42 protein-coding genes, 1 tRNA gene, 1 rRNA gene and 3 pseudogenes are annotated in these 48,785 nt (G+C 68.5%); 19 read left to right on the forward strand and 28 right to left on the reverse strand.

Going from position 1 to position 48,785, the window contains the following annotated elements:
* The first annotated feature begins 191 nt into the window (after positions 1-191).
* Positions 192-307, forward strand: a 5S ribosomal RNA gene (rrf, locus tag RA210_RS12895).
* A gap of 231 nt (positions 308-538) precedes the next feature.
* Here the strand turns inward: rrf and RA210_RS12900 are convergent.
* Positions 539-1,603, reverse strand: a pseudogene (locus RA210_RS12900) (IS256 family transposase); the annotation flags it as partial.
* A gap of 68 nt (positions 1,604-1,671) precedes the next feature.
* Between RA210_RS12900 and RA210_RS12905 the strand changes: the two are divergent.
* Both RA210_RS12905 and ltrA read left to right on the forward strand, forming a co-directional pair.
* A pseudogene (locus RA210_RS12905) lies at positions 1,672-2,372 on the forward strand (IS3 family transposase); the annotation flags it as partial.
* Between the two features lie 512 nt (positions 2,373-2,884).
* Positions 2,885-4,126, forward strand: a complete 1,242-nt coding sequence (ltrA, locus tag RA210_RS12910) for a group II intron reverse transcriptase/maturase (RefSeq protein ID WP_136488057.1) — start codon at positions 2,885-2,887, stop codon at positions 4,124-4,126.
* A gap of 227 nt (positions 4,127-4,353) precedes the next feature.
* On the opposite strand, the gene RA210_RS12915 is transcribed toward ltrA, so the two are convergent.
* Positions 4,354-7,092: a cation-transporting P-type ATPase gene (locus tag RA210_RS12915; protein WP_201486714.1), complete on the reverse strand. Its 2,739-nt coding sequence runs from the start codon at positions 7,090-7,092 to the stop codon at positions 4,354-4,356.
* A 258-nt stretch (positions 7,093-7,350) separates the two neighbouring features.
* Between RA210_RS12915 and RA210_RS12920 the strand changes: the two genes are divergently transcribed.
* A complete protein-coding gene (locus RA210_RS12920; protein ID WP_136488059.1) occupies positions 7,351-8,136 on the forward strand; it encodes a sulfite exporter TauE/SafE family protein in 786 nt (261 codons plus the stop codon).
* 91 nt (positions 8,137-8,227) lie between these two features.
* On the opposite strand, the gene RA210_RS12925 is transcribed toward RA210_RS12920, so the two are convergent.
* A complete protein-coding gene (locus RA210_RS12925; protein WP_201486715.1) occupies positions 8,228-8,821 on the reverse strand; it encodes a nitroreductase family protein in 594 nt (197 codons plus the stop codon).
* A gap of 226 nt (positions 8,822-9,047) precedes the next feature.
* On the opposite strand from RA210_RS12925, the gene RA210_RS12930 reads away from it, so the two are divergent.
* Positions 9,048-11,267, forward strand: a complete 2,220-nt coding sequence (locus RA210_RS12930; protein ID WP_201486716.1) for a beta-agarase — start codon at positions 9,048-9,050, stop codon at positions 11,265-11,267.
* Here the strand turns inward: RA210_RS12930 and RA210_RS12935 are convergent.
* From RA210_RS12935 to RA210_RS12960, 6 genes are all read right to left on the reverse strand, one after another.
* Entirely contained in the window at positions 11,264-12,691 is a 1,428-nt protein-coding gene (locus tag RA210_RS12935; protein ID WP_201486717.1) for a hypothetical protein, read from the reverse strand. The two genes, RA210_RS12930 and RA210_RS12935, sit on opposite strands and share 4 nt — an antisense overlap.
* Positions 12,692-12,823: 132 nt before the next feature.
* The gene (locus RA210_RS12940) at positions 12,824-13,645 is read right to left on the reverse strand and encodes a sigma 54-interacting transcriptional regulator (RefSeq protein WP_201486718.1); all 822 of its coding nucleotides are present in this window, start codon (positions 13,643-13,645) and stop codon (positions 12,824-12,826) included.
* A gap of 64 nt (positions 13,646-13,709) precedes the next feature.
* The gene (locus RA210_RS12945) at positions 13,710-14,291 is read right to left on the reverse strand and encodes an alpha/beta hydrolase (protein ID WP_201486719.1); all 582 of its coding nucleotides are present in this window, start codon (positions 14,289-14,291) and stop codon (positions 13,710-13,712) included.
* A gap of 108 nt (positions 14,292-14,399) precedes the next feature.
* Complete coding sequence (locus RA210_RS12950; protein WP_201486720.1) at positions 14,400-15,278, reverse strand: patatin-like phospholipase family protein; 879 nt, start codon at positions 15,276-15,278, stop codon at positions 14,400-14,402.
* A 6-nt stretch (positions 15,279-15,284) separates the two neighbouring features.
* A complete protein-coding gene (locus RA210_RS12955; RefSeq protein ID WP_201486721.1) occupies positions 15,285-15,470 on the reverse strand; it encodes a hypothetical protein in 186 nt (61 codons plus the stop codon).
* Between the two features lie 240 nt (positions 15,471-15,710).
* Positions 15,711-16,727: a TRAP transporter substrate-binding protein gene (locus RA210_RS12960; protein ID WP_136488067.1), complete on the reverse strand. Its 1,017-nt coding sequence runs from the start codon at positions 16,725-16,727 to the stop codon at positions 15,711-15,713.
* A gap of 512 nt (positions 16,728-17,239) precedes the next feature.
* On the opposite strand from RA210_RS12960, the gene RA210_RS12965 reads away from it, so the two are divergent.
* Positions 17,240-17,662, forward strand: a complete 423-nt coding sequence (locus tag RA210_RS12965) for a hypothetical protein (RefSeq protein ID WP_201486744.1) — start codon at positions 17,240-17,242, stop codon at positions 17,660-17,662.
* Positions 17,663-17,672: 10 nt separating this feature from the next.
* Here RA210_RS12965 and RA210_RS12970 read toward each other — a convergent pair whose 3' ends face one another.
* The 9 genes from RA210_RS12970 to RA210_RS13010 form a co-directional block, all read right to left on the reverse strand.
* Entirely contained in the window at positions 17,673-17,924 is a 252-nt protein-coding gene (locus tag RA210_RS12970) for a hypothetical protein (RefSeq protein WP_136488068.1), read from the reverse strand.
* A 206-nt stretch (positions 17,925-18,130) separates the two neighbouring features.
* Positions 18,131-18,472 carry a hypothetical protein gene (locus RA210_RS12975; RefSeq protein WP_136488069.1) on the reverse strand — a complete coding sequence of 114 codons (342 nt, stop codon included), beginning with the start codon at positions 18,470-18,472 and terminating at the stop codon, positions 18,131-18,133.
* A 179-nt stretch (positions 18,473-18,651) separates the two neighbouring features.
* Complete coding sequence (locus tag RA210_RS12980; protein ID WP_201486722.1) at positions 18,652-19,125, reverse strand: hypothetical protein; 474 nt, start codon at positions 19,123-19,125, stop codon at positions 18,652-18,654.
* Between the two features lie 42 nt (positions 19,126-19,167).
* A complete protein-coding gene (locus RA210_RS12985; RefSeq protein ID WP_236574736.1) occupies positions 19,168-20,949 on the reverse strand; it encodes a PHA/PHB synthase family protein in 1,782 nt (593 codons plus the stop codon).
* 176 nt (positions 20,950-21,125) lie between these two features.
* Positions 21,126-22,565, reverse strand: coding sequence for a TolC family outer membrane protein (locus RA210_RS12990; protein ID WP_328821106.1), 1,440 nt, complete (start codon positions 22,563-22,565; stop codon positions 21,126-21,128).
* A 38-nt stretch (positions 22,566-22,603) separates the two neighbouring features.
* Positions 22,604-23,719 carry an ABC transporter permease gene (locus RA210_RS12995; RefSeq protein ID WP_201486724.1) on the reverse strand — a complete coding sequence of 372 codons (1,116 nt, stop codon included), beginning with the start codon at positions 23,717-23,719 and terminating at the stop codon, positions 22,604-22,606.
* Position 23,720: 1 nt separating this feature from the next.
* A complete protein-coding gene (gene rbbA / locus RA210_RS13000) occupies positions 23,721-26,453 on the reverse strand; it encodes a ribosome-associated ATPase/putative transporter RbbA (protein ID WP_201486725.1) in 2,733 nt (910 codons plus the stop codon).
* Positions 26,450-27,523, reverse strand: coding sequence for an HlyD family secretion protein (locus RA210_RS13005; RefSeq protein WP_201486726.1), 1,074 nt, complete (start codon positions 27,521-27,523; stop codon positions 26,450-26,452). Before RA210_RS13005 ends, rbbA begins: the two co-directional genes overlap by 4 nt.
* 106 nt (positions 27,524-27,629) lie before the next feature.
* Positions 27,630-28,397 carry a YoaK family protein gene (locus RA210_RS13010; protein WP_201486727.1) on the reverse strand — a complete coding sequence of 256 codons (768 nt, stop codon included), beginning with the start codon at positions 28,395-28,397 and terminating at the stop codon, positions 27,630-27,632.
* A gap of 329 nt (positions 28,398-28,726) precedes the next feature.
* Between RA210_RS13010 and speC the strand changes: the two genes are divergently transcribed.
* Complete coding sequence (speC, locus tag RA210_RS13015; RefSeq protein ID WP_201486728.1) at positions 28,727-30,883, forward strand: ornithine decarboxylase; 2,157 nt, start codon at positions 28,727-28,729, stop codon at positions 30,881-30,883.
* On the opposite strand, the gene RA210_RS13020 is transcribed toward speC, so the two are convergent.
* From RA210_RS13020 to RA210_RS13055, 8 genes are all read right to left on the reverse strand, one after another.
* The gene (locus RA210_RS13020) at positions 30,873-31,523 is read right to left on the reverse strand and encodes a 2'-5' RNA ligase family protein (RefSeq protein ID WP_201486729.1); all 651 of its coding nucleotides are present in this window, start codon (positions 31,521-31,523) and stop codon (positions 30,873-30,875) included. The two genes, speC and RA210_RS13020, sit on opposite strands and share 11 nt — an antisense overlap.
* Position 31,524: 1 nt before the next feature.
* Positions 31,525-34,167, reverse strand: coding sequence for a DEAD/DEAH box helicase (locus RA210_RS13025; protein WP_201486730.1), 2,643 nt, complete (start codon positions 34,165-34,167; stop codon positions 31,525-31,527).
* 58 nt (positions 34,168-34,225) lie between these two features.
* Positions 34,226-35,209, reverse strand: coding sequence for a glycosyl transferase family protein (locus RA210_RS13030; protein ID WP_201486731.1), 984 nt, complete (start codon positions 35,207-35,209; stop codon positions 34,226-34,228).
* Positions 35,206-35,541 carry a TusE/DsrC/DsvC family sulfur relay protein gene (locus tag RA210_RS13035; protein ID WP_201486732.1) on the reverse strand — a complete coding sequence of 112 codons (336 nt, stop codon included), beginning with the start codon at positions 35,539-35,541 and terminating at the stop codon, positions 35,206-35,208. The genes RA210_RS13030 and RA210_RS13035 overlap by 4 nt, the downstream gene beginning before the upstream one ends.
* Complete coding sequence (gene tusB / locus RA210_RS13040) at positions 35,538-35,837, reverse strand: sulfurtransferase complex subunit TusB (RefSeq protein ID WP_136488082.1); 300 nt, start codon at positions 35,835-35,837, stop codon at positions 35,538-35,540. Before tusB ends, RA210_RS13035 begins: the two co-directional genes overlap by 4 nt.
* Positions 35,837-36,196, reverse strand: a complete 360-nt coding sequence (gene tusC / locus RA210_RS13045; RefSeq protein WP_201486733.1) for a sulfurtransferase complex subunit TusC — start codon at positions 36,194-36,196, stop codon at positions 35,837-35,839. Before tusC ends, tusB begins: the two co-directional genes overlap by 1 nt.
* 1 nt (position 36,197) lies before the next feature.
* Entirely contained in the window at positions 36,198-36,590 is a 393-nt protein-coding gene (gene tusD / locus RA210_RS13050) for a sulfurtransferase complex subunit TusD (protein ID WP_201486734.1), read from the reverse strand.
* Positions 36,591-36,683: 93 nt separating this feature from the next.
* Positions 36,684-37,352: a Bax inhibitor-1/YccA family protein gene (locus RA210_RS13055; RefSeq protein ID WP_201486735.1), complete on the reverse strand. Its 669-nt coding sequence runs from the start codon at positions 37,350-37,352 to the stop codon at positions 36,684-36,686.
* A gap of 130 nt (positions 37,353-37,482) precedes the next feature.
* On the opposite strand from RA210_RS13055, the gene RA210_RS13060 reads away from it, so the two are divergent.
* From RA210_RS13060 to RA210_RS13110, 11 genes are all read left to right on the forward strand, one after another.
* Positions 37,483-37,570 (forward strand) — tRNA-Ser (locus RA210_RS13060).
* A gap of 180 nt (positions 37,571-37,750) precedes the next feature.
* A complete protein-coding gene (locus tag RA210_RS13065; RefSeq protein ID WP_201486736.1) occupies positions 37,751-37,915 on the forward strand; it encodes a hypothetical protein in 165 nt (54 codons plus the stop codon).
* A 37-nt stretch (positions 37,916-37,952) separates the two neighbouring features.
* Entirely contained in the window at positions 37,953-38,261 is a 309-nt protein-coding gene (locus tag RA210_RS13070) for a PepSY domain-containing protein (protein WP_136488153.1), read from the forward strand.
* The gene (locus RA210_RS13075; RefSeq protein ID WP_136488154.1) at positions 38,261-38,566 is read left to right on the forward strand and encodes a PepSY domain-containing protein; all 306 of its coding nucleotides are present in this window, start codon (positions 38,261-38,263) and stop codon (positions 38,564-38,566) included. Before RA210_RS13070 ends, RA210_RS13075 begins: the two co-directional genes overlap by 1 nt.
* On the forward strand, positions 38,566-39,243 hold the full coding sequence (locus tag RA210_RS13080; protein WP_136488155.1) for a response regulator transcription factor: 678 nt from the start codon (positions 38,566-38,568) through the stop codon (positions 39,241-39,243). Before RA210_RS13075 ends, RA210_RS13080 begins: the two co-directional genes overlap by 1 nt.
* Positions 39,240-40,562 (forward strand): ATP-binding protein, encoded by a 1,323-nt coding sequence (locus RA210_RS13085; RefSeq protein WP_201486737.1) that lies wholly within the window; start codon positions 39,240-39,242, stop codon positions 40,560-40,562. The genes RA210_RS13080 and RA210_RS13085 overlap by 4 nt, the downstream gene beginning before the upstream one ends.
* A gap of 204 nt (positions 40,563-40,766) precedes the next feature.
* A complete protein-coding gene (cydP, locus tag RA210_RS13090; protein ID WP_201486738.1) occupies positions 40,767-40,991 on the forward strand; it encodes a cytochrome oxidase putative small subunit CydP in 225 nt (74 codons plus the stop codon).
* Positions 40,988-42,562, forward strand: a complete 1,575-nt coding sequence (locus RA210_RS13095) for a cytochrome ubiquinol oxidase subunit I (protein WP_201486739.1) — start codon at positions 40,988-40,990, stop codon at positions 42,560-42,562. The genes cydP and RA210_RS13095 overlap by 4 nt, the downstream gene beginning before the upstream one ends.
* A 12-nt stretch (positions 42,563-42,574) precedes the next feature.
* The gene (gene cydB / locus RA210_RS13100; protein WP_201486740.1) at positions 42,575-43,717 is read left to right on the forward strand and encodes a cytochrome d ubiquinol oxidase subunit II; all 1,143 of its coding nucleotides are present in this window, start codon (positions 42,575-42,577) and stop codon (positions 43,715-43,717) included.
* A gap of 122 nt (positions 43,718-43,839) precedes the next feature.
* The gene (gene cydX, locus RA210_RS13105) at positions 43,840-43,956 is read left to right on the forward strand and encodes a cytochrome bd-I oxidase subunit CydX (RefSeq protein ID WP_136490714.1); all 117 of its coding nucleotides are present in this window, start codon (positions 43,840-43,842) and stop codon (positions 43,954-43,956) included.
* Positions 43,940-44,239 carry a cyd operon YbgE family protein gene (locus RA210_RS13110; RefSeq protein ID WP_201486741.1) on the forward strand — a complete coding sequence of 100 codons (300 nt, stop codon included), beginning with the start codon at positions 43,940-43,942 and terminating at the stop codon, positions 44,237-44,239. The genes cydX and RA210_RS13110 overlap by 17 nt, the downstream gene beginning before the upstream one ends.
* 22 nt (positions 44,240-44,261) lie before the next feature.
* On the opposite strand, the gene RA210_RS13115 is transcribed toward RA210_RS13110, so the two are convergent.
* Entirely contained in the window at positions 44,262-46,535 is a 2,274-nt protein-coding gene (locus RA210_RS13115) for an ATP-dependent DNA helicase (protein WP_201486742.1), read from the reverse strand.
* The gene (locus tag RA210_RS13120; RefSeq protein WP_201486743.1) at positions 46,532-48,172 is read right to left on the reverse strand and encodes a VRR-NUC domain-containing protein; all 1,641 of its coding nucleotides are present in this window, start codon (positions 48,170-48,172) and stop codon (positions 46,532-46,534) included. The genes RA210_RS13115 and RA210_RS13120 overlap by 4 nt, the downstream gene beginning before the upstream one ends.
* Positions 48,173-48,441: 269 nt before the next feature.
* Between RA210_RS13120 and RA210_RS13125 the strand changes: the two are divergent.
* Positions 48,442-48,785, forward strand: a pseudogene (locus RA210_RS13125) (alkyl hydroperoxide reductase subunit F); the annotation flags it as partial.

Raw genomic sequence — 48,785 nt, forward strand, 5'->3', positions numbered from 1 at the left:
TTGTGAGGCGTTGAGCTAACCAGTACTAATTGCCCGTGAGGCTTGACCATATAACACCCAAACAATCTGCGATCCCAGGATCACAGTGGGTGCGACAGGCCGAAAGCTTGCAGAACCGCAAATTACCAAATCTGATACACTATCACTTGCCCAATTCGGGGTAGCGCCACGGCGATGCCCCAACCGAATTGCTTGACGACCATAGAGCGTTGGAACCACCTGATCCCATCCCGAACTCAGCAGTGAAACGACGCATCGCCGATGGTAGTGTGGGGCTTCCCCATGTGAGAGTAGGTCATCGTCAAGCACCTATACAGAAACCCCGATCAGCCACGCTGGTCGGGGTTTCGTCTTTTCGGAGCGGAAAATTTTCAGCAGCCGAGGGATCAAGAGTCGTAAGCGCTTCATAAACCCCATCTGCCAATAAGCTGCACACCCGCCGATGCTGTGCTCCCGATTGTTCTGGAGGATTGTGTCCCGGGAAGTGGTGTAACTGCCCGTGGCTCTGGCAGTCGAGTCTGCGGGGGACTCTGCTGATCACAGCGGACAGCCGAGCAGATTGATTGTCACTGAGCGATTGCAGCCCCTCAAGCTGCATGTAGCGCCGTTGCAGACTCCATTCGTCGTTCTGTTCCAGCAGCATTGCCCCGACCAGCCGGACGATGGCCGCGTCGTTGGGGAAGATACCCACCACGTCGGTGCGCCGCTTGATCTCGGCGTTCAGGCGCTCCAACGGGTTGGTGCTGTGGATCTGCTGTCGGTGTGCCTTGGGAAACCCCATATGGGCCAGCACCTCGTCTTCGCAGCCGTCCATCAACTGGGCGATCTTCGGGAAACGCTCGCGCAACTGATCGGCCACCGCCCGCCATTGGCGCCGCGCCTCGGCCTCATTGTCCTGGGCGAACACCGTGCGCAGCAGGGCCGCCACCATGGTGCGCTGGCCCTTGCCGACATGCGCCAGGGCGTTGCGCATGAAGTGCACCCGGCAGCGCTGCCAAGTCGCTTTCAGTACCCGGGACACGGCGGCCTTTAGCCCCTCATGGGCATCCGAGATCACCAGCTTCACGCCCCGCAGGCCGCGACGCATCAGGCTGCGCAGGAACTCCGTCCAGAAGGGCTCGGCCTCCGATGGTCCCACCCGCATGCCCAGCACTTCGCGCACACCGTCAGTGTTCACTGCCACGGCGATTATCACGGCGACCGAGACGATCCGCCCGGCCTCCCGCACCTTGACGTAGGTGGCGTCGATCCATAGGTAGGGCCAGTCGCCCTCGATGGGCCGGTCGAGAAACGCGTGCACACGGTCATCGATCTCCGCCGCCAGGCGTGACACCTGGCTCTTGGAGATGCCGCTCATGCCCATGGCCTGCACCAGCTCATCGACCGAGCGGGTCGAGACGCCTTGCACGTAGGCCTCCTGAATTACCGCCGCCAACGCCTTCTCGGCGGTGCGCCGGGGCTCCAGGAAGGGCGGAAAGTAGCTGCCCTGGCGCAGCTTGGGAGTGCGCAGCTCGACGTCGCCGGCGCGGGTTTGCCATAGGCGGTCGCAGTAGCCGTTGCGGCTATTACTGCGCTCGTCGCTCTTGATGCCGTAGCCGGCACCACAGAGGGTTGATCTTGCCCAGCCGCAGTGGACACCCCGTTAAGCGATAAACTGCAACGAGGTGAACCATGGCAAGACCAACAACCCCGATGAAACAGACCCGCACCCGCCATTCCCAGGCCTACAAGGACGAAGCACTGGCGTTGGCCGAACGAATCGGCGTCAGTAAGGCTGCCGAACAACTCGGCCTCCATGCTTCCCAGCTCTACGGTTGGCGCAGCAAGAAGCAGCAGAGCCAGACCAGCAGCGAGCGTGAGCAGTCACTGGCCGACGAGAACGCCCGGCTCAAGCGGCTGTTGGCCGAACAAGCCGAGGAGCTGGCCATCGTAAAAAAGGTCGCCGCGTACTTTGCCAAGAGCCTCAAGTGAAGTACGCCTTCATGAGAGCGCACGCCTTGCTGTTCCCGGTGAAAACCATGTGCCGCGTGCTGGGCGTGGCCCGCAGTGGCTTCTACGCTTGGTGCTCACGCAAGACGTCGATGCGCCACCAGCGGAGGATTGAGCTGGATCGGCAGGTCGCGCAGGCATACAGCGCACGCAACGGGCGCAGCGGGGCTCCACGGCTGTGCCACGACCTGCGAGACGCCGGGCTGCCCTGCAATCGCAAGACAGTTGCCGCTTCGATGCAACGGCAAGGACTGCGTGCCAGGGCCGCCAAGAAGTTCAAGGCCACCACCAACTCCCGCCACTCGCTGCCGGTGGCAGAGAACCTGTTCAAGCAGGATTTCACTGCATTGGCACCGAATCAGAAATGGGTGGGCGACATCAGTGTGCCGCAGCAAGCGGCGTAAGAGATGAGGGTATGGCCCCTCGCCATCAGCTTGCAGGAGCGGGTGGCAAACCACCGCAAGCGGCTTGGGTCAAAAGCCTCGGTCGTGAGCGTTGCGGAAAAGGCGCCCAAAGGCGTCAGGTGTGAACCCGGAAGGCGAACAACCGTGAACTGCCGTTCAAGTGTCGAGACTACTCAGATGACATCGAAACCGGGGAGTGATGTTGCTCCGGGAGAGGCTGGGACGAAACTTGCTTACGGGCCCAGCGGTGTCCGGCATAGAGGCAGCGCGAGCCGGGTTCGGGCTCTTGCGTTGAACTGCGGGAACCTTCGGTGGCGATGGCAAGGGAAAGGCGCAAGCCCGCAAGGCGAGGCCGACAGTACCGATGCGCCACCAAGGGGCGGAGCGGCTCGTAGTAGTGATGAAGTCGCTGTAATGGCGAGGGAGCGAAGGGGCCGCATCATCCAGTCATTCGAATGCGCCAACTGCGTGAGCAGGAGGAGCCCATTCGCATGACAAAGCCGTATGAAATTCCCAAGGCATGGATCTGGGAAGCGTATCAGCGTGTCAGGGCCAACAGAGGTTCAGCTGGCGTCGATCAGGAGTCGATCGAGCAGTTCGAACGTCGGCTGGGCGATAACCTGTATGTCGTTTGGAACCGGTTATGTTCCGGCAGCTACCTTCCGCCGCCGGTGAAAGGCGTGCCGATTCCGAAGAAAGCAGGGGGTGTGCGCCTGCTCGGAGTGCCCACCGTGGCGGACCGGGTGGCGCAAGCCGTGGTCAAGGGTGTATTGGAACCGATCCTGGAGCCGATCTTTCACCGCAACTCCTACGGCTACCGCCCAGGGCGTTCTGCGCTCGATGCGGTGGCGATGGTGCGGCAGCGGTGTTGGGAATACGACTGGGTCATCGAGTTCGACATCAAGGGACTGTTCGACAACATCGACCATGAGTTGCTGATGCGGGCGGTCCGAAAGCACTGTCAGAATCCATGGGTGCTGCTGTATATCGAGCGCTGGCTCAAGGCACCGATGGAAATGGCGGATGGACAGCGGGTAGAGCGGACACGAGGCACGCCGCAAGGTGGCGTCATCAGCCCGCTGCTGGCCAACCTGTTCATGCACTATGCCTTCGACCGCTGGGTGACCGAGCATCTGCGCAGCGTACGTTTCTGCCGCTACGCCGATGACGGGGTGATCCACTGTAAAAGCCAGGCGCAGGCGGAATATGTCTTGCGCCGACTGGCCGCCCGGTTCGGTGAGTGTGGGCTGGAGCTGCATCCGGACAAGACGCGGATCGTCTACTGTCGGGGTATCAATCGTCCGGACGACCATCCGGTCATCCAGTTCACGTTTCTTGGCTACACGTTCCGTCCGCGCAAGGCGGTGGACAAGCATGGCCGGGTCTATGTGAACTTTGCTCCGGCAGTCAGCCGCGATGCCCTGCGGGCAATGCGGCAGACTATCCGGGGCTGGCATCTCCAGCTTCAGTGCGACCGACAACTCGGCGACCTGTCTCGCCGGTTCAATCCAGTCTTGCGTGGCTGGTTGAACTATTACGGACGCTTCTATGGCTCGGCAATGGCCGATGTCTGGAAACACCTGAACGCTTATCTGGCGCGGTGGCTAATGCGCAAGCACAAGTCCCTGGCTCGTCATAAACGACGGGCCAGGGCAATGCTTGGGCGGTTGGCTGCCGCATGGCCTCGGGCTTTCGTACATTGGGAGCTGGGATATGCTCCTTCGGCTGGATGATGGGAGCCGGATGAGTCGAGAGGCTCACGTCCGGTTCTGCGAGGGGCTGGGGGTGAAATTCCCCTGGTCTACTCACCCTTACCTGCACACCGAGGAAGGTTGGCTGTATCTGGCGGTGGTCATCGACCTGTATGGCCGATCCGCGCGGCGGTTTCCACCGCCCAGCGTTGCAGGCGGGTCAGGCGTTCCGGCGTATTGGCCTGGTAACGCTGCGCCGCCAACAATCGTCAGGCCGCGGGGTGCAGGCGCGTCGCCAGCGCCGTGCGGCGGATCACCAGCTTCTCCAGCTCGGCCACGCAGAACACCAGCAGGCCGGCGCCCAGCACCTTGAGCCACTCCAGCGGGGTCAGCCCGGCCGAGCCGAAGATCCCCTGCATGAACGGCGCGTAGGTGAAGGCCAGTTGCAAGGGGATGCAGGCGGCGATGGCCAGCAGCACGTAGCGGTTGCCGAGCAGGCCGCCGCGGCCGAGCACCGGGGCGAAGATGAAGCGGCTGTTGAGCAGGTAGAACATCTCCGCCACCACCACCGCGTTGACCGCCATGGTCCGCGCCGTCTCCAGGCTGGTGCCGGCGGCCAGCTCCCAGAGGAACAGGCCGAGCGCGCCGGTCATCATCAGCACCGAGACCATCAGCACCCGCCAGACGAAGAAGCCCGACAGCAGTGCCTCGCCCACCGGCCGCGGGCGGCGGCGCATGATGCCGCGCTCGGCCGGCTCGAAGGCCAGTGCCAGGCCCAGGGTGCTGGAGGTGACCATGTTGATCCACAGCACCTGCGCGGGGGTGAGCGGCAGGGCCAGCTCGAAGAGGATGGCGGCGATCACCACCAGCGCCTCGCCGCCGTTGGTGGGCAGCATGAACAGGATGAACTTCCTGATGTTGTCGTAGACCGCGCGGCCCTCGCGAACCGCGCTGGCGATGGTGGCGAAGTTGTCGTCGGCCAGCACCATGTCGGCGGCCTCCTTGGCCGCCTCGGTGCCCTTGAGGCCCATCGCCACGCCGACGTCGGCGCGCTTGAGCGCCGGGGCGTCGTTGACGCCGTCGCCGGTCATCGCCACCACCTGGCCGTCGTCCTGCAGCGCCTGTACCAGGCGCAGCTTGTGCTCGGGGCTGGCGCGGGCGAACACGTCCACTTCCATCGCCACCCGGCGCAGGGCGGCATCGTCCATCAGCGCCACCTCGGCGCCGGTGAGCGCCGGCTTGCCCACGCCGATGGCCAGCTGCGCGCCGATGGCGCGGGCGGTCTCGGCATGGTCGCCGGTGATCATCTTCACGCGGATGCCGGCCAGGTGGCAGTCGGCGACGGCGCGCATGGCCTCCTCGCGCGGCGGGTCGATGATGCCGACCAGGGCCAGCAGCACGAAGCCGGACTCGGTGTCGGCGAACGCCAGCCGCTCGCGCTGCGGGGCGGCGCGCTTGCAGGCCAGGGCGAGCAGGCGCAGGCCCTGGGCCGCGGTGTCGGTGGCCATGCGCCGCCAGTAGTCGACCTCCAGCGGCCGCTCGCCGTCGAGGTCGAGCTGCGCCACGCACATGTCGAGCACCCGCTCCGGCGCGCCCTTGACGAACAGCCATGGCTCGTCGTCGCCGTCGCGGTGGTAGGTGGCCATGAAGCGGTGCTGCGACTCGAAGGGAATCGAGTCGAGGCGCGGCCAGGCTTCCTCGCCCAGCTGCTGGGTGAAGCCGGTCTTGCCGCCGAGCACCAGCAGGGCGCCTTCGGTGGGATCGCCCTCCACGCGCCACAGCTGGTCTTCCTCGCGCAGGCGGGCGTCGTTGCACAGCACGCCGGCGCGGATCGCCATGGCCAGCGGCGGATAGTGCGCGGCCTCGACGATGCGCCCGTCGAGGCTCAGGTCGCCCACCGGCGCATAGCCCACGCCGCCGACGGCGAACACGTGGCCGGCGCAGACCACGCGCTGCACGGTCATCTCGTTGCGGGTCAGGGTGCCGGTCTTGTCCGAGCAGATGGTGGTGACCGAGCCCAGCGCCTCCACCGCCGGCAGGCGGCGGACGATGGCGTTGCGCCGGGCCATGCGCTGCACGCCGAGGGCGAGGGTGACGGTCATGATCGCCGGCAGGCCCTCGGGGATCGCCGAGGCGGCGAGGGCGACGACCATCATGAACATTTCCGCCGGCGCATGGCCGCGCCACAGGGTGCCGAGCACGAAGGTGGCGGCCGACAGCGCCAGGATGGCCAGCGCCAGCATGCGGCCGAAGCGGTCGACCTGGCGCAGCAGCGGCGTGCTCAGATTGCGGATGGCGGAGAGCATCTGGTTGATCTTGCCGAGTTCGGTGGCCGCGCCGGTGCCCACCACCAGGCCGCTGGCCTGTCCGTAGACTACCAGGGTGCCCGACCAGGCCATGCCGTGGCGGTCGCCCAGCGGGGCGTCGGCGGCCACGCTGGCGGCGCTCTTCTCGACCGGCAGCGACTCGCCGGTCAGCGCGGCCTCCTCGACGCGCAGTTCCTTGACCTCGACCAGGCGCAGGTCGGCCGGCACGCGGTCGCCCGAGGCGAGCAGCACCAGGTCGCCGGGGACCAGGTCGGCGGCGTCGATCTCGCGGCGCTGGCCGTTGCGGACCACGGTGGCGTGCGGCGAGAGCATGGCGCGGATGGCGTCCAGCGCCGATTCCGCCTTGCCTTCCTGGATGAAGCCGATGATGGCGTTGACCAGCACCGCCAGCAGCAGCACGCCGGTGTCGACCCAATGGCCGAGGATGGCGGTGATCACGGCGGCGGCGAGCATCACGTACAGCAGGATGTTGTGGAACTGCAGCAGCAGGCGCAGCAGCGGGCCGCGCTTCTTCGGTGGCGCCAGCCGGTTGGGCCCGTGGTGCGCCAGGCGCCGCCGGGCCTCGTCCTCCGACAGGCCGGCGAGGCCGGTCTGCAGGGCCTGCTCGATCTGCGCTCGCGACAGGGCATGCCAGGCAGGTTGCGCGGCTTCCTGGGGGGATGGGGTCGGGTGATCGGTCATTGATCCGTCCTGTTCCGAGGTCCGTCGTGGGCAGGATAAGCCTGGCAATCCGGCAATTCCCTGCAGGATATGTGTGATCTTGTTTCGCGAGCGTGTCGACGACCGCTACGGAAGGCGTGGCCGAGGGCGAGTCCCCGGGCACGGTTTGCCGAGCCCGGTTATAACTACAGGTCTCATCGTTCTAAACGCTTATGACAAAAAGCCGTTATTCTCCCGCGCAATTTGCGATGGGCTTGAGTTCGCTCTGCAGGGGTGATGATGGATTCGGCGATTTTCGGTTTCGTGTTTGCAGGCCTGGCGGTCGGCTTCATCGTCGGCATGACCGGCGTTGGCGGCGGTTCGCTGATGACGCCCATCCTGCTGTGGTTCGGCATCAATCCGGCTACCGCGGTGGGCACCGACCTGCTGTACGCGGCGATCACCAAGTCCAGCGGCGTGCTGGTGCACGGCAAGAACAGGAACATCGACTGGGCCATCACTGGCTGGCTGGCGCTCGGCAGCGTGCCGGCCGCGGCGCTGACGCTGCTGTTCCTGCACAACCTGCATGCCGACCCGCAGGCCCTGAATGCGCTGATCAAGCAGGCGCTGGGCTTCGTCCTGCTGCTGACCGCGCTGGCGATCCTGTTCAAGAAGCAGCTGCTGGCCTTCGCCAGCCGGCATGCCGGCGACCACTACCAGCTCAGCCCGCCGACGCTGAATGCGCTGACGGTCGTCACCGGCGTGATCCTCGGCGTGATGGTGACGTTGACCTCGATCGGCGCCGGCGCGCTGGGCACGGTCGCCCTGTTCATGCTCTACCCGTTCCTGCCCACCCGCCGCCTGGTCGGCACGGAAATCGCTCACGCGGTGCCCCTGACCCTGGTCGCCGGCCTGGGCCATGCCGGCATGGGCAGCATCGACTGGCAGTTGCTGGGCTACCTGCTGGTCGGCTCGCTGCCGGGCATTTATATCGGCAGCCATCTGACCGGGCGAATTCCCGAGCATCTCCTGCGTCCGTGCCTGGCGATCATGCTGTCCCTGATCGGCTACAAGCTGGCGTTCTGAGCCAGTCCCCCCGGCCTGCACGGCCGGCAGGGCAAGCCAACGATGGGCGAAGCACCTTGCGGTGTCTTCGTCCATCGCGTTTCTGGCGGGCTTACAGGCTGAATTCGCCTTCCGCGGCGATGGCTTCCAGCGCCAGGCGCGGGCTGGGGGTTTCGCGGGCCTGCAGCGGTTCGGGCAGGCTGGCGGTGTCGCCGCGCTTGCCGACGGCGACCATGGCATGGACCTCGTAGCCGTCCGGGATCTTCAGCTCGCGGCGCGCCAGTTCCTTGTCGAAGCCGGTCATGGCGTGGGTGTGCCAGCCGGCCAGGTGCGCCTGCAGGGCGAAGAAGCCCCAGGCGGCGCCGGTGTCGAAGGCGTGCGAGGGGGCGGGCTGTTCCTCGCTCTTGCCCGGCGCCACGAAGCTGGTCTTCGAGACGATCACCAGCAGCGCCGAGGCGTGCTGCGCCCAGCCGCGGTTGAACTCGACCAGCAGGCTCAGGTAGCGCGGCCAGTCGGCGCTGTCGCGGCGGGCGTAGAGGAAGCGCCAGGGCTGCGAGTTGTAGGCCGAGGGCGCCCAGCGCGCGGCCTCGATGAAGCCGAGCAGGGTGGTTTCGGGGATGTTCTCGCCGGTGAAGGCGCGCGGCGACCAGCGCTCGATGAACTGCGGGTCGATGGCATGGGTGGCGACGCGGGAATTGTCGGTCATGGCTCCTGGATCCTTACTATCCGTTGATTGAAAACCTACCCTTATAATTCGATGGCCTGACTTTGGTAACCCGTTGCGGATTTTTCCGGGCCTTCGCCCGCGGCGGAGACTCCCCGGCCAGGTGCGCGTCGGCGGCAGCGACCTGTAGTCGACCGGCCGCGGCGTGGTTTACTGCGCCAGCCAGCCCGTCGCAACGTGCTTCGCGGGCCCATGGAGAATCCGCCCGATGCTTCGCCCCTTCGTGCCCGCCCTGCTGTCGTTGCTGATCGCCGCTCCGCTGTTCGCCGGGCAGGCCGAGCGCCAGCCCCTGTTCGACTTCGTCAGCCCCGATGAGGCGGTGCAGCTCGCTACCCACAATGCCGCTCTGCCGGCCCCCGCCGCCGAGGTCACGGCGCAGGGCGAGGCGCTGCGCCGGCTGACCTTCGCCGCGGGCGAGGTGGCGAGTGTGCGCCTGGCGCCGCAGGCGGGGAGCTGGGACTGGTCGCAGGCCAGCGCGATGAGTCTGCGCCTGCAGAACGCGATGGACTGGGCGCTGACCCTCGACGTGAAGATCGAAAGCGCCGACGGCCGGGCGCTGGTCAGTCGCATCGCCCTGCCGGCCGGGCCGGCCCAGGAGCTGCTGGTGCCGCTGCAGGCCCGCTCGCCGCGCCAGCAGGGGATGCGCGCCGCGCCGCCGATGCCATGGGAGCACGGCGGCCAGCGCATCCTGCTGGCCACGCAGGTGGGCGGCCAGCTCGAGCGCAGCCGGGTGGTGGCGGTGACGCTGTCGCTGGATCATCCGCAGGCGCCGCAGAGCCTGCTGCTCGGCCAGTTCGGCGTGCGCGCCGGGAGCGATCTCCAGCAGGCGGGCTATGCCGGCCTCGTCGACGGCTACGGCCAGTTCAGCCGCGGCCAGTGGCCCGGGAAGGTCGACAACGACGCCCAGCTGCGCGAAGCGGCCGCCGCCGAACGCATCCAGTTGCAGGGCTGGCTGGCCGGGCGCCCCCGCCAGGATCGCTACGGCGGCCTGCTGGACGGCCCCAGCTTCGTCGCCAGCGGCTTCTTCCGCACCGAGAAGCGCGACGGCCGCTGGTTCCTGGTCACTCCGGAGGGGCATCCGTTCTATTCGCTCGGCGTCAATGCGCTCAGCGCGGCGCAGAGCGCGACCTACGTCGAGGGCCGCGAGGCCATGTTCGCCGACCTGCCGGCGGCCGGCAGCGCCCTGGCCGGCTGGTACGGCAGCGACGACAGCCGGCGCGGCACCGGCGCCAGCCGCGACCTCGGCTTCGCCCACGGGCGCTGGTTCGACTTCTACCGCGCCAACCTGCAACGCAGCTATGCCGGGCCGCACTGTCGCAGCGCGGCGCCCACCGGCGCCGAGGACTGCAGCGTCTTCGACGCCCGGCGCTGGACGACGCACACCCTCGACCGCCTGCAGGCTTGGGGTTTCAACACCATCGGCAACTGGAGCGATGCCGCCCTGGTGGAGGCCCGCCGGGTGCCCTACACCCTGCCACTGCTGATCAGCGGCGACTACGCGGTGGTCAGCACCGGCCTCGACCTGTGGGGCGGCATGCCCGATCCGTTTGATCCGCGCTTCGCCGCGGCTGCCGAGCGTGCCGTGCAGGTCGCCAGCCGTGGCCATCGCGACGATCCCTGGCTGATCGGCTACTTCGCCGACAACGAACTGGCCTGGGTCGGCAGCGGCGATCCGCTGCGGGCGCGCTACGCGCTGGCGCTGGGCACCCTGCGCCTCGGTCCGGAGTCGCCGGCCAAGCGCGCCTTCGTCGAGCAGTTGCGCGGCCAGTACGCCAGCGCCCGGCAACTGGCGGAGGCCTGGGGCATCGCGCTGGCGGACTGGGGCGCTCTGGAGGGGGCCGGCTTCCAGGCGCCGCTGCCGCAGGAGGGCCGTCCGGCCATCGCGGAGGATCTGCAGCGCTTCCAGCGCCTGTACGCCGACCGCTACTTCCGCACCGTCGCCGCGGCGCTCGAGGCGCAGGCGCCCAACCATCTGTTGCTGGGCGGGCGTTTCGCCGGCACCACGCCGGAGGCGGTGGCCTCCTGCGCGCAGTACTGCGACGTGCTGAGCTTCAACTTCTATACCCGCGAGCCGCAGCACGGCTACGACTTCGCCATGCTGCGCGCGCTCGACAAGCCACTGCTGGTCACCGAGTTCCACTTCGGCTCGCGCGACCGCGGGCCGTTCTGGGGCGGCATGCAGGAGGTCTGGGTCGAGGAGCAGCGCGGTCCGGCCTATGCGCACTACCTGGAGCGGGCGCTGGCCGAGCCGAGCATCGTCGGCCTGCACTGGTTCCAGTACCTGGACCAGCCGGTGACCGGGCGCCTGCTCGACGGCGAGAACGGCCACCTGGGCCTGGTGGCGATCACCGACCGGCCCTGGCAGGGCTTCGTCGAGGCGGTGCGCCAGGCCAACCTGGCAGTCACCGCGCGCCTGCTGGGTCACTAGAGAACTATGCCCACCAGCTTCTTCAGCAGTTCTTCGAGCGGCATGACGGTGAGCAGCAGCGGCACCACCGGCAACAGCGTCGCAAACGCGAGGCGCATGAAGACATCCCTGGTGACCGGGGCGATGCGCATCTCCTGCACCACTGCAAAGCTGTTGCCGAGATCGGCAAGCGACTGGATATCGCCGCTGCCCACCAGCGGCTCGTCGGCCGGGGCGCCACCGCGCAGCCATTTGCTGTCGAAGTCGCGCACGTAGTTCATCGCCAGACCGCCGTATTCGCGCAGGCCGATGCGCTTGGCGTTGGCCAGTTGCGCCGAGAAGACGAATAGCGGGGCAATGACCAGGCATTCGACGAAGATCACCACCATGGCGATCTCGGCCTTGAAAGCCGGCAGCCTGGCGCCGACGTAGAAGATCCGGTTGGCCAGCATCCCGGCCAGCAGCGCGCCGTGCGCCAGCGCCAGCGGCATGAAGGCGTAGGCCGAGTTGGCGAGGAAGCCCAGGCCGCCGACCCGGTCCGGATGGGTGGGTACCAGGTTCAGCTCGATGCGCGATACCTGCCAGAGAAAGCGCATCCAGATGAACAGGCGGAAGAACCAGCGGATCAGCAGGAACTGGAAGATCGGCACGCTCACGTAGCCGTACCAGATCCCGGCCAGTGACAGATCGAATCCCGAAGCGGTCGGCACCGTATACCAGGTGGCGGTATCGAGGACGGCGGAGCTGCGCCATACCACCAGCACGCCAACCCCGTAGACGAAGGCGATGAGCAGCACCTCGGCGATCACCGAGTTGCGCAGGCGCATGGCGGAGGCAATGGCGGCCTCGAATCTCGTCGTCGCAGCCTCGGGGACCAGCCGGCGCTCGAGGAACTGCCTGACTACCGGACGGATACGCTGATGGACGATCAGCTCGGCGCCGATCAGCAACGGCATCGCCACCAGGAAGCGGATATGCACGTCGAAGTCCATCAGAAAGGGGATGGCCACCCCGCCGCCCAGCAGTCGTCCCTCGAGCGCCGAGAGCAGCAGCAGCGGCAGCCAGGCCAGCAGCGCGATGAAGAGGATGCGTTTCTGCGCCAGTTCGAGCGCGTCGCCGGACAGCCGCGCGCGGCGGAACAATTGGAACAGCGGGCCGCCGAGAACCAGCGAGAAGTCGGCCGGATCACTGGTGAATCGTTCAGGCGCTGTCGGCTGGTCGGGTGCAGTCTTCATTCCGGCTACCATGGCGGAGTCGATGTCCCTGACTGGCCCGTCAGGGCGGGGAGCCTTGCCCGGACAGTCCTGCTTGCCGGCCCGGAACGCCCGGCGCGGTGTCCCCCGTTTCACGATAGACGATGAAGTACGGGCCGGAGGCCGGCGACCTCCTGATCGCCAGCCGCTGGCGGTGTTCGCCCCGTCGCTGGCCGGCGTGGCGACCAGCATCAGTCATCCGGGCAAGACCTCGTCCCGCGGAGTGCCAGTGGAAACCCTAGCCAGCCTGGGCATCCACGATGGCTCCGTGCGCGTCTCGGGACGATTGTTCAGATCCACGCAGCAGGCGTGGCTGCGGTCTCGTCACCCGGCCTGCAGCTCGAGGTGCTGCGGGGCGATCTCGCCGTCGCTGACCAGCAGGGCGAAGTGGATGACGCTTTCCAGTTCGCGGGTGTTGCCGGGCCAGGCGTGGCGCTCCAGCACCTGCTGCGCCGCCAGGCCCAGCGTCGGCGCCGGCAGGCCGAGCCGCTGGGCGTGCACGCCGAGGAAGTAGCCGGCCAGTGGCAGGATGTCGCCCGGCCGCTGGCGCAGCGGCGGCAGTTCTAGGCTGCCATCGGCCAGGTAGTCGATCAGGCGCTGGTCGAACTTGCCCACCGCTGCCGCGCGGCTCAGGTCGAAGCTGGTGGCGGCCACCAGGCGCACGTCCACCGGATTGGCTTCCCGCGCACCGACGCGCAGCACCTCGCGGGTTTCCAGGGCGCGCAGCAGCTGCCCCTGCAGCTTCAGCGGCAGATCGCCGATCTCGTCCAGATAGAGGGTGCCGCCGTGCGCCGAGCCGAACCAGCCGGCGCGGCTGCTCGCGGAGCCGTTGTGGACACCCGGCACGTGGCCGAACAGTTCGGCCTCGGCGTGCTGCGGGCTGAGGCTGGCGCAGTTGAGGGCGACGAACAGGCCGGGCCGGCCGCTGGCGCGGTGGATGTGGCGGGCCAGCAGTTCCTTGCCGGTGCCGGTTTCGCCGCGGATCAGTAGCGGCTGGCCGCCGGGAGCGAGGCGCTCGACCTCCTGGTACAGCGCCTGGGAGCGCGGGTCGACGAACACCAGCGCCTTGGCGCGGATGCTCAGCGGGCTGCGCTCGGCGTCGCTGAAGGTCAGCACGGGTTGGGCGAGCGGGTTGTCGGATGGCATGGCGGACTCCGGGCCGGAGTGCGCGCCGGCCGTTCAGGACGAGGGGAGGCCCGCCGCGCGGGCTTCAGGCCAGGCGGCGGGCATGCTGTTCGATCAGGTTCTGCAGGCGGAAGAGGTGGGCGAAACCCTGCTCCCACTGGCGGTGGCCGGACTTGACGTTGATGTGTCCGGCGCCGGCCAGCAGAACCGGCTCGGCCCCCCACTGGCGGGCCAGCTCAAGGGCGCGTGCCGGGGTGGCGGCGGGGTCGTTGTCCGAGCCGACCAGCAGGCTGGGGAACGGCAGCAGCTGGCGCGGGATGGGCGCGAAGTCCTGCAGCGCCTCGGGGCAGCCGGGGCGTTCGACGTCCGCCGGCGCCACCAGCAGCGCCCCCAGCACCTTGTCGCGCAGCGCCGGTGCCGCCTGGGCCGCCCAGTGGGCGAGGGTCACGCAGCCCAGGCTGTGGGCGATCAGGATCAGCCGCCGGGGCGCTGCCGCCACGTGGCGGTCGAGACTGGCGACCCAGTCCTCGCGCCGCGGCTGCAGCCAGTCGTCCTGCTCGACCCGGCTGGCATCCGGCAGGCTGCGCTGCCAGTGACTCTGCCAGTGTTCGGCGGGGGAGCCCTGCCAGCCAGGCAGGATCAGGTAGTGGACGGCGTGACGGCGCATGGGCTGGCCCTCGTGGAGGCTGTGGACCCGTGCAGTCTAGGTAGTGGATGAAATATTGTTAAGTAATAAAAAATTATTTATCTATTCGATATGGTTATTTTTTGTGGCTCAACCATGCCCCGGCCGATGGCGGTGGGGCGCCAGCAGCCAGTGCGGATCCTTGCCCTGCAACCGCTGCATGCCGTTCTGCAGCCAGTGGCTGGCGGCCTTCTCCGCCCGCTGGATGAGTTCGGCGGTGTGCGAGAAGTCGAAGGTGTTGATGGCCAGCGGGCACAGGGGCGGCAGCACGACCAGTTCGCAGCGCTGCGCGAAGCGGTCGACGTCGGCCAGCAACTGGCGCATGGCCAGCAGGTTGATGGCGTGCAGGGCGATGGCCAGCGCGCCGTGGGGCGGCTCCTGCAGTGCACAGGGCGTGCCGGTGGGCAGGATCAGCACGCGGGTCGCCCCCAGTTCGATCGCTGCGGAAATCGGCGTGTTGCTGGCGATGCCGCCGTCCATCAGCGGCCGGCCGTCGATGACCACGCTGGGAAACACTGCCGGGATGGCCGCACTGGCGAGCAGGGCATCGGCGGCATCGCCGGTGGAGAGGATGACTTCCCGGCCGTCCAGCGCATCGGTGGCGACCACGTGGCAGGGCAGCGCGGCGTCTTCCAGGTTGCGGTAGGGCAGGCGCGTGGCGATCAGGGCGCGCAGCGGGTCGGGCTGCGCCAGAAAGTCGCGCCGGCCGAGCAGGCAGAGCAGGGTGTCGCTGGTCGACAGCGGGAAGACATCGCTGCGGCGCAGGTTCAGCCAGATGCGCTCGAGCTGCGCGACGCCGCTTTCGTCGGGTGCGGCGGCATAGTAGGCGGCGTTGATGGCTCCCACCGAGGCGCCGACTACCAGGTCGGGGGTAATGCGCGCGCGACACAGCGCCTTGAGCATGCCGACCTGCACGGCGCCGAGGCTGCCGCCGCCGGCCAGCACGAAGGCGGTCTTCGCCGCGCCCATGAGGTTTCAGGGCAACAGGCTGGGCCAGATGCCGATGTTCGGTGGCAGCGGGCAGTGGTGGACATGGTCGCCGGTACACCCTTGTGCGAGCGGACCGCTGGCCGCGCTCCGGGCCTGGCCGCCGGCGACAAGGGCGGCCCCCACGATCATGGCACCCAGCAGCCAGGGATAGGCATCAACCTTGACCTTCATGGCACGCCCCTTCGGTAGCGGTCAGGGAGTGCGGTCCGTGCATGCGGGGCAGGAAGCCGGCCTGCGGTTTCTGTCCCGGGCGTGGCGTGGGCGGAGCGGCCGTGGCCACGGGTCCTCACAGGCTGAGCTTAGCCCAGCCCATCCGGGGCGGCATGGCGAGGGGAGGGGCGCTGCCCAGGCGGCAGGCTGGCCGGCAGTCCCGGAGCGCGTGGCGCTCCGGGAGCCTATCGGGCTGACGGGTCAGCGGGAGGCGGAGGACAGGCTGCGCACGCCATCGACCAGCACCTTGCCGTCGACGCCGCTGGCGTCCTTGATCCAGGCATCGGCGACGCCGGCAGTGGCGTCCTGCATGGCCTTGTAGGCGGCGGCGTCGATGGCCACCAGGCCTTCGGCCGGGGTGGCGCTGCGGGCGGCGTCCATCGCCTTGTCCCAGGCGGTGGCGAAACGGTCGTTCAGCGCCGGGCCGCTGTTGCGGTCGATGATTTCCTGCAGGTCCTTGGGCAGGCTGGCGAACTTGTCCTGGTTCATCAGCATGGTCAGCACGGTGTAGCCGAAGGCGTTTTCGCCAGCCGGGGTGGCGCTGTGGTACTGGGTCACCTCGTTGAGCTTGGTGGCCGGGACCACTTCCCAGGAGGCCAGGGCGCCGTCGACCACGCCCTTGGAGATGGCTTCGGTCATCTGCGCCGGCGGCATGCTCACCGGGGTGACGCCGAGGGCTTCCAGGGTCTTGGCGGCGGTGCGGCTGGAGGCGCGCAGCTTCAGGCCCTTGAGGTCCTCGAGGGTCTTCACCGCCTTGCCGCGGGTGTGCAGGTCCATGCCGCCATCGCCGAACACGGAGAGCACCTTGTAGCCCTTGAAGTCGTCCTTGGCGTACTGCTCGTAGAACTTCCAGATGATGTCGTTACCGGCCTTGCCGCCGTAGGGCAGCATGAACGGCAGCTCGAGGGCCTCGACGCGCGGGAACTTGCCGGCGGAGTAGGCCGGGGCGGTCCAGACGATGTCGGCCACGCCGTTGCGCGCCATGTCGGCAAGCTTGGCGGGGGTGCCGCCCAGCTGCATCGACGGGTACAGCTGGCACTTCAGGCGGTCGTTGGACTCCTGGCGCAGCTGTTCGCACCACGGCTCGATGATGTTGACCTGGGCGTTGGAGGTGGACGGCAGGAAGTGCGCAACCTTCAGGGTATAGCTGTCGGCGGCCTGGGCGGCGCCGGCGGCGCCGATGGCGAGGGTGAGGGCTGCGAGCTTGAGGGTTTTCATGGAAGGAGGCTCCCGTTCTTGTTGTGGCTGGATTGTTAACATTTCAATCAAGGGGTTGCACGTGTTTTTTGAAGCGTTTTCACGCTTGCGCGGCGCGCCTGCATTCGCGGCAAGGCGCTGCCCGTGCGTGCCCGGCGGCGCTGGCCGGCCATGCGGCATGGTCCGCGGGGATGGCGTCGGCCGCGACTTTCCGTGATCCCGCGACGCTACCTGAGCGATTGGCGTTGCGCACCGCGCAAAAGCTGATCCAGGTCAACGCCAGCTCCGATCCCGCGGAAAAGCTGCGCAATCAGGCACGAAACGAGGCGGCGCCGGCGAGGAGGCACGGCTGCGGCGCGGTCACTTCGTCTGCTCGTCGGCCGGTTCGGCCGCGGGATCGCTGCGCTGGCGAGGGCGGGCAAATAGGTCGAGAATGGCCGCCTGATGCGCGGCCCGGCAATCGGCGCGCGCGACCACGGTCAGCCCCGGCAGGGGCCAAGCGGAAGGACAGCATGGACAAGATATGGCAACAGATGTGCACGGCGGCCGGTATCGACCCGCAGCGGCGGCTGGCGGCGCGCCGGGCGATCCTCGAGGACGCCCGGGCGCTGGAGTGCACCCTCTACCGCCCCGACGAGAATGACCCGGATGCCGAGGAGGAGGATCTGGGCGAGGCCCGCGTCCTGCTGGTCGGGCCGTTCCAGGCACCGGCGCACTGGGAGGCCGCGGAGCGCGAGGCATTCTTCGGCGACGACGATCCGGCACTGTTCGTCACCGCGCTGATCGAGTGCGAGGCCGAGCCCGGCTCCGCGGCCTTCTTCCTCGCCGAGGAGGGCGACTACCTGGCGGCGATGACCGGCCAGGGCGAGGTGGCGATGTATTACGTCCACGACTGTGCCGAGGACGACCACGGCCGGCGTTGCGTGCTGATCCGCGACGACCAGCCGCTGGATTGAGCGGCGCGCCTCAGTGGCGCAGCAGATAGGTCTCGTCGTCGGCCTGGACCTGTTCGAACACCCACTGCCAGTAGCCCAGCAGGGTGGCGCCGCCATTGATCGCGTGCAGCCACTGGGCGCGGGAGAAGTGCGGGTGTTCGGCGTGCCGGTGGCCGGCCGCGTACTTGTCCTGCAGCTCGTTGGGCGAGCAGCGGAAGTCGTTGAGATCGTAGGGAGAGGCCTTCCTCAGGGCTATCGTGCGGCCAGTGAGTGAGATGAACATGGCTGGGCTCCTTGCGGTTTGCTTCGATGACTGTCGCCCGTTGGGCGCCGGGACGGAGGGCGGACAGGCCCTCCGGCTTCCGGATTACTGTATATGCGTACAGTTAAAAATCAAGCATTCCTGCATGCGGAAACGACAAACCCCGGCGCAGGCCGGGGTCTGTGTGGCGTCACCCGGGGAGGGTGGCGCGGGGGCGATGTGTTGCTTCAGTGCACGAGCTGCTCGAACAGGTAGTCGGGCAGCGGGTCGATCACGATGCTCTGGCCCCGGTAGTTGGCCTTCACCTCGTCCCTGGCGATCACGCCGTGCGGCAGGCGCGTGTCGTCGCCCAGCTGCTCGCGCGCGCGGTAGTCGATCAGGCAACCGTCGGCTTCTACCCAGATATGGGGAGAGATCACCTTGCCGTCCAGTTCCACCGTTCCCAGCATTGCCCGATACGGAATCCGCTTCTCGGCGAGGCGCGTCACCACGAGGCGGCTCAGGCCGTCGCAGGCAGCCTTGGCGGAGTCCAGGTCATCGAGCAGGTTCTTTAGCTGGGGTTCGTTCATGAGGGGATTCCTCTGCTTGTCAAGGTGGTCCCATTTTAGACCAAGGTCTAATGCTCGTGAATAGGTTAATGAAGGATTCGGGCGATTTTTTTTGCGTCGCACAACGGGCGCTCGCTGCCCGGGGGCAGCCGGCGCCGACCTGGCCTGGCGTGGGCCGGTCGGCGCCGGGCAAGCGGGCCTCAGTGGGGCTTGCTGCGCGTCGACTTGCGCCGGGCAGTGGCCCCCTCGGGGCTCAGCAGGTGCAGGTAGTCCTGCAGGTAGTCCTGCAGGGTGGTACTGATCGGCATGGCGCCGGTGGTTTCCTTGAGGGCGGCGGCGGCCTCCTTCTGCCAGGCGGATACCGCTTCCTGGGTCGCGGCGGAGAGCGAGCCGTGATTGCTCAGGGTGGTTTCCGCCAGGTGCTGCACGGCACGGGTCTGCAGCTGCAGGGCCTTCCAGTAGAGGTCGCTGGAGACCAAGGCCAGGCGGCTCCAGTCGCTGGCGTCGAGCATGCGCGTGGTGGCGCTCTCCAGTTCGGCGGCGCAGGTGTCGACCGCCCGGCTGCCGGCCTCGTTCCAGCGCAGTGCGTTTTCCCGCAGCAGGTCGCAGAGGCGGAAGGAGAACTGCAGATTGACCTTGTACAGCGTCAGGGCGGACTGGGCATCGAAATACATGGCGACTTCCCTCGGGGCTGAGGTGGGAGGAGGGGCGGCAGGCTACTTTTCACGCACGTACTGGCCGGGCGCGTCGTCGAGCGGCGGATAGCCGCGCTCGGGGGCGCCCAGCGCGGGTGGCGCGACGGGTGACCCCGAGCGCTCCTGCAGCCAGGCCTGCCACTGCGGCCACCAGGAGCCCTCGTGGCGCGGTGCATTGGTCAGCCAGGCATCGGGGGCCACGTAGGTGCCGCCGGCAGGGCGGTCCATGACCTGGTAGTGGCGCCGGGCCCGGCCCGGTTCGCTGACGATGCCGGCGTTGTGGCCGCCGCTGGTGAGCAGGAAGGTGATCGGCGCCGGGGTCAGGTAGTGCAGCTTGAACACCGAGCGCCAGGGCGCGACGTGGTCCTGGGTGGTGGCCACGCAGAAGATCGGCGTGTCGATGTCGCTCAGCGACACCGGGCGCCCGCCCACCGGGTAGCGTCCCTCGCTGAGGTCGTCGTTGAGGAACAGGCGGCGCAGGTACTGGGCGTGCATGCGGGCCGGCATGCGCGTGGCGTCGGCGTTCCAGGCCATCAGGTCGTTCATCGTGCCGCGTTCGCCCATCAGGTACTCGCCGACCATGCGCGACCACAGCAGGTCGTTGGAGCGCAGCAGCTGGAAGGCGCCGACCATCTGTCCGGCGGTCAGGTAGCCGGTTTCGCGCATCTGCGCCTCGAGCAGGCTGACCTGGCTCTCGTCGATGAACAGCGCCAGCTCGCCGGGCTCGGTGAAGTCGGTCTGCGCGGTGAACAGGCTGACCGAAGCCAGGCGCTCGTCGTTGTCGCGGGCCATGGCGGCGGCGGCGATCGACAGCAGGGTGCCGCCCAGGCAGTAGCCGGTGGCGTGCACCTTCTGGCCGGGGACTATGGCGTTGATCGCCTCGAGGGCGGCGAAGAAACCGAGCTGCAGGTACTCGTCCATGCCCAGGTCGCCGTCCTCGGCGCCGGGGTTCTTCCACGACAGGCAGAACACCGTGTGACCCTGGTCGACCAGGTACCTGACCAGCGAGTTGTGCGGCGACAGGTCGAGGATGTAGTACTTCATGATCCACGCCGGCACGATGAGGATCGGCTCGGGATGGACGGTACCGGTGGTCGGCGCGTACTGGATCAGTTCGATCAGGCGGTTCTTCAGCACCACCTTGCCGGGCGTCGTCGCCACGTCGCGGCCGACCACGAAGTTCTCGGCGCCGGCCGGCGGCCGGCCGGCGGCCATCCGCTCGAAGTCCTCCAGCCAGTGGATCATGCCGCGCGCCAGGTTGCCGCCGCCGGTTTCCAGGGTGCGCTGCAGCACCACCGGGTTGGTCGGCAGGTAGTTGCCGGGCGAGAACAGGTCGAGCAGCTGGCGGGCGGCGAAGGCAACCACCTCCTCGTGGTGGCGCGACACCCCGCGCACGCCGTGGGTCGCCGCGCGCCACCAGTCCTGGGTGAGCAGGAAGGACTGGTGCATCAGGTTGAACGGCCAGTCGTGCCACTCCCGGGCGGCGAAGCGGCGGTCGCGCCTGGGCGGTTCGACGCAGTCGTGGGCCGGGCAGTCGGGGGTTGCGAGGGCGATCTCGCGCAGGTACTGGCTGACCCGCCGGGTATGTTCCAGCGCCAGGCTGGTCAGCTCCAGCTGCTTGCCGGGCGAGCCGGCCAGGTGGCAGGACCAGTCGATCAGGGCGAGCAAGAGGGCGGTGGGGGAGAGCGACGAACTGGCCCGGGCGATCGCGGCGTGGACCTTGAGATCGAGCGGATTGGGGGCGCCGTCGTCCGGTACGGGCGTCGAAGGCGGCAGGGCGGACGCAGGGGTGGGCATGTTCATCGTTTACTCCTTCAACTGGCGGAACAGGCTCTCGCGGTGCCGCAGCGCTCCGTTGATGCGGCGCAGACGCCCGCAGGCGGACGTCTGGAAGGCTCGGGCCAGACGGTATCGAGATCGGGGCTCGAGGAACAGGATAGCTGTCTTTTGTGCGCTGCAACAGAAAAAGCTCGGGTGGCTCACTCCCGGGCGTCGTCAGCGGTGCGGGTCAGCGGCGGCAGGAAGTCGCGGTCCGGGTCGTAGTCGGGCTTGAGCCAGGGCGACAGCTCCTGCAGGTCCTCCGGGCTGAGGATGCCGGCCGCCTGCTTGAGGCGCAGCTGCTCGAGGAGATAGCTGTAGCGCGCCTCGTTGTACAGGCGCACGGCGCTGTACAGCTGGCGCTGGGCATCGAGCACGTCGACGACGTTGCGGGTGCCCACCTCGTAGCCGAGCTGGGTGGCTTCCAGGGCGCTGCTGCTGGAGACGATCGCCTGCTTGCGGGCCTCCACCTGGGATACCGCGCTGTTCACCGCGCGGTAGGAGTCGCGGGTGTTCTGCACCACCTGGCGGCGCAGGCTCTCGCGCTGTTGCTCGCTCTGGCTCAGGCGCTGCCAGGCCTCGCGCACCTGCGAGCTGGTCAGGCCGCCGCTGAACAGCGGGATGTTCAGTTCCAGGCCGATGCTCTGCTGCTCCACGTCGCTGATGAGCGGGCCGACGCGCCCGGACAGCGCGGTATTGCTGTAGCCCAGGCGGTCGTTGTCGCCCTTCTGGTACTGCGCCACCAGGTCGATGGTCGGTGCGTGGCCGGCCTTGCGCTGGCGCAGGGTCTGTTCGGCGCCGCTCACCGCGTACTGGCTGGCCTGCAGCAGGATGTTGCGCTGCATGGCGGTGTCGACCCAGGAGTCGGGTTCGTTGGGGGCCGGCGGGGCGATCGGCAGCTCATGGCGGACGCCCTCGACGAAGCGGTAGTGACGGTCGGTGAGGGTGGTCAGCGCCTGGAAGGCGTCCTCCACCCGGCGCTCGGCGATCAGCCGGTTGGCGCGCGCGGTGTCGCGGCCGGCCTGGGTCTCGAGCACCTCGGTGCGATCCGACAGGCCGACCTCGAAGCGCGCGCTGGCCTGCTCGAACTGGCGCTGGAAGGCCGCCTCCTCGGCCTTGGTCGCCGCCAGGGTGTCCTGGGCGCGCAGCACGCCGAAGTAGGCGTCGGCGCTCTGCAGGATCAGGTTCTGCTCCACCGCCGACAGCTCCAGCGCGGCCTGGCTGCTCACTGCCTTGGCGGCCTGCAGCTGGAACCAGCGGTCGGCGCGCAGCAGCGCCTGGCTGAGGCTGGCCTGGAAGAGCGGGCCGCTGCGCGAGAAGCTGGTCGAGGGCTGGTCCAGCTCGGTGCGGGTGTCGCGCAGGCTGGCGCCGCCGTTGAGCTGCGGCAGCAGGGCGGAACGCGCCTGCGGTACCGCTTCCTTGCGCGCCTGGTAGTCGGCGCGCGCGGCGGCCAGATCGGCGTTGTTGCGCATCGCCTCCATGTAGACGCCGAACAGGTCGACGCGGGTCGACAGCGCCGGCTGTTCGGCTCGCAGGCCGTGGCTGGTGCCCAGGGCGATGGCCAGCGCCAGCAGGCGAGCGAGGCTGGGGGTCCGTTTCAAGGTGAGTTTCCTCATGTTCCTGATCTGCGAAGTATCCGTCACTGCAGCGACCTGCGCAGGCGGCCGAGTGCGCCGGCGAAGAAGGCCGCGCCGATGGCCGCCAGGGCCAGCAGCTGCGGCCAGACGATGTCGACCCCGGCGCTGCGGAACAGCACGGCCTGGGCCAGCTGGACGAAGTGGGTGGTGGGTGCGGCCAGCATCACCTGCTGGACCGCTTCGGGCATGCTTTCGCGCGGGGTGACGCCGCCGGAGAGGATGTGCAGCGGAATCATCACCAGGATGGTCAGCAGGCCCAACTGCGGCATCGAACGCGCCACGGTGCCGAAGAAGATGCCCATCGAGGTGGTGGCGAACAGGTGCAGGGCGCAGGCGCCGATGAACAGCGCCAGCGAGCCCTGCAGGGGAATGTCGAGCCAGCCGCGCACCACGAAGGCCAGCGAGAAGGCGGCGGCGGCGAGCACCACCAGGCCCATCGCCCAGACCTTGCCGAGCATGATCTCGACGGGGGTGACCGGCATCACCAGCAGGTGCTCGATGGTGCCGTGCTCGCGCTCGCGGATCAGCGCCGCGCCGGTGAGGATGATCGCCAGCATGGTGATCTGGTTGACCACCTCGTTGACCGCGCCGAACCAGGCGCGGGTCAGGTTGGGGTTGAAGGCGGTGCGCACCACCGCCTCCACCGGCAGGGCCTCGGCGCTGCGGTAGCGCTGGACGAACTCGGCCACCTCGGCGGCGATGATCTGCTGGATGTGCCCGGCGCCGGTGAACGCCTGGCTGACCTGGGTGGCGTCGACGTTGAGCTGGATGGCTGGCCGGCGCCCGGCCAGCAGGTCCTCCTGGAAGCCCGGCGGGATGTTCAGGGTGAAGGTGTAGCGGCCGTCGTCCATGCCGCCGTCCATCTGCGCGTGGTCGATGTACACCGGCGGCACGAAGTAGGGCAGCTGGAAGGCGTTGAGCAGGCGCTGCGAGACCGGCGAGCGGTCCTCGTCGACCACCGCGATGGTGGCTCGGTGCGGCGCCTCGGGGATGGCGGTGGCGCTGGAGTAGATCGCCAGGGTGAAGGAGTAGACGATCAGTACCACCAGCGCCGGGTCGCGGTACAGGCTGCGCAGTTCCTTGAGGCCGAGCTGGAGGATGTTGGACAGGGCGCGCATGTCACTTCTCCTGCTTGCGCAGGCCGGCGACGCTGGCCAGGGTCAGCAGCGGGATGGCCAGCAGCAGCGGGAGGAAGGAGGGCAGCAGCTCGCCCAGGTCCAGCGCCTTGGAGAACACTCCGCGGCTGATGATCAGGAAGTGGCTGGTCGGGTACAGCTGGCCGATGAAGGCGCTGGCGCCCTCCAGCGCCGACACCGGGTGGGTCAGCCCGGAGAACTGGATGGCCGGCAGCAGGGTGGCGATGGCGGTGCCGAAGATCGCCGCGATCTGGCTGTGCAGGATCGACGACATCAGCAGGCCCAGGCCGGTGGAGCAGACGATGTACAGCAGCGCGCCGAGGCTCAGGGTCAGCAGGCTGCCCTTGAGCGGGATGCCCATGACGAACACGGCGAGCAGCACCATGGTGAAGAAGTTGATCATGGCCAGGCCGACGTAGGGCAGCTGCTTGCCGAGCAGGAACTCCAGGCGGGTGGTCGGCGTGACGTAGAAGTTGGTGATCGAGCCCAGCTCCTTCTCGCGCACCACGCCGAGGGCGGTGAGCATCGCCGGGATCATCATCAGCAGGATCGGGATCATCGCCGGCACCATCGCCGGCAGGCTCTGCACGTCGGGGTTGTAGCGGTAGCGGATGGCCACCTCGGCCGGCTGGGTCGCGTCGACCCCGGCCTCGCGGGCCAGCTCCTGCAGGTAGCTGGCGTGCAGGCCCTGCACGTAGCCCTTGACGGTGTCGGCGCGCACCGGCATGGCGCCGTCGATCCAGAACGCCACCTGCGGGCGGTCGCCGCGCTTGAGGTCGCGGCCGAAGCCGGGCGGGATCTCGATGGCCAGGCTGATCTCGCCGCTGCGCAGGCGCCGGTCCAGCTCGGCGTGGCTGGCCAACGGCGCCTGCTCGATGAAGTAGCGCGAGCCGGCGATGTTCTGCAGGTAGCTCTGGCTGGTGGTGGTCTGGTCGCGGTCGAGCACCGCGTAGCTGAGGTTCTCCACGTCGAAGCTGACGCCGTAACCCATGATGAACATCAGCAGCACGGTGCCGAGCGTCGCCAGCAGGGCGCGCACCGGGTCGCGGCGCAGTTCCATGGACTCGCGGCGACTGTAGCTGAGCAGGCGCCGCAGGCTGAAGCGCGCGTGCTGTTCGGCGCTGCCGGCGACCTTGCGCGGCGCCGCGCGGGGCGCGCTGTCCGCGTTCGCCTGCGGTTCTTCGGTGTCGGCCTGGGCATCCTCCAGATAGGCGATGAAGGTCGCCTCCAGGGTCGGCAGGCCGCGCTTTTCCATCAGCGCCTGCGGCGTGTCGCTGTCCAGCACCCGGCCTGCGTGCATCAGCGAGATGCGGTCGCAGCGCAGCGCCTCGTTCATGAAGTGGGTGGAGATGAAGATGGTAACCCCTTCCTCGCGCGACAGCTGGATCAGCAGTGCCCAGAAGCCGTCGCGGGCGATCGGGTCGACGCCCGAGGTGGGTTCGTCGAGGATCAGGATCTCCGGCTGGTGGATCACCGCCACTGCCAGCGACAGGCGCTGGCGCACGCCCAGCGGCAGGTTGTCGGGCAGGCTGTCGAGTTCGTCCTGCAGCTCGAAACGCTCGAGCATCTCGCGGATGCGCGCCTGGCGGCGTTCGGCCGGTAGGTGGAACAGGCGGGCGTGCATCTCGAGGTTCTGCAGCACGCTCAGCTCGCTGTACAGCGAGAAGGCCTGCGACATGTAGCCGACGCGCTGGCGGGTCTGCAGGTCGTGCGGGTCCACCGGCTTGCCGAACAGCAGCGCTTCGCCCGCGCTGGCCGGCAGCAGGCCGGTGAGCATCTTCATGGTGGTGGTCTTGCCGCAGCCGTTGGAGCCGAGAAAGCCGAAGATCTCCCCGCGTTCGATGCGGAAGTTCACCCGGTCGACCGCCACGAAGTCGCCGAAGCGCATGCTCAGGCCGTGCGCCTCGATGGCGATGCTGTCGTTGTGCTGGCGCGGCGGGATCACCAGCGCCTGGTGGTGCTGGCGCCGCTCCTCCGGCAGCAGGCGGATGAAGGCCTGCTCCAGGTTGTCGCTCCGCGTGCGTTCGAGCAGTTCGACCGGCGTGCCGGTGGCCAGCACCCGGCCGGCGTCCATCGCCACCAGGTGGTCGAAGCGCTGCGCCTCGTCCATGTAGGCGGTGGCCACCAGCACGCTCATCTGCGGGCGGCCGGCACGGATGCGCTCGATCAGCTCCCAGAACTGGTTGCGCGACAGCGGATCGACGCCGGTGGTCGGCTCGTCGAGGATCAGCAGGTCGGGGTCGTGGATCAGCGCGCAGCACAGGCCGAGCTTCTGCTTCATGCCGCCGGACAGCTTGCCGGCCGGGCGGTCGAGGAAGGGGTGCAGGCCGGTGCTGCGGGTCAGCTCGTCGATGCGCCAGCGCCGCTCCTCGCGGGCCTGGCCGAACAGGCGGGCGAAGAATTCGAGGTTCTCGCGCACCGTGAGAGTGGGATAGAGGTTCCTGCCCAGGCCCTGCGGCATGTAGGCGATGCGCGGGCACACCGCGCGGCGGTGGTCCTTGTCGGCCATGTCGCCATCGAGCACCTCGACGCGCCCCTGCTGGATCTGCCGGGCGCCGGCGACCAGCGCCAGCAGGCTGGACTTGCCGACCCCGTCCGGGCCGATCAGGCCGACCATGCGCCGGGCGGGAATTGCCAGACCGATGCCGTCCAGGGCATGGGTCTTGCCGTAGACGAGGCTGACGTTGTCCAGCCGGGCGACGCGCTCCTCAGTCATTGGCCGGCATTCGCGTTCAGCTGCAGGTGGGCGGGCCACTGGGCCTCAGGCGCGAGCTTGAGGTAGGCCATGCCGGGCAGGCCGGTCTTCACCTGGTCCTGGTGCTTGCGCAGCAGTTCCGGGTCGATGCGCGCCTTGACCCGGAACATCATCTTTTCCCGTTCGCTGGCGGTCTCCACGGTCTTGGGGGTGAACTGGGCGACGCTGGCGACGTAGCTGACCCTGGCCGGGATGACGAACTGCGGCGCGGCATCCAGCACCACGCGCACCTCGCTGCCCAGCGCCACCAGGCCGGCCTGGCGCTCGGGCAGGAAGAAGGTCATGTACACGTCGGCCAGGTCGACCAGGTTGAGCAGCTTGCCGCCGGCGCCGAGCACCTCGCCGGGCTGGGCGATGCGGTACTGCACGCGGGCCACGCGGTCGATCTTCAGCGCGCTGTCGTCGATGTCCGCCTGCAGGCGGGTCACCGTGGCCTTGGCGGCCTCGACGGCGGATTCGGCTTCGATCACTTGCGAGCGGGCCGCCTCGATGGCGGCCTGGTCGGACAGTACCCGGGCCCGCGCCGCGGCCAGCGCCGCCTGGGCGCCCTGCAGGGCGGCGAGGTCGTCGTCGAGCTGCTGCAGGGCCATGGCGTTGCGCTTGACCAGCGCCGCGGTGCGCTGGTGGCGCTTCTGCGCGGCGGTCAGCTCGGCCTGGCGCTGCAGCACCACCGCCGCGGCGGTGGCCTTCTCGCTCTCGCGCTGGGCGACCAGGGCGTGGGCGGTGTGGATGGCGTTCTGCGCCTGGCGCACCTGGGCCTGGGCCTGGCTGAGCTGCGCCTGCAGCACCGTGGTGTCCATGCGCGCCAGCACCTGGCCGGGCTGGACGAAGGCGCCCTCGTCGACCTCGATGGCGGCGATGCGCCCGGCCAGCTTGGTGGCCACGTCGATCTCGGTGGCCTCGATGCGCCCGTTGCCGCTGACGAAGCTCTCGCCGAGGCCCTTGGGCTGCAGCCCCTGCCAGACCAGCCAGCCGGCGCCGGCCAGCGCCGCGAGGAGAATGCCGCGGGCGATCCATTTGCGTTGATTCATCTCGTCCATCCGTTTGCGAGGGCGCTTCCTCTATATATCAGACCAGCCGTGCATTGCCTATCGCTCAAGCGGACTATCCGCAGCGCCCCGGCCTGTGGACGCTGCATCAGCTGCGCCGGCGCCGCCGCAGTTGCCAGCCCAGGCGCAGGTCGTCGAACACCGGCACCAGCGCCAGGGTCAGCAGCAGGGCCGCCAGCGGTACGGTGACGAGAAAGCCGAAGTGCTGGAAGCCGAAGGCGCCGCTGACTCCGCCGGTGAAGAAGCAGCCGACCAGCAGGGCATTGATGCGCAGGCGCTCGCGGTTGGCGCGTACCGGCGCCTGGTCCGGGCGCTCGTGGCGGTTGACGTAGAGCGCCTTGCCCAGCTCGATGCCGATGTCGGTGATCATCCCGGTGACGTGGGTGGTGCGGATCTCGGCGTTGGAGAGTTTGGTGATGATGGCGTTCTGCAGCCCCATGATGAAGCACAGCAGCATTACCGTCAGCGGCACGAAGAAGCCGGGAATCTCCATCAGCCGCGCCCCCAGCACGCCGAAGCACAGCAGCAGGCAGGCCTCGAGCAGCAGCGGCAGGGCGAACTGGCCGTGCAGGCGGCGCCGGCGCGAGAAGTTGATCAGCAGGGTGGAGGTGATGGCCCCGGCGACGAAGGACAGCAGGCCGCCGATACCGCCGAGGGCCAGGTCGCTGGCGCCGAGCACCAGGTTGTCGGCCACCGAGGAAAGGATGCCGGTCATGTGCGAGGTGTACTGCTGCACGGCGATGAAGCCGCCGGCGTTCGCCGCCCCGGCGATGAACGCCAGGCACAGGCCGAGCTGGCGATTGCTCTGCCGGGAACGGCGGCGATCGGTGAGGCGGCGGGCGTACTTGATCGGCATGGCTCCGGGGAATCCCTCCGTCCGGGCTGCGGGGTAAGTGGCCGGATTATACGGCCGGCTTGCAGTCGCGTGGTGAGCTGGTTGGGCCTGGCGATCCAGCGGCAGTGGCGAGTGGGGGGCAGGCAGCCATTTTATCAGGCGTCACTTAACATAATGAATTGTGATCGCCCATATTGGCATCACCTGCACGCTTCACCGGTCAACAGAAGGACGCATTGATCGCGCGCGCCCATCGTCGATCCGCGGCGCCTGGCGTGGGCGCTGGCAAAGCCCGTGCCGCTGGCTAGATTCAAGAGGTCGCCGCCGAGGGCTTCGGCCCGGAGAGTCCCATGAGCACGTTCAAGATCGCCTGCCCGCCCTCACTGTTCGACAGCTTCATCCTCGAACACGCGATGATCGATCTGGCCAGCACCGACTTCACCAACGTGGCCGCCGTGGTGACGGCGGCGGACGAGGCGCGCGAGGTGCTGGCCCGGATCGCCCATACCGGTTTCCCGATCCCGCTGTTCGTCGCCCTGCGGCCGGGCGAGGCGGTGCCGGAGGACATCCTGTCGCGCATCGCCGGCACGCTGCAGGTGGGCAAGGGCGAGCGCCATTTCAACGGCAAGCGCATCGCCCAGGCGGCCGAGACCTACGCGCAGAAGCTCTACCCGCCGTTCTTCAGGGCGCTCAAGGAGTACGTGAAGACCGGCAACGTGGCCTTCGACTGCCCAGGGCACCAGGGCGGGCAGTTCTTCCGCGGGCATCCGCTGGGGAGGGCGTTCTTCGAGTTCTTCGGCGAGAACGTGTTCCGCGCCGACCTGTGCAACGCCGACGTCAAGCTCGGCGACCTGCTGATCCACGAGGGGCCGGCCCGCGACGCGCAGATGAACGCCGCGCGCATCTACAACGCCGACAAGACCTACTTCGTGCTCAACGGCACCTCGACCTCCAACAAGGTGGTTACCAGCGCGCTGCTGGCCAAGGACGACCTGGTGCTGTTCGACCGCAACAACCACAAGTCCATCCACCTCGGCGCGCTGATCCTCTGCGGCGCCAGGCCGGTGTACCTGGAGACGGCGCGCAACTGCTACGGCTTCATCGGCGGCATCGATGCGCACTGCTTCGACGAGCAGTACATCCGTGCGGCGATCGCCGAGGTCGACCCGGACAGGGCACAGCAGGAGCGGCCGATCCGCCTGGCGGTGATCCAGCTCGGCACCTACGACGGCACCATCTACGACGCCCGCCAGGTGGTGGAGAAGATCGGCCGGCTGTGCGACTACATCCTGTTCGACTCGGCCTGGGTCGGCTACGAGCAGTTCATCCCGATGATGCACGACAGCTCGCCGCTGCTGCTCGACCTGGGGCCGGACGACCCGGGGCTGTTCGTCACCCAGTCGGTGCACAAGCAGCAGGCGGGCTTCTCGCAGTCGTCGCAGATCCACAAGAAGGACCGTCACATCAAGAGCCAGCCGCGCTACTGCAACCACAAGCGGCTGAACAACGCCTACATGATGCATGCCTCGACCAGCCCCTTCTATCCGATCTTCGCGGCGCTGGACGTCAACGCGCAGATGCACGACGGCCTGGCCGGGCGCAACCTGTGGCGCGAGTGCATCAGGAACGGCGTGGAGGCGCGCAAGCTGATGCTGCGCACCTGCAAGTACATCAAGCCGTTCATTCCGGCGCAGGTGGACGGCCGCCCGTGGGCCGAGCACGAAACCGAGATGATCATCGACGACCTGCGCTTCTTCAAATTCCGGCCGGAGGACCAGTGGCACGACTTCGCCGGCTACGCCAGGGACCAGTACTACGTCGATCCGTGCAAGATGCTGCTGACCACCTTCGGCATCGACCCGACCACGGGGGGCTATGCCTCGCTCGGCGTACCGGCCGCGGTGCTCGCCCACTACCTGCGCGCCAACGGCATAGTGCCGGAGAAGGCCGACCTCAACTCGATCCTGTTCCTGCTCACGCCCTCGGACAACTTCGCCAAGCTGCAGCACCTGGTGGCGCATATCGCCCAGTTCGAGCGCCATATCGACCACGACAGCCCGCTGAGCGAGGTTCTGCCGGCCATCCATGCCGCGCACGAGAAATACGCCGACTACACGCTGCGCCGGTTGTGCCTGGAAATGCACGATTTCTACAGGCGCCACGCGATGAACAAGCTGCAGAAGCAGATGTTCCGCAAGCAGCACTTCCCCCGCCAGGCGCTGACGCCCTGGGAGGCCAACCAGCATCTGCTGCGCAACAACGTGGAGCTGGTGTCGCTGGCCGAGATCGACGGGCGCATCGCCGCCGAAGGGGCGCTGCCCTATCCGCCGGGAGTGCTCTGCGTGGTGCCGGGCGAGGTGTGGGGCGGTGCGGCGCTGCAGTATTTCCTGGCGCTGGAGGAGGGCGTCAACGCGCTGCCCGGCTTCGAGCCGGAAATCCAGGGCGTCTACCTGCAGCGCGAGGCGGACGGACGCAAGCGCGCCTACGGCTACGTGATCAAGACCTAGGGCTGGGGCAGAGTGCCAGCCGGTGCTCGACGTGCAGCGGGCCAGCCAGCTCGCTGGCGGCGTAGGTGCTGTAGTGCAGTTCGTGGATAGGTAGCGCCAGCGGCTCGGCGTCGGCGAACCCGCCCAGCCGTTGCTGCAGGGCCTGCCGCGGCACGGCGCGGGCGTACAGGCCGACCGTCAGGTGCGGATGATAGGGTGCCTGGCGGATTTCCGCGCTGTGCGCTGCCAGCGCTGCGCGCAGGGCCCCCAGGCGCCGGTCGGGATCACCGACGGTGAGGAAGGGTGCGCTGGCGTAGCTGTCCAGGCCGCCGATCTGCAGCTCGAAGGGGCGAGCCGCCAGCCGGCGCAGTGTATCGAACTGGGCGGAGAGGCGTTCGCCTGGGAAGTCGTCGTCGAAGCGCGCGGCCTCGGCCGGAAAGCCGCAGACGAACAGGGTGATATGCGCCTGGCGCCGGTAGTCTCCATGCAGCCAGGCGCCCAGATGCGCGCGCGCCCGTTCGAGGCGGGCGAGGATGCGCGGGCAGTCGACCGGCAGGGTCCACACGCCATAGCGGGTGCGGCCGCGGTGCCACTCCGGATAGTCGCGCCGCTCGCAGGCGATGCTCTGCTCCGGGGCGTGCAGCGGGTCGGAGAAGCGCACCTCAGGCCAGCGGCGCCAGCAGGGCGTCGAGGTCCGCCTCGCTCAGCGTCCATTCACCCTGGCCGCCGCCTTCCAGCACGCTGCGGGCGAGACTGGCCTTGTTCTGCTGCAGCTGCTGGATCTTCTCCTCGACGCTGCCGCGGGCGATCAACCGGTAGACGAACACCGGCTTGTCCTGGCCGATGCGGTAGGCGCGGTCGCTGGCCTGGGCCTCGGCGGCCGGGTTCCACCAGGGGTCGAAGTGGATCACCGTGTCGGCGGCGGTCAGGTTGAGGCCGGCGCCGCCGGCCTTGAGGCTGATCAGGAACACCGGCACCTGGCCACCCTGGAACGCCTCTACCGGCGCGCGGCGGTCCTGGGTGGCGCCGGTGAGCTTGGCGTAGGCGATCTTGCGCGCCTTCAGTTCGGCTTCGATCAGGCCGAGCATGCTGGTGAACTGCGAGAACAGCAGCACGCGGCGGCCCTCGGCGATCAACTCCTCGAGCATCTCCAGCAGCGCAGTGAGCTTGCCGGAGTCGGCGCTGGCGTGTTCGGCGCCCTCGTCGCCGAGCAGGCGCAGGTCGCAGCAGGCCTGGCGCAGGCGCAGCAGCGCTTCGAGGATCACCAGCTGGCTGCGGCCGAGGCCGAGGCGCTGGATCTCGGCGCGCACCTTCTGGTCCATGGCCAGGCGCAGGGTCTCGTAGCGGTCGCGCTGCACGTCGGTCAGCTCGATGCGCTGGGTGATCTCGGTCTTCGGCGGCAGCTCGCGGGCCACCTGCTCCTTGGTGCGGCGCAGCAGGAAGGGCTTGACCCGCGCCACCAGGTGGGCGAGGCGCAGCGCATCGCCGCGCTTCTCGATCGGCGTGCGGTAGACCCGGGTGAACGCCTTGCTGTCGCCCAGCCAGCCGGGCATCAGGAAGTTGAACAGCGACCACAGCTCGCCGAGGTGGTTCTCCAGCGGCGTGCCGGTCAGGCACAGGCGCTGGTCGGCCATGAGCTGGCCGGCGGCCTGGGCGGCGCGGCTGCGCGGGTTCTTGATGTTCTGCGCCTCGTCGAGGATCAGCAGGTGCCAGTGGCGGCCATGCAGCTGCTTGAGGTCGCGCGGCAGCAGGGCGTAGGTGGTCAACACCAGATCGCTCTGCTCGATCTGCGCGAACAGCGCCTTGCGCCGGGCGCCGTGCAGGGCCAGCACGCGCAGCTCGGGGGCGAAGCGCGCCGCCTCGTCCTGCCAGTTGGGGATCAGGCTGGTGGGCATGACGATCAGCGCCGGGCTGGTCAGCCGGCCGGCCTGCTTCTCGGCGAGGATGTGTGCCAGGGTCTGCAGCGTCTTGCCCAGGCCCATGTCGTCGGCGAGGATGCCGCCAACCTTGAGTTCGCGCAGGGCCTGCAGCCAGGCCAGGCTGTGCTGCTGGTAGTCGCGCAGTTCGGCGCGCAGACCGGCCGGGGTGGCCACCGGCTGCTGCGGCAGCTCCTGCAGGCGGCGGGCGAACTCGCGCAAGCGCTCGCCGCCCAGCCAGTGCAGCGCCGGCACCTGCTCCAGGGCGGCCAGGCGCGCGGCGTCGGCGCGGCCCAGGCGCAGGCGTTCGCTCCAGATCGCGTCCTCGTCCTGCTCGGCGCGGAAGTACAGCTCGCCGAGGCTGGCCAACAGCGGCTTGAGGCGGCCGAAGGACAGGGCGACGCGGCGCCCGCCGTAGCTGCGCGGCAGCGGCACCAGCAGCTCCTCGTCGTCGCCGCGGCGGGCCAGCGCCTCGCCGGTCAGCAGCCAGGGCGAGTGGCGGATGGCGTGGAGCAGGATCGGCAGCAGGCTGACCTTCTCGCCGTCCACCTCGATGCCCATCTCCAGGTCGAACCAGTCGCCTTCCTCGACCTCCTCGATGCCGACGTGCCAGTCGCCGAGGGTCGCCAGGTTGAACTGGAAGTCCGGCTGCAGGCGGATCTGCCAGCCCTGTTCGCGCAACTGCGGCAGCTGCTCGCGGACGAAGTGCAGCCAGGCGGCATCGTCGGGCAGCTCGAAGGGCTCGCCGGCGCTTTCCGGCAGGGCCTCGCTGCGGCGCAGGGCGATGCTGAAGCCGCACGTGTTGAGCTGCTGGCGCAGCGCGGCCTCGACCTCCAGCTGGCGGGCGATGCGCAGCTGGCGGCGGGCATCGAGGCTGACCAGCCACTCCTTCTGCGCCACCCGGCCGAAGGTGACGTGGCCCTGGTAGTCGAAGGCCAGCGCGGCGCGGTGCTGGGTCTGCTCGATCATCCGCCCCTTGCGCGCGTCGTAGTGCACGCGCACGTGGCTGCCGAGGATCAGCCGCGGCTGCGGCGCCGCGGCGGGCAGGTCGATGATTTCCGGCGGGGCGTCGCGGTCGGGCACGCTATGCCCCTGCAGCTGCAGGCGCTCGAGGGTCAGCAGGGCGGCGACCACGTGCTTGCAGTTGTAGCCGACCGGGCAGCTGCAGCGGCCGTCGACGTCCCAGTGCGCGCCGCGGTCGATCAGGCGGATGCGCTGGCGGTAGCGCTGGCGGCCGGAGCCGCGGCACTCTGCGAGCAGCACGCCCTTCTCGAGGCCGTCGATCTGCGAGCGGTTGTCGAGGAAATAGTCGCGGCCACGGCTGTAGTCGCCGGTGCCGAAGGCCTGACGCCAGTCCTGTACGCGCAGTTGGTGGATGCTCAGGGTCATGGATGATCGGACCGGAAAGCCTCGGGCGGCTCCCGATCCGGCAGCCCGCCCCGACGGCTCACCCCAGTCGACGCTCCCACAGTTCGGCGGCGCGCTGGAAGGCGGCCTCACGCTCCAGGCCCAGGCCACGCAGGGCGAGGGCCATGGTGGCGAGCACGGCCAGGCGGCCGTAGGCGTCCTCGGCCTCGCCGCACCAGAAGGCGGCCAGGTGCTCGGGGTCGAGGCTGGCCGGCTTGACGTGACGCTGCGCCGACAGCGCCGGCCATTCCTCGTCCCACGCCTGGCCGGTGGTGGTGCCGAACAGGTGGGTGTCGACGTCGGGATTGACCTCGATCTCGCCGCCATCGCCCTTGATGACGATGGCGTGGTCGCCGAGCAGCACGCTGGCCTCGCGGTGGATGGCCTGGTAGCCGGGGTGGAAGATGCTCTGCAGCACGCAGCGCGCGCCCAGCGGGTTGAGCACGCGGGCCAGCGAGTGGATCGGCGAGCGCAGGCCGAGGGTGTTGCGCAGGTCGATCATGTGCTGCAGGCGCGGCATCCAGGCGCCCAGCGGGATAAAGGCGACATTGCCCAGGTCCAGGGCCTGGCCGACCTGCGCCCAGTCGCTGCAGCAGGGGATGTCCAGCCGGTCGAGCAGCTGCTCGCTGTACAGGCGCCCGGCGGTGTGTGCGCCGCCGCCATGCATCAGGATGCGCACGCCGCTGGCGGCCAGGGCCTTGGCCGCCAGCAGGTACCAGGGCAGGTGGCGCTTCTTGCCGGCGTAGCTCGGCCAGTCCAGATCGACCACGGTGGGCGGTGCGTTGAGGCGCTCGCGCACCGCCTCGGTGAAGCCGGCGATCTCCTCGGCGCTCTCCTCCTTGTGCCGCAGCAGCATGAGGAAGGCGCCGAGCTGCACCTCCTCGGCCTTGCCGTCGAGCAGCATGCCCATGGCCTCGCGGGCCTCCTCGCGGGTCAGGCTGCGCGCGCCGCGCTTGCCCTTGCCGAGGATGCGCACGAACTGCGCGAAGGGGTGTTCTGCGGGAGTCACCAGGGTCGGGGTCATATGCAATTGGTCGGTTTGGGCAGTCCGGCCAGCTTGGCGGCCAGTTTGGCGGGAGTGCCGTGGAACAGTTGGTTGAGGTGCAGGCTGTTGCCCTTTTCCGGGCCGAGCTGCTGGGCGGTGTAGCGGATCAGCGGGCGGGTGGCCGGCGACAGCTGGAATTCGGCATAGAAGCGCTGCAGCAGTTCGAGGATTTCCCAGTGCGCCGCGCCCAGCACGATCTGCTCGCGCGCGGCCAGCGCCTCGGCCACCGCCGGGTTCCAGTCGTCCAGCGCGACCAGGTAGCCGTCCTTGTCCAGGGCGATGTCCTTGCCGTCTACGGTGATCATGCTCATAGCCAGCTGTTGGTCCGCTCGAAACGCAGGGTCAGCTCGACGAAGCCGGGGTAGTCGAGCGGGTGGACGAACTCCGGCGCGGCGATGCCGCGGGCCTGGAGGTCCTCGGCGAGGGCGAACAGCCGGCGGTCGGCCGGCAGCGCGCGCAGCACCTCGAACGGCTGCGAGCCGGGTTGCAGGGCGTAGACGGCGTCGCCGCAGAGCAGCAGGCCATCGCCCGGGCCGAGCAGGCGCAGGCAGCTGGCGCCGCTGGTGTCGGCGAACGGCGAACGGGAAAGCAGGTGCAGGGTGGCCATCAGAGGGTGATCACCAGGTCGTGATGGTTGAGCAGGGCAGGCAGTTCGGCGTCGGGCAGCTCGGTGACCGGCAGGGCGAGCTGCCGGGCGGTGAGGCCGCGGTGCTGCAGGTCGCTGGCGGCGACGTACAGCGCCTCGACCCCGAACAGCGGCAGCGCCTGCAGGTTGGCGGTCAGGTCCTTCTGCTCGATGGCTTTCGGGTGCTGGCCGCTGTGCAGCTGGAACACGCCGTCGTCGAGAAACAGCAGGCTGATCGGCAGGTCGAAGGCGCCGCCGGCCAGGGCGATGTCCAGCGCCTCGCGGGCGGCCGGGCCGTTCCACGGCGAGCGGCGGCAGATCAGCAGCAGGGATTTGGCCATCTCAGTCCCCTCCGAAGCAGATCAGGCGGTCGGCGTCCTGGGCCGCCTCGTGCAGCTGGCCGAGACCGGACAGCTCCCAGGGCGCCTCCAGGTTGTGGCTGGCGCGGCCGTAGCGCTGCGCTTCTTCCGCGTTCAGCACGCCGCGGCGCAGGGCGGCGGCGATGCACACCACGCCATCCAGCTGGTGCTCGGTGACGAAGGCGCGCCAGGCGGCCGGCAGGTCCAGCTCGTCCTGGGCGCTGACCGTCAGCGCGGAAGCCAGCTGTACGGCATCCTGATAGACGAACAGGCGGACGATCTCGTGGCCGCCAGCCAGCACCGCCTCGGCAAAACGCAGGGCACGGCGGCTGGACGGGGCATGGGGCGGGGCGAACAGGGCGATGGCGAATTTCATCTGGAGCGGCCTGGCAACAATGCCGCACATGATAAACGCAAACGAAAGAGCCCGCCAAAAGGCGGGCTCCATGGAGTGCACGGCAGGGTGGGATCAGTCGTCGCTGCCCATGATGCCGAAGATCTGCAGCAGGCTGATGAACAGGTTGTAGATCGACACATACAGGCTGATGGTCGCCATGATGTAGTTGCGCTCGCCGCCGTGGATGATCTCGCTGGTCTGGTAGAGGATCGCCGCCGAGGAGAACAGCACGAAGCCGGCGCTGATCGCCAGTTGCAGGCCGCTGATCTCGAACAGCCAGGCGGCCAGCATGGCGCCGAGCAGGACGAAGAAGCCCACGGTGATGAAGCCCGACAGGAAGCTCATGTTCTTGCGGGTGGTCAGCACGTAGGCCGACAGGCCGCCGAACACGATGGCGGTCATGGTGAAGGCGCTGACGATCACGTCGGCACCGTTGGCCATGCTCAGGTAGCGATCGAGGATCGGGCCGAGGGTGTAGCCCATGAAGCCGGTCAGGGCGAAGGTGCTGAGCAGGCCCCAGCCGGAGTTGCGCAGCTTCACGGTGAGGAAGAACAGGCCGTAGAAGCCGACCAGGGTGATCAGGATGCCCGGGTGCGGCACATGGGCCTGCTGCGCGGCGAAGGCCACCAGGCCGCTGAAGCCCAAGGTCATCGCCAGCAGGGCGTAGGTGTTGCGCAGGACCTTGCTGGTCTCGATCTGGTCGACCTGCGTGCCCTGCAGGACATAGGGTTGTTCGCGCATTGTGCTTTCCTCCTGGACATGCAACGTCCGCCAGATTGGCGGGATGCCCGAATCTTAGCAAAGCCGGACGCCGCGCCAAGAAACAGAGTTTGACAGTCTGTTTCGATCGGGTAGTATTGCCGCCCGTTGTGGAAGCGTGGCCGAGTGGTTTAAGGCAGCGGTCTTGAAAACCGCCGACGGGCAACTGTCCTAGAGTTCGAATCTCTACGCTTCCGCCATCTATTCAGCACAAAGCCCCGGTTTCCGGGGCTTTGTCGTTTCTGGGCTTTGCTGTTCCCCCATCTGTTCATCTCGTGGTTGCATGCTGGCCTTGGTCCGTCTTCTGCATCGACGTCCAAGGCCCGGCGCGGTATCTACATGATCTCCGGTCGGTTGACGGTCGATGCGCCGAACTCGCCATGCACCAGATCGAAGCTTCCTACGGGATCTACCTGTCGCTGTATCAGGTCGCCATCGGCAGCGAAGGGGAGAACAACGTCTACAAGCAGTGGTCCTGGCAAGTTCAGGCCGCTCCGTCCGCCATGGCCGATTCAGGCTCAATTAAGCAGCGCTGGTTAGAGTGAACCCATCGAAAGCCACTCACTCCCCAGGAGATCGAAGATGAAAAAACTCACTGCCCTGCTTGCCACCGCCCTGATCGCCGCCACCGCCGGTGTAGCCCAGGCCCGCGACCTCGGCCCGGACGAGGCGCTGAAACTGCGCGATGCGGGTACCATCATGTCCTTCGAGAAGCTCAACGAAGCCGCCATCGCCAAGCACCCGGGTTCCGCCGTCGAGGAAACCGAGCTGGAAGAGGAGTACGGCCGCTACGTCTACCAGGTCGAACTGCGTGACGCCCAGGGCGTGCAGTGGGACCTGGAGCTGGATGCCACCAACGGCCAGATCCTCAAGGACCACCAGGACGACTGATGATCAAGACCACGCCCTTCATCGCCGGATTGACCCTGTGCCTGATCGCCTCGGCGCAGGCCCGCGATCTCGACCAGGACGAGGCCCTGCGCCTGCGCCAGGAGGGCGTGATCCAGCCGCTGCAGCAGTTGCTGCAGCAGGCCATGCAGCGCTACCCCGGCGCACGCCTGCTGGAGGCCGAGCTGGAGGAGGAGGACGACCAGTACGTCTACGAGGTCGAGCTGCTCACCGACGGCGGTCAGGTGCGCGAACTGGATCTGGATGCGGTCACGGGCCGCATCCTCAAGGACGAGGAGGACGACTGATGCGCCTGCTGCTGGTGGAAGACAACGTCGCCCTCGCCGACGAACTGCTGGCCGATCTCGGCCGCCAGGGCTACGCCGTGGACTGGCTGGCCGACGGCCGCGATGCTCTGGTGCAGGGCGCTACCGAACCCTACGACCTGGTGGTTCTCGACCTCGGCCTGCCCGGCATGCCGGGGCTCGAGGTATTGCGTCGCTGGCGCGCCGACGGCCTGGCCATCCCGGTGCTGATCCTCACCGCGCGCGGCAGCTGGGCCGAACGCATCGACGGCCTCAAGGCCGGCGCCGACGACTACCTGAGCAAGCCGTTCCACCCCGAGGAGCTGGCCCTGCGCATCCAGGCGCTGCTGCGCCGCGCCCACGGCGTGGCCAACCAGAGCGAGCTGAAGGCCGCCGGCCTGGTTCTCGACGAGGCGCGCCAGTGCGTGCGCCGCGGCGACGAGGAGATTTCCCTGAGCGGCGCCGAATTCCGCCTGCTGCGCTACTTCATGCTGCATCCCGGGCAGATCCTCTCCAAGACCCAGCTCACCGAGCACCTCTACGATGGCGAGAATGAGCGCGAGTCCAACGTCATCGAAGTGCACGTCAACCACCTGCGCCGCAAGCTCGGCCGCGGCGTGATCGAGACCCGTCGCGGCCAGGGCTACCGTTACGCCGGCGACGCGGAGCAGGACGGGTGAGGTCGCTCCAGAGCCGCCTCGGCCTCGGCCTGACGGCGACCCTGACGGTCGTCATGCTCGCCCTGCTGCAGGGCAGCCTGTGGCTGCTCGACAGCGGCCTGCGCCGCTACCACGAGAGCAACCTGCAGGACGAGGCGGAGACCCTGCTGATCGCCCTGGTGCGCGGCGAGGAGGGCGTGCAGCTGGACGAGCGGCGCCTGCACCCGGCCTATCAGCGGACCTTTTCCGGGCGCTATTTCCGCATCGACTTCGCCGAGGATGTCTGGCGTTCGCGTTCCCTGTGGGACAGCGAGCTGCCGCGCCCGCCACGCAAGGGGCTGGCGCCGGGGCTGGAGGACGGCATCGAGGGCCAGCGCCTGCTGGTCTATCGCGGCGACTTCCGCCGCTTCGGGCAGAACTTCTCCATCAGCGTGGCGCAGGACTACAGCCCGGTGCTCGCCAGCCTCGCGCGCATCCGCTGGCTCGGCCTCGGCCTCGGTGCCGGCGGCCTGCTGCTGGCGCTGCTGCTGCAGTGGCTGACCGTACGCCGTGCGCTGGCGCCGCTGGAGCGGGTGCGCGCGCAGATCGCCGAACTGCAGGCCGGTCGCCTCGGCGCGCTGGACAGCGACGTGCCGCGCGAGCTGGAGCCGCTGGTGGGGCAGGTCAACCACCTGCTGCACCACACCGAGGAGACCCTCAAGCGCTCGCGCCACGCCCTCGGCAACCTCGGCCACGCGCTGAAGACGCCGCTCGCCGTACTGGTCAGCCTGGCCAACCGCGAGGAGCTGCGCGCCCAGCCGGAACTGCGTGCCACCCTGCGTGAGCAGCTGGAGCAGATCGAGCAGCGCCTGGCCCGCGAGCTGGGCCGCGCGCGTCTGGCCGGCGAGGCGCTGCCCGGCGCGCACTTCGACTGCGCCACCGAGCTGCCCGCGCTGTGCACAACCCTCAGGCAGATCCATCCGCACGTCGACATCGACTGGCAGGCGCCGGAGGGACTGCGCCTGCCATGGGACCGCGAGGACCTGCTGGAGGCGCTCGGCAACCTGCTGGACAACGCCTGCAAGTGGGCCGACAGCGCCGTGCAGGTCAGCGCCGGCGCGGATGGCGAAGGCTACTGGCTGTGCGTCGAGGATGACGGCCCGGGCATCGCGCCGGAGCAGCGCGAGGTGGTGGTCGCCCGTGGCAGCCGTCTCGACGAGCAGGTGGCCGGCCATGGCCTGGGCCTGGCCATCGTCCGCGACATCGCCCAGGCCTGCGGGGGCAGCCTGAGTCTGGAGGACAGCGCCGAACTCGGCGGGCTGTGCGCGCGCCTGCGCCTGCCGCGTCGCGCGCTCGCGTGACTTGTAGGGGCGAATTCATTCGTCCCTAAGCAGGCCCTTGCGGGCCCTGCTGCGACCAAGTGTCTCGCTCGGTCTTTTGTCATACCTGGGGGAGTATGATGGCCACAGCCCGCACGCCAGCGGTGTTCCGCACAGCGACTAGAGTGGATTACTGGTCGCCACCGGACCGCCGGATTGGCGTCCGCAGGCTGAGGAGCTGTCGTCATGCCGCAAGTCCCCCCGCAGTCGCCGTGGCGCATCCCGCTGGTGCGTGAGATAGGCGTCATCCTGCTGGTCAAGCTGGCCATCCTGCTGACCATCAAGGCGGTCTGGTTCACCGAACCCATCGTGCCGGAAAACGGCACCGCCCGGGTCAGCGAGCGTCTGCTCGGCACCCCGCAAACCTCTCCCGCATCACCCGCATCCCTGAACGAGGAGGAGCCGAGATGATCTCGGAAGCCGTCGTCGACCTGTCGCGTCTGCAATTCGCCATGACCGCGATGTACCACTTCCTGTTCGTGCCATTGACGCTCGGGCTGGCCTTCCTGCTGGCGATCATGGAGTCGGTCTACGTGATGACCGGCAAACAGGTCTACCAGGACATGGTCAAGTTCTGGGGCAAGCTGTTCGGCATCAACTTCGCCCTCGGCGTCACCACCGGGCTGACCATGGAGTTCCAGTTCGGCACCAACTGGGCCTACTACAGCCACTACGTGGGCGACATCTTCGGCGCGCCGCTGGCCATCGAGGGGCTGATGGCGTTCTTCCTCGAGTCGACCTTCATCGGCCTGTTCTTCTTCGGCTGGGATCGGCTGTCGAAGGTGCAGCACCTGGCGGTGACCTGGCTGGTAGCGCTGGGTTCCAACCTGTCGGCGCTGTGGATCCTGATCGCCAACGGCTGGATGCAGAACCCGGTGGGCGCCGAGTTCAACTACCAGACCATGCGCATGGAGCTGGTGGACTTCGGCGCGCTGATCTTCAACCCGGTGGCGCAGGTCAAGTTCGTGCACACCGTGGCGGCCGGCTACGTCACCGGGGCGATCTTCGTGCTGGCGATCTCCAGCTGGTACCTGCTGAACAAGCGCGACCTGGGCTTCGCCCGCCGCTCGTTCGCCATCGCCTCGGCCTTCGGCCTGGCCTCGATCCTCTCGGTGATCGTCCTCGGCGACGAGTCCGGCTACGAGATCGGCGACGTGCAGAAGACCAAGCTGGCGGCCATCGAGGCCGAGTGGGAAACCCACCCGGCGCCGGCCGGCTTCACCCTGTTCGGCCTGCCCAACCAGGAGGAGATGCGCACCGACTACGCGGTGAAGATCCCCTGGGCGCTGGGCCTGATCGCCACCCGTTCGCTGGACGAGGAGGTCAAGGGCATCAAGGACCTGATCGTCGAGCACGAGGCGCGCATCCGCAACGGCATGACCGCCTACGCGCTGCTCGAGCAGCTGCGCGCGGGCGACCAGAGCAGCGCGACCATCGCCGCCTTCGAGGCGGTGAAGAACGATCTGGGCTACGGCCTGCTGCTGAAGAAGTACACCGCCAACGTGGTCGACGCCAGCGACGAGCAGATCCGGCTGGCCGCCAGGGACACCATTCCCCACGTGTTCAGCCTGTTCTGGAGCTTCCGCGCCATGGTCGCCTCGGGCTTCCTGATGCTGGCGCTGTTCGCCTGCGCCTTCTGGGCCTCGGCGCGCAAGAACGAGGAGTCCAAGCCCTGGCTGCTCAGGTGGGCGCTGCTCAGCCTGCCGCTGCCGTGGATCGCCGCGCAGACCGGCTGGTACGTGGCCGAGCACGGTCGCCAGCCGTGGTCGATCGGCGAGGTGCTGCCGACCCACCTGTCGGCCTCCAGCCTGAGCAGCGGCGACGTGTGGGGCTCGCTGATCGCCCTGATCGCCTTCTACAGCCTGCTGCTGGTGGTGGAGATGTACCTGATGATCAAGTTCGCCCGTCTCGGCCCGTCCAGCCTGCACACTGGCCGCTACCACTTCGAGCGCCAAGCCGACGCGCAAGCGATCAAGGCCTGAGGGGAGACCGCCATGTTCGATTACGAAACCCTGAAACTCCTCTGGTGGGTGCTGATCGGCGTGCTGCTGATCGGCTTCGCCCTCACCGACGGCTTCGACATGGGCGCCATGGCGCTGATGCCCTTCGTCGGCCGCACCGACAACGAGCGGCGGGTGGCGATCAACACCATCGCCCCGCACTGGGACGGCAACCAGGTGTGGTTCATCACCGCCGGCGGCGCGCTGTTCGCCGCCTGGCCGATGGTCTACGCGGTGGCCTTCTCCGGGCTGTACTGGGCGATGCTGCTGGTGCTGTTCGGCCTGTTCTGCCGTCCGGTGGGCTTCGACTACCGCAGCAAGCTGGAGAACCAGCAGTGGCGCAGCGCCTGGGACTGGGCGCTGTTCGTCGGCGGCGCTCTGCCTGCGCTGCTGTTCGGCGTGGCCTTCGGCAACCTGTTCCTCGGCCTGCCGTTCCGCCTCGACGAGCTGATGCGCTCGACCTACGAGGGCTCGTTCTTTGGTCTGCTGCATCCCTTCGCCCTGCTCGCCGGGGTGGTCAGCCTGAGCATGCTGTGCACCCACGGCGGCGCCTGGCTGATGATGCGTACCGACGCCGACCTGCACCAGCGCTCGCGCAAGGCCACCCAGCTGTGCGCGCTGGTGTACCTGCTGAGCTTCGCGGCGGCCGGCACCTGGCTGGTAATGGGCATCCAGGGCTTCAGCCTGGTCGGCGGCTTCGCCGATCTGGGCGCGGCGCTCAACCCGCTGCACAAGCAGGTGAGCCTGGACAACAGCGGCTGGCTGGGTAACTACGCCGCGTATCCGTGGACCCGCATCGCCCCGCTGGCGGGCCTGGCCGGCGGAGTGCTGGCGCTGCTCGGCGCGCTGTTCAATCGTGGCTTTGTGGCCTTCCTCGGCAGCAGCCTGGCCATCGTCGGCACCATCTGCACCGCGGGCTTCGCGCTGTTCCCCTTCGTGTTCCCGTCGAGCCTCGACCCGGCGTCGAGCCTGACCGTGTGGGACGCGGTGTCCAGCCACAAGACCCTGGGCATCATGCTGGTGGTGGCGGGCATCTTCGTGCCGCTGATCCTGCTCTACACCCTGTGGTGCTACACCCGCATGTGGGGCCGGTTGACCGACAAGACCATCGAGGCCAACCCGCACGGGCTGTACTGAGGCCGCGAACTGCAGCCGAGGCCGTAGGGTGCGCCATGCGCACCATGGGGCCACGGCGGTTTTCCGGTGCGCACGGCGCACCCTACTCGATCAGTGCCCACCTGGGCCAAGGAGAACGACAGATGTGGTACTTCGCCTGGATCCTCGGCGTGCTGCTGGCCTGCAGCTTCGGCATCATCAATGCCCTGTGGCTGGAAACCACCCAGAACCTCGACGAGGGCGATGCGGGTGACCGCTGAGCCCTGTCCCTGGCTGCAGCGCGGCATCAGCCGCGCCGGCTCCCTGCTGCTGGCAGCACCGCTGGCGCTGGTGCTGCTGATCCATCCCGCCGCCATGCTCGACGCCGAGGGCCGCTACAGCCACGGCCTGCTGATGCTGGTGATGTGGGGGATTTCCAGCGGCTTCATCCACGGCGTCGGCTTCGATCCGTACAGCCGCCTGTGGCGCAGCATCTTCCATCCGCTGGGCGGCTGGCTGCTGATGTGCCTGGGTTATGCGATTCTCTGGCAGACGCAGGGTTGAGCACCGCCTCGCGCCCCGGCATTCAACATCTCACCAGCTCCACCTGCCACCAGCCCGGCAGCAGCTCCCGGACCCTGGGCTGCGCGAAGCGGTCATCGAGCAGATGCACCACGCCCCGGTCGGCGGTGGTGCGGATGACCCGCCCGGCGGCCTGGACGACCTTCTGCATCCCCGGATACAGATAGGCGTAGTCGTACCCCATGGCCTGACCGAACATCTCCTGCATGCGCGCCTTGATCTCCTCGTTGATCGCGTTGACCTGCGGCAGGCCGAGGGTGGCGATGAAGGCGCCGATCAGGCGCCGGCCGGGCAGGTCGATGCCCTCGCCGAAGGCGCCGCCCAGCACGGCGAAGCCGATGCCGCGGGAGTGCTCGGTGAAGCCGTCGAGGAACGCCTGGCGCTCACCCTCGTCCATGCTGCGGGTCTGCGCGCTGGTGGGAATCTCCGGATGCAGCGTCGTGAACAGCTCGCGCACCTGCTGCAGGTAGGCATAGCTGCTGAAGAACGCCAGGTAGTTGCCCGGCCTGTCCCGATACTGTTCGGCGATGATCCGGCAGATCGGCGTCAGGCTCGTCGCGCGATGCTGGTAGCGGGTCGACAGGTTGCGCATGACCCTCACCTCCAGCTGCTCGGCAGCGAAGGGCGATTCCACCTCCAGCCAGCGGGTCTGCTCCGGCAGGCCGAGCAGATCGCGGTAGTAGTCGGCCGGACGCAGTGTGGCGGAGAACAGCGTGGTGCTGTGGGCGCTGGCGAAGCGCCCGGCGAGGAAAGGCGCCGGGACCACGTTGCGCAGGCAGAGCGTCGAGCGGGCGCGCGTTCCCGCGCCGGCATGGCGGCTGACGTCGAACAGCGAGTGCGGCCCCCAGGCCTCGGCGAGGCGGCAGAACTGCAGGGCGTCGAGGTAGAACTGCAGCAGGGCGCGGTCGTTGCCGTCGGGCTGGTCGGTCAGGTGATCGGTGATGGCGCTGACCGCCTTGTGCAGCGCGGCGACGAGCAGATCCGGTACGCTCGGCAGGATCCGGTAGTCGCTGTCCTGGTCGCGGTTGAGCTGGTTCCAGTGGCGGCCGACGCGCTCCAGCGGCCCTTTCAGCGCCGCCGGCGCCGACCTGCGCATCTCCATGAACACGTGCTGGTCCAGCTCGGCCGTGTACATGCCGCGCGCCCGCTCCACCAGGTTGTGCGCCTCGTCGACCAGCACCGTCACCCGCCAGTCGTTGAGCACGGTCAGGCCGTGGAGCAGGGCGCTGAGATCGAAGTAGTAGTTGTAGTCGCCGACCACCACGTCGACCCAGCGGCACAGCTCCTGGCTCAGGTAGTAGGGGCAGACCTGATGGGCGAGGGCGATCTCGCGCACCTCGCCCTGGGTCAGCCAGCGCCGTTCGAGCGCTGCCAGCCGCGCGCCGGGCAGGCGGTCGTAGAAGCCCCGGGCCAGCGGGCAGGACTCGCCGTGGCAGCTGCGCTCCGGGTGCTCGCAGGCCTTGTCGCGCGCCACGTGCTCGAGCACGCGCAGCGGCAGGTCGTCTTCCTGCTGGCGCAGGCTGGCCAGCGCATCCAGGGCCAGGCGCCGGCCGGGGGTCTTGGCGGTGAGGAAGAACAGGCGGTCGAGCTTTTGTCCGGGGAAGGCCTTGAGCTGCGGGAACAGGGTGGCGAGGGTCTTGCCGATGCCGGTGGTGGCCTGCGCCATCAGCGTCTGGCCGTCGCGGGCGGCGCGGTAGACGGCTTCGGCCAGCTGGCGCTGGCCGCGGCGGAACTCCGGCCAGGGGAAGCGCAGCCGTTCCAGGCTGGCGTCACGCGCCGTGCGGTGCGCCTCTTCCTGCTCTGCCCAGGTGATGAAGCGCCGGCACTGCAGGGCGAAGAAGGCTTCCAGCTCGGCCGCCGCGAAGCGCTCGCGCAGCACCGTTTCCTTCTGGGTCAGCACGTTGAAATACACCAGCGCCAGCTCGATCTCCGCGAGGCCGCGGTTCTGGCAGAGCAGCCAGCCATACACCTTGGCCTGCGCCCAGTGCAGCTGGCGGTGGTTGTCGGGGATGCGCGCGACGTCGCCGCGGTGGGTCTTGATCTCCTCCAGCAGGTTCTGCTCCGGGTCGTAGCCGTCGGCGCGGCCGCTGACCATGAGGCTCTGCCAGGCGCCGGCCAGCGGCAGCTCGGCCAGATAGTGCGGGCCGCGCCGCGCTACTACCGTCTGGTGCCCGGCGATGCCTTCCTGGGCGCTGGGCGAGGGAGTGAAGCGCAGGTCGAGATCGCCGGTCTTGGCGGTGAACTCGCACAGCGCGCGCACGGCGATGGCGTAGCTCATGCCTCGGCCCAGCTCACGTAGCAGACCTCGACCGGGATGCCGTGCTCGGCGGCGAAGGCCAGCCAGCGCTTCTGATTGTCCTGCAGGCGGTCGCCCGGGCCCTTCACCTCGATCAGCCGGTAGTGGCGCTCGGCGGGGTGGAACTGGATCAGGTCGGGCATGCCGGCGCGGTTGGCCCTGAGGTCGCGCAGCAGGCGCTCGCAGCAGGCGCGCAGGTGCGCGGCGGGGATGCAGGCCAGCGCCAGTTCGAGCAGCGCCTCGTCGAGCAGGTTCCAGAACACGAAGGGCGACTGGGTACCGAACTTGGTGCGATGCAGCTGGCGCATGTGCGCCCGGTAGCTGCCGTCGTCCAGACGCGCCAGGCAGGCGTCGAACAGCGCCCGGCGCCGCTCGTGGAAGTCGCTGCCGTACAGGTCGACCGGCCCGCTGTGGAACGGATGGAAGAAGGCTCCCGGCAGCGGCGCGAAGATCGCCTCCCAGCACAGCAGGCCGAACAGGCTGCACAGCAGGGTGTTCTCCACGTAGTGCACCGGCGCCTGTTCGCGGTGCAGGTGCTCGCGCACCGCGTGCTCGACGCTGCCGTGCGCCGGGCGCGGCAGCACCAGCTCGCTGCGGCATTCGGCGACGGCGGCGCGGCGTGCGGGGGCGGGCAGGCCGAGCCTGCGCGAAAGGCGCGGCAGCGCCCGCTCAAGGCGCTGGGCTTCCTCGTCGCTGCCGGGGCTGGCGCTCAGCTGCACGGCCAGCGCATGGGCCTCGCTGTGGCGTTCGAGCTTCTCCAGCACGCGGATCTGCCGCCAGCGCGCCTCGCCGTGGGCGCTGCGCCGGTAGAGGGCCAGCGCCGCCTCGGCCTCGCCGTCCTTCTCCAGCTGCTGGGCCAGCCTGAACAGCAGCCGGGCATGGCGCGACTGCAGGTAGGGATTGGCGCTGGCGAAGTCGAGCAGTCCTTCCAGCAGATCCGCGACGGGCTCGCCGGCCTCGAAGCGCTCGCGCCGCGCACGCAGGAACAGGTAGTCGTCGACGTCCTCCCGGCAGCGGAAGCCGCGCGATTCCGGGGCGATCGCCACCGGTTCGTAGCGGTAGATGCCGAGGTCGGCGAGGACGAACTCCGACCAGTCCTGGCTCAGGTTGCCGAAGAACAGCAGGCGCAGGCGGTCGCACAGCTCGCCGACCTGCAGGCTGTACAGGCGCTCGTCGAGGTTCGGGCACCAGGCGGCGAACGGCTGCGCCGGCAGCTCCAGCGCCAGCAGCTGCGCCTCCAGCTCGGCCTTCTTCTGGCTGGCGCGGCGGTCGGCCAGCGGCAGGTGGGCGAGCAACTCGTCCTTGCGCAGCAGGGCGGCGACTGCGGCGGCCTCCAGCGGTGCCCGCTCGCTCAGCCAGCCCAGTTCGAGGAGCGGCCGGGCAGCCGCCGCGATATCGCCGATCTCGTCGTATCGCAGCTTGCTGGCGCGGAAGTGGCTGCCCTTGCGCATGACCATGCGCACCAGCAGCGCCTGTGCCGGTACGGCCAGTTCGGCGAAGCGGGCGATGAAGCGGGACTCTTCGTCGGACAGCAGATCGGCATGGCGCTCGTCTACCCAGGCGAGTGCGGTGCGGAAGTTGCCGAGGTAATAGAGTTCGGGAGGTAGTGGCACTGACATGCTCGGATGATCTGTATAGGCATCCAGCATTGTCAATGCTGCGCGTCGGATTTCCCTGCGCCGGGTATCGATAGGCAACTTCAATCGAACGGCTTGATTCAATCAAATGGGATCGAGGCCCGGTGAGGCGTAGGATTCACTCCAGGCAGCCAGCCAAGCCCCGACAGCGTCGACAGACACGCCGAACACTGACCACGGGCAATTTCCACGGCAGGCATCTCCCCTAATCTGAAACAGATCAACCCCGATTTGCAGAGGAACATCGTCATATGTTGGACGCCAACCTGAAAGCCCAGTTGCAAGCCTACCTCGAGAAAGTTACCGAGCCGTACGAGATCGTCGCTTCCCTGGACGACAGCGAGAAGTCCGACGAGATGGTTTCGCTGCTCAACGACATCAACGGCCTGAGCGACAAGATCACCCTGAATACCACCGGCACCGATGCCCGCAAGCCCTCGTTCGGCTTCCGCCGCGACGGCGTGGAAGTCGGCCCGCGCTTCGCCGGCCTGCCCATGGGCCACGAGTTCACCTCGCTGGTGCTGGCCCTGCTGCAGGTGGGCGGCTACCCGCCGAAGGTCTCCGACGAGGTGATCGCGCAGATCAAGGGCATCGA

Origin of the sequence: Pseudomonas sp. OF001, from assembly GCF_904426495.1 — a bacterium.
Lineage (GTDB): Bacteria > Pseudomonadota > Gammaproteobacteria > Pseudomonadales > Pseudomonadaceae > Geopseudomonas.

Coding starts and splice junctions, on each gene's coding strand:
- ltrA (WP_136488057.1), top strand. CDS start 2,885: ATGACAAAGCCGTATGAAATTCCCAAGGCATGGATCTGGGAAGCGTAT.
- RA210_RS12915 (WP_201486714.1), bottom strand. CDS start 7,092: ATGACCGATCACCCGACCCCATCCCCCCAGGAAGCCGCGCAACCTGCC.
- RA210_RS12920 (WP_136488059.1), top strand. CDS start 7,351: ATGGATTCGGCGATTTTCGGTTTCGTGTTTGCAGGCCTGGCGGTCGGC.
- RA210_RS12925 (WP_201486715.1), bottom strand. CDS start 8,821: ATGACCGACAATTCCCGCGTCGCCACCCATGCCATCGACCCGCAGTTC.
- RA210_RS12930 (WP_201486716.1), top strand. CDS start 9,048: ATGCTTCGCCCCTTCGTGCCCGCCCTGCTGTCGTTGCTGATCGCCGCT.
- RA210_RS12935 (WP_201486717.1), bottom strand. CDS start 12,691: ATGCTGGTCGCCACGCCGGCCAGCGACGGGGCGAACACCGCCAGCGGC.
- RA210_RS12940 (WP_201486718.1), bottom strand. CDS start 13,645: ATGCCATCCGACAACCCGCTCGCCCAACCCGTGCTGACCTTCAGCGAC.
- RA210_RS12945 (WP_201486719.1), bottom strand. CDS start 14,291: ATGCGCCGTCACGCCGTCCACTACCTGATCCTGCCTGGCTGGCAGGGC.
- RA210_RS12950 (WP_201486720.1), bottom strand. CDS start 15,278: ATGGGCGCGGCGAAGACCGCCTTCGTGCTGGCCGGCGGCGGCAGCCTC.
- RA210_RS12955 (WP_201486721.1), bottom strand. CDS start 15,470: ATGAAGGTCAAGGTTGATGCCTATCCCTGGCTGCTGGGTGCCATGATC.
- RA210_RS12960 (WP_136488067.1), bottom strand. CDS start 16,727: ATGAAAACCCTCAAGCTCGCAGCCCTCACCCTCGCCATCGGCGCCGCC.
- RA210_RS12965 (WP_201486744.1), top strand. CDS start 17,240: ATGTGCACGGCGGCCGGTATCGACCCGCAGCGGCGGCTGGCGGCGCGC.
- RA210_RS12970 (WP_136488068.1), bottom strand. CDS start 17,924: ATGTTCATCTCACTCACTGGCCGCACGATAGCCCTGAGGAAGGCCTCT.
- RA210_RS12975 (WP_136488069.1), bottom strand. CDS start 18,472: ATGAACGAACCCCAGCTAAAGAACCTGCTCGATGACCTGGACTCCGCC.
- RA210_RS12980 (WP_201486722.1), bottom strand. CDS start 19,125: ATGTATTTCGATGCCCAGTCCGCCCTGACGCTGTACAAGGTCAATCTG.
- RA210_RS12985 (WP_236574736.1), bottom strand. CDS start 20,949: ATGAACATGCCCACCCCTGCGTCCGCCCTGCCGCCTTCGACGCCCGTA.
- RA210_RS12995 (WP_201486724.1), bottom strand. CDS start 23,719: ATGCGCGCCCTGTCCAACATCCTCCAGCTCGGCCTCAAGGAACTGCGC.
- rbbA (WP_201486725.1), bottom strand. CDS start 26,453: ATGACTGAGGAGCGCGTCGCCCGGCTGGACAACGTCAGCCTCGTCTAC.
- RA210_RS13005 (WP_201486726.1), bottom strand. CDS start 27,523: ATGAATCAACGCAAATGGATCGCCCGCGGCATTCTCCTCGCGGCGCTG.
- RA210_RS13010 (WP_201486727.1), bottom strand. CDS start 28,397: ATGCCGATCAAGTACGCCCGCCGCCTCACCGATCGCCGCCGTTCCCGG.
- speC (WP_201486728.1), top strand. CDS start 28,727: ATGAGCACGTTCAAGATCGCCTGCCCGCCCTCACTGTTCGACAGCTTC.
- RA210_RS13025 (WP_201486730.1), bottom strand. CDS start 34,167: ATGACCCTGAGCATCCACCAACTGCGCGTACAGGACTGGCGTCAGGCC.
- RA210_RS13030 (WP_201486731.1), bottom strand. CDS start 35,209: ATGACCCCGACCCTGGTGACTCCCGCAGAACACCCCTTCGCGCAGTTC.
- RA210_RS13035 (WP_201486732.1), bottom strand. CDS start 35,541: ATGAGCATGATCACCGTAGACGGCAAGGACATCGCCCTGGACAAGGAC.
- tusB (WP_136488082.1), bottom strand. CDS start 35,837: ATGGCCACCCTGCACCTGCTTTCCCGTTCGCCGTTCGCCGACACCAGC.
- tusC (WP_201486733.1), bottom strand. CDS start 36,196: ATGGCCAAATCCCTGCTGCTGATCTGCCGCCGCTCGCCGTGGAACGGC.
- tusD (WP_201486734.1), bottom strand. CDS start 36,590: ATGAAATTCGCCATCGCCCTGTTCGCCCCGCCCCATGCCCCGTCCAGC.
- RA210_RS13055 (WP_201486735.1), bottom strand. CDS start 37,352: ATGCGCGAACAACCCTATGTCCTGCAGGGCACGCAGGTCGACCAGATC.
- RA210_RS13065 (WP_201486736.1), top strand. CDS start 37,751: ATGCACCAGATCGAAGCTTCCTACGGGATCTACCTGTCGCTGTATCAG.
- RA210_RS13070 (WP_136488153.1), top strand. CDS start 37,953: ATGAAAAAACTCACTGCCCTGCTTGCCACCGCCCTGATCGCCGCCACC.
- RA210_RS13075 (WP_136488154.1), top strand. CDS start 38,261: ATGATCAAGACCACGCCCTTCATCGCCGGATTGACCCTGTGCCTGATC.
- RA210_RS13080 (WP_136488155.1), top strand. CDS start 38,566: ATGCGCCTGCTGCTGGTGGAAGACAACGTCGCCCTCGCCGACGAACTG.
- cydP (WP_201486738.1), top strand. CDS start 40,767: ATGCCGCAAGTCCCCCCGCAGTCGCCGTGGCGCATCCCGCTGGTGCGT.
- RA210_RS13095 (WP_201486739.1), top strand. CDS start 40,988: ATGATCTCGGAAGCCGTCGTCGACCTGTCGCGTCTGCAATTCGCCATG.
- cydB (WP_201486740.1), top strand. CDS start 42,575: ATGTTCGATTACGAAACCCTGAAACTCCTCTGGTGGGTGCTGATCGGC.
- cydX (WP_136490714.1), top strand. CDS start 43,840: ATGTGGTACTTCGCCTGGATCCTCGGCGTGCTGCTGGCCTGCAGCTTC.
- RA210_RS13110 (WP_201486741.1), top strand. CDS start 43,940: ATGCGGGTGACCGCTGAGCCCTGTCCCTGGCTGCAGCGCGGCATCAGC.
- RA210_RS13115 (WP_201486742.1), bottom strand. CDS start 46,535: ATGAGCTACGCCATCGCCGTGCGCGCGCTGTGCGAGTTCACCGCCAAG.
- RA210_RS13120 (WP_201486743.1), bottom strand. CDS start 48,172: ATGTCAGTGCCACTACCTCCCGAACTCTATTACCTCGGCAACTTCCGC.